Source organism: Streptomyces graminilatus, assembly GCF_001418565.1.
Classification (GTDB): Bacteria; Actinomycetota; Actinomycetes; order Streptomycetales; family Streptomycetaceae; genus Streptomyces; species Streptomyces graminilatus.
Window position 1 is genome coordinate 1 of record NZ_LIQQ01000254.1, and the last position, 41,520, is coordinate 41,520.

The 41,520-nt window shown below is 72.1% G+C and carries 32 protein-coding genes and 1 pseudogene; 16 read left to right on the plus strand and 17 right to left on the minus strand.

Going from position 1 to position 41,520, the window contains the following annotated elements; all coding sequences use genetic code 11:
• Positions 1-230, plus strand: a pseudogene (locus AOK08_RS21505) (hypothetical protein); the annotation flags it as partial.
• Positions 231-332: 102 nt separating this feature from the next.
• Positions 333-1,610, plus strand: coding sequence for a C40 family peptidase (locus AOK08_RS21510; RefSeq protein WP_079054179.1), 1,278 nt, complete (start codon positions 333-335; stop codon positions 1,608-1,610).
• A gap of 37 nt (positions 1,611-1,647) precedes the next feature.
• On the opposite strand, the gene AOK08_RS21515 is transcribed toward AOK08_RS21510, so the two are convergent.
• The 5 genes from AOK08_RS21515 to AOK08_RS21535 form a co-directional block, all read right to left on the minus strand.
• Positions 1,648-2,901 carry a styrene monooxygenase/indole monooxygenase family protein gene (locus AOK08_RS21515; protein WP_055528550.1) on the minus strand — a complete coding sequence of 418 codons (1,254 nt, stop codon included), beginning with the start codon at positions 2,899-2,901 and terminating at the stop codon, positions 1,648-1,650.
• 115 nt (positions 2,902-3,016) lie between these two features.
• Positions 3,017-3,682 (minus strand): GTP-binding protein, encoded by a 666-nt coding sequence (locus AOK08_RS21520; RefSeq protein WP_055528553.1) that lies wholly within the window; start codon positions 3,680-3,682, stop codon positions 3,017-3,019.
• Positions 3,663-4,070, minus strand: coding sequence for a DUF742 domain-containing protein (locus tag AOK08_RS21525; RefSeq protein WP_055528556.1), 408 nt, complete (start codon positions 4,068-4,070; stop codon positions 3,663-3,665). Before AOK08_RS21525 ends, AOK08_RS21520 begins: the two co-directional genes overlap by 20 nt.
• On the minus strand, positions 4,067-4,621 hold the full coding sequence (locus AOK08_RS21530) for a roadblock/LC7 domain-containing protein (RefSeq protein ID WP_055528559.1): 555 nt from the start codon (positions 4,619-4,621) through the stop codon (positions 4,067-4,069). The genes AOK08_RS21525 and AOK08_RS21530 overlap by 4 nt, the downstream gene beginning before the upstream one ends.
• A complete protein-coding gene (locus tag AOK08_RS21535; protein WP_241827041.1) occupies positions 4,618-7,467 on the minus strand; it encodes a sensor histidine kinase in 2,850 nt (949 codons plus the stop codon). The genes AOK08_RS21530 and AOK08_RS21535 overlap by 4 nt, the downstream gene beginning before the upstream one ends.
• Before the next feature lie 439 nt (positions 7,468-7,906).
• Here AOK08_RS21535 and AOK08_RS21540 point away from each other — a divergent pair, with 439 nt between their 5' ends.
• The gene (locus AOK08_RS21540; RefSeq protein ID WP_055528568.1) at positions 7,907-8,698 is read left to right on the plus strand and encodes a hypothetical protein; all 792 of its coding nucleotides are present in this window, start codon (positions 7,907-7,909) and stop codon (positions 8,696-8,698) included.
• Between the two features lie 22 nt (positions 8,699-8,720).
• Here the strand turns inward: AOK08_RS21540 and AOK08_RS21545 are convergent, their stop codons facing one another.
• Both AOK08_RS21545 and lon read right to left on the minus strand, forming a co-directional pair.
• Positions 8,721-9,224: a MarR family winged helix-turn-helix transcriptional regulator gene (locus AOK08_RS21545; RefSeq protein WP_055528572.1), complete on the minus strand. Its 504-nt coding sequence runs from the start codon at positions 9,222-9,224 to the stop codon at positions 8,721-8,723.
• Positions 9,225-9,522: 298 nt separating this feature from the next.
• Positions 9,523-11,946: an endopeptidase La gene (gene lon / locus AOK08_RS21550; protein WP_055528582.1), complete on the minus strand. Its 2,424-nt coding sequence runs from the start codon at positions 11,944-11,946 to the stop codon at positions 9,523-9,525.
• 196 nt (positions 11,947-12,142) lie between these two features.
• On the opposite strand from lon, the gene AOK08_RS21555 reads away from it, so the two are divergent.
• A complete protein-coding gene (locus AOK08_RS21555; RefSeq protein WP_055528589.1) occupies positions 12,143-12,805 on the plus strand; it encodes a GNAT family N-acetyltransferase in 663 nt (220 codons plus the stop codon).
• A gap of 369 nt (positions 12,806-13,174) precedes the next feature.
• On the opposite strand, the gene AOK08_RS21560 is transcribed toward AOK08_RS21555, so the two are convergent.
• On the minus strand, positions 13,175-14,179 hold the full coding sequence (locus AOK08_RS21560) for a rhomboid-like protein (RefSeq protein ID WP_241827042.1): 1,005 nt from the start codon (positions 14,177-14,179) through the stop codon (positions 13,175-13,177).
• 151 nt (positions 14,180-14,330) lie between these two features.
• Between AOK08_RS21560 and AOK08_RS21565 the strand changes: the two genes are divergently transcribed.
• The 4 genes from AOK08_RS21565 to AOK08_RS21580 all read left to right on the plus strand — a co-directional run bounded on the left by AOK08_RS21565 (position 14,331) and on the right by AOK08_RS21580 (position 21,119).
• A complete protein-coding gene (locus AOK08_RS21565) occupies positions 14,331-15,026 on the plus strand; it encodes a spermidine synthase family protein (RefSeq protein ID WP_055528592.1) in 696 nt (231 codons plus the stop codon).
• A 145-nt stretch (positions 15,027-15,171) separates the two neighbouring features.
• Positions 15,172-15,909, plus strand: a complete 738-nt coding sequence (locus AOK08_RS21570) for a response regulator transcription factor (RefSeq protein WP_055528598.1) — start codon at positions 15,172-15,174, stop codon at positions 15,907-15,909.
• Entirely contained in the window at positions 15,906-17,015 is a 1,110-nt protein-coding gene (locus AOK08_RS21575) for a sensor histidine kinase (protein WP_055528605.1), read from the plus strand. Before AOK08_RS21570 ends, AOK08_RS21575 begins: the two co-directional genes overlap by 4 nt.
• A 303-nt stretch (positions 17,016-17,318) precedes the next feature.
• Positions 17,319-21,119: a multifunctional oxoglutarate decarboxylase/oxoglutarate dehydrogenase thiamine pyrophosphate-binding subunit/dihydrolipoyllysine-residue succinyltransferase subunit gene (locus tag AOK08_RS21580; RefSeq protein WP_055528611.1), complete on the plus strand. Its 3,801-nt coding sequence runs from the start codon at positions 17,319-17,321 to the stop codon at positions 21,117-21,119.
• Positions 21,120-21,610: 491 nt separating this feature from the next.
• On the opposite strand, the gene AOK08_RS21585 is transcribed toward AOK08_RS21580, so the two are convergent.
• Positions 21,611-22,372 carry an SDR family NAD(P)-dependent oxidoreductase gene (locus AOK08_RS21585; protein WP_055528620.1) on the minus strand — a complete coding sequence of 254 codons (762 nt, stop codon included), beginning with the start codon at positions 22,370-22,372 and terminating at the stop codon, positions 21,611-21,613.
• Between the two features lie 23 nt (positions 22,373-22,395).
• Positions 22,396-24,042, minus strand: coding sequence for an FAD-dependent monooxygenase (locus AOK08_RS21590; protein ID WP_198539333.1), 1,647 nt, complete (start codon positions 24,040-24,042; stop codon positions 22,396-22,398).
• Between the two features lie 235 nt (positions 24,043-24,277).
• Here AOK08_RS21590 and AOK08_RS21595 point away from each other — a divergent pair, with 235 nt between their 5' ends.
• Entirely contained in the window at positions 24,278-25,762 is a 1,485-nt protein-coding gene (locus tag AOK08_RS21595; protein WP_055528626.1) for a DHA2 family efflux MFS transporter permease subunit, read from the plus strand.
• Positions 25,763-26,596: 834 nt separating this feature from the next.
• On the opposite strand, the gene AOK08_RS21600 is transcribed toward AOK08_RS21595, so the two are convergent.
• Positions 26,597-27,052: a nuclear transport factor 2 family protein gene (locus AOK08_RS21600; protein WP_055528629.1), complete on the minus strand. Its 456-nt coding sequence runs from the start codon at positions 27,050-27,052 to the stop codon at positions 26,597-26,599.
• Positions 27,053-27,285: 233 nt separating this feature from the next.
• On the opposite strand from AOK08_RS21600, the gene AOK08_RS21605 reads away from it, so the two are divergent.
• From AOK08_RS21605 to AOK08_RS21630, 6 genes are all read left to right on the plus strand, one after another.
• Positions 27,286-28,074 carry an SDR family NAD(P)-dependent oxidoreductase gene (locus AOK08_RS21605; protein WP_055528635.1) on the plus strand — a complete coding sequence of 263 codons (789 nt, stop codon included), beginning with the start codon at positions 27,286-27,288 and terminating at the stop codon, positions 28,072-28,074.
• Between the two features lie 53 nt (positions 28,075-28,127).
• Positions 28,128-29,108, plus strand: a complete 981-nt coding sequence (locus AOK08_RS21610) for an aromatase/cyclase (protein ID WP_055528637.1) — start codon at positions 28,128-28,130, stop codon at positions 29,106-29,108.
• Positions 29,101-31,026 carry an AMP-binding protein gene (locus AOK08_RS21615; protein WP_063794107.1) on the plus strand — a complete coding sequence of 642 codons (1,926 nt, stop codon included), beginning with the start codon at positions 29,101-29,103 and terminating at the stop codon, positions 31,024-31,026. Before AOK08_RS21610 ends, AOK08_RS21615 begins: the two co-directional genes overlap by 8 nt.
• 4 nt (positions 31,027-31,030) lie before the next feature.
• The gene (locus tag AOK08_RS21620) at positions 31,031-31,819 is read left to right on the plus strand and encodes an SDR family NAD(P)-dependent oxidoreductase (protein WP_241827043.1); all 789 of its coding nucleotides are present in this window, start codon (positions 31,031-31,033) and stop codon (positions 31,817-31,819) included.
• Positions 31,820-31,903: 84 nt separating this feature from the next.
• Positions 31,904-33,115, plus strand: a complete 1,212-nt coding sequence (locus AOK08_RS21625; protein ID WP_055528642.1) for an FAD-dependent monooxygenase — start codon at positions 31,904-31,906, stop codon at positions 33,113-33,115.
• Positions 33,116-33,173: 58 nt separating this feature from the next.
• On the plus strand, positions 33,174-33,944 hold the full coding sequence (locus AOK08_RS21630) for a cyclase family protein (protein WP_055528649.1): 771 nt from the start codon (positions 33,174-33,176) through the stop codon (positions 33,942-33,944).
• Positions 33,945-34,042: 98 nt separating this feature from the next.
• Here AOK08_RS21630 and AOK08_RS21635 read toward each other — a convergent pair whose 3' ends face one another.
• From AOK08_RS21635 to AOK08_RS21660, 6 genes are all read right to left on the minus strand, one after another.
• Complete coding sequence (locus tag AOK08_RS21635; protein WP_055528654.1) at positions 34,043-34,492, minus strand: nuclear transport factor 2 family protein; 450 nt, start codon at positions 34,490-34,492, stop codon at positions 34,043-34,045.
• Between the two features lie 13 nt (positions 34,493-34,505).
• Positions 34,506-36,044 (minus strand): FAD-dependent oxidoreductase, encoded by a 1,539-nt coding sequence (locus tag AOK08_RS21640; RefSeq protein ID WP_277816036.1) that lies wholly within the window; start codon positions 36,042-36,044, stop codon positions 34,506-34,508.
• Positions 36,041-37,072 carry a methyltransferase gene (locus tag AOK08_RS21645; RefSeq protein ID WP_055528658.1) on the minus strand — a complete coding sequence of 344 codons (1,032 nt, stop codon included), beginning with the start codon at positions 37,070-37,072 and terminating at the stop codon, positions 36,041-36,043. Before AOK08_RS21645 ends, AOK08_RS21640 begins: the two co-directional genes overlap by 4 nt.
• Before the next feature lie 62 nt (positions 37,073-37,134).
• Positions 37,135-37,887 (minus strand): SDR family NAD(P)-dependent oxidoreductase, encoded by a 753-nt coding sequence (locus AOK08_RS21650; RefSeq protein ID WP_055528660.1) that lies wholly within the window; start codon positions 37,885-37,887, stop codon positions 37,135-37,137.
• Positions 37,888-37,971: 84 nt separating this feature from the next.
• Positions 37,972-39,051 carry a methyltransferase gene (locus AOK08_RS21655; protein ID WP_157876745.1) on the minus strand — a complete coding sequence of 360 codons (1,080 nt, stop codon included), beginning with the start codon at positions 39,049-39,051 and terminating at the stop codon, positions 37,972-37,974.
• 56 nt (positions 39,052-39,107) lie between these two features.
• Positions 39,108-40,118: an acyltransferase domain-containing protein gene (locus AOK08_RS21660; protein ID WP_055528664.1), complete on the minus strand. Its 1,011-nt coding sequence runs from the start codon at positions 40,116-40,118 to the stop codon at positions 39,108-39,110.
• A 261-nt stretch (positions 40,119-40,379) separates the two neighbouring features.
• On the opposite strand from AOK08_RS21660, the gene AOK08_RS21665 reads away from it, so the two are divergent.
• Complete coding sequence (locus tag AOK08_RS21665) at positions 40,380-41,435, plus strand: ketoacyl-ACP synthase III family protein (RefSeq protein ID WP_055528666.1); 1,056 nt, start codon at positions 40,380-40,382, stop codon at positions 41,433-41,435.
• Positions 41,436-41,520 lie beyond the last annotated feature (85 nt).

Below are 41,520 nucleotides of genomic sequence, written 5' to 3' on the forward strand. Positions count from 1 at the left end.
TCCTGGTCTACCGGCGGGTGCAGCGCGGCTACAGCAAGCGGCTCGGCCTGCCCCAGGGCTGGAAGTACGAGTTCGCCGCCGACGGGGACGACAAGGGCGAGGCGACGTGGGGCGGCGGACTCGGCGGCCTGAAGTGGCCGTGGTCGAAACCGGACACCGCACCCGGCACTCCGCCCGGCGCCGCGCCCGACGCCACGCCGGGCGGCCGGCGGGATGACGCCGACGGGTGACGCGGTTGCGCCGAACCGCGCACCTCCGGCGCGCGCGCCGGACGCCTGCGGCTGATGCTCGCCCTACGGGATGGAGGGGCCACCCCGCAGGGAGGTGACGACGTGTCAGGAGGACTGCTGCGTCTGGCCTGTACGGCCGCCACGGCGGCGCTCGCCGTGCAGGCCCTCGTGGGCCCCGGGCTCGCCGTCGCGGCACCGGCACCCCCGGAGCCCGGCACGCGGACGGCGACGACGGCACCCAGCACGCCACCATCGCCTGACCCGGCGGAGGGCCAGGACGCCGAGGAACGGCCCGTCGCCGAACTGCTGACGGAGCTTCAGCGCCTGTACCGGGAGGCGGAACAGGCCACCGAGGCCTACAACGCCACCGAGGAGCGGCTGAAGCGGCGCCGGGCCGAGACCGGGCGGCTGGACGCCGACCTGGTGCGGGCCCGGCTCTCCCTGCACCGGAGCAGGGGCTCGGCCGGACGGCTGGCCCGCCAGCAGTACCAGGACAGCACCGACATCTCCCCGTACGTACGGCTGCTGCTGGCCCGCGATCCGCAGCACGCCCTCGACCAGGGGCATCTGATCGGCCAGTTGGCGCGCGAGCGGGCCGGGACGGTCGGGCGGCTGGCGAGCGGTGAACGCCGGGCCGACGAACTGGCGCGCAAGGCCCGTGCCGCGCTCGACGAACAGCTCACCCTCATGGCACGCCGGACGAAGGAACGCGACAACGTGACCCGGCGCCTGGACGACGTCGAGGAACTCCTCACGTCCCTCACCCCGGAGCAGCTCACCGCCCTCGCCGAGCTGGAGCGCAGCCGTGTCGCACGGGCACAGGAGCAGCTCGTCGCGTCCGGTGCGCTCGGCGCGCCCGGCGAGGAGCGCAAGCCGTCGGCGGAGGGCGAGAAGGCCGTGCGGTACGCCGCACGGCAGCTCGGGAAGCCGTACGAATGGGGCGCGGAGGGCCCGCGCACGTACGACTGCTCGGGCCTGACGTCCGATGCCTGGGGGCACGCCGGGACACCGATCCCACGGACCAGCGAGGAGCAGTGGGCGCGCCTGCCGAGAATCCCGCTGACCGAGCTGCGCCCCGGTGACCTGGTCGTCTACTTCCCCGAGGCCACCCATGTGGCGCTGTACCTCGGGGCGGGCAAGGTGATCCAGGCCCCGAGAACCGGCGAGGAGGTGACGGTCTCCCAGCTCGCGTCCCACCCGGTGCTCGGCGCGGTGCGTCCGGATCCGGCGGCCCGGCCGCTGCGGCGCTACGAGCCGCCGAAGCTGCCCGAACTGCCCGAACTTCCCGGGCTGCGCGGGCTGTTGCCGGAACTGCCGGCGCCGATGGGGCTCCCGGAGCGCGGGGAGCGCCGGGAGCCCCGGGAGCCCCGGAACCGCTAGGCGGTCGGTCACCGTGTGCGGGAGCGGCGCCGGATCGTCAGGCTCCGGTCAGTGAGCCCAGGTAGGCCGCGGTCCGCTCCGGGTCGTAGAGGAAGTTCTCGAAGTCCGACGGGTCGTCGAAGCCGTTGGCGAAACGGTCGGCCGCGGGCGGCAACTGGCCTGCCGCGCCCAGGAGGTTGATGATGTGCTCCGGCGGCGGCGCGAGCATCGCGTTGGTCCACTTGGTGACGTGCCGGGCGGTGTCCCAGTAGCGGTCGAAGGTGGCCCGCATCCAGGTCTCGTCGAACTCCTTCTCGCCCTGTTCGAGGATCGATGCGAGATACGAAGCCGCGCATTTCGAGGCGGAGTTGGCGCCCTGGCCGGTGAGCGGGTCGTTCGACACGACCACGTCGGCCATGCCGAGGACCAGGCCGCCGCCGGGGAGGCGGCCGACCGGGTTGCGGACGGTGGGCGCGTAGCGGCCGGTCAACGTGCCGCCCGCGTCGGTGAGTTCGGCCTTGGTGGCCCGCGCGTGCTCCCACGGTGTGAACCGCTCCATGAGTTCCAGGGTCAGGGAGAGGTGTTCGTCCGGATCGCGCACGCCGTGGAAGACGTCGAGGGGGCCGCCGGGTATGCCCTCCCAGAACAGGATGTCGGCGCGGCCCGAGGTGGTGAGCGTCGGCATGACGAACAGCTCGCCGACGCCCGGGACCAGGTTGCAGCGGACGGCGTCGAAGTCGGGGTGTTCGGGGCGCGGGCCCAGTCCATGGACGTAGGCGACGGCCAGGGCGCGCTGCGGCTCGCGGTAGGGGGAGCGCTCGGGGTCGCGGGCGAACATCGACACCAGTTCGCCCTTGCCCGCCGAGACGAGGACCAGGTCGTACGCGCGGGAGAAGTAGTCGAGGTCGCCGACCGCCGCGCCGTGGATGACCAGTTGGCCGCCGCGCTGGGCGAACGTCTCCATCCAGCCGGCCATCTTCACCCGCTGGTCGACCGACTGGGCGTAGCCGTCGAGCCTGCCCACCCAGTCGATCGCGCGCTGCGTGGGGCCCGGGTCGTGCGAGCCGGGGGCCGCCACCGAGACGCCGAGTCCTTCGATCTTCGGGGCCTGGGACTCCCAGAAGTTCAGCTGGAGATCGCGCTCGTGCTGGAGTGCGGTGTCGAACATGCACTGCGTGGACATGACCCTGCCGGTCCGGATCTCGTCGGAGGTCCGGTTGGACATCAGGGTGACCTCGTACCCGTGCGACTGGAGTCCGAGGGCTGTCTGGAGTCCGGCCTGACCGGCTCCGACGACAAGTATCTTCCGCATACGCTCTGGTCTCTCCCCTGCTCGCGGTTACGTCGCAGCTACGTCGTACGTACCGGCCACGTCGTATGTCGTGGCCGGTACGTACGTCGTAGTAAGTACGTCGCGGCCACGCGCTTTACTCGGGACTGACGTCCAGCGCGTGGCCGACCAGGGCGAGCAGGGTCTTGATCACCGGGAGCCGGTGTCTCGCGTCCATGATCATCACGGGTATGTGCGCGGGCACCGTGAGCGCCTCCCGCACGTCCTCCGCCTCGAACACGGCACTGCCCTCGAAGTGGTTGACGGCCACGACGTACGGCAGCCCGCAGCTCTCGAAGTAGTCGAGCGCCGGGAAGCACTCCTTCAGCCGCCGGGTGTCGGCCAGTACGACCGCGCCGATCGCGCCGCGCACCAGGTCGTCCCACATGAACCAGAACCGCTGCTGGCCCGGCGTACCGAACAGGTAGAGCACCAGGTCGTCGTCGAGCGTGACGCGGCCGTAGTCCATGGCGACGGTCGTGCTGCGCTTGTCCGGGGTCGCGGTGAGGTCGTCGGTGCCCTCGCTCGCCTCGGTCATCAGCGCCTCCGTCTGGAGGGGCTCGATCTCCGAGATGGTGCCGACCATCGTGGTCTTGCCGACGCCGAAGCCGCCCGCGATCACGATCTTCGTGGCGATCGGAGCGCGGGTGCGGTCCTCCTGCCACGGCCGCATCTCCTCCTGCTCCGCCGGAACCTGACGGTCCGGCGGGAGGTGGAGAAGCGGGGAGACGCCAAGGGCGACGTCAGAGACGACGGAGTCCACTCAGTACCCTTTCCAGCAGCGCGCGGTCCGGCTGCCCCGGCCCGTGACCGGTTCCGTACACACGGATTCTTCCCTGGTCCGCGAGGTCGCTGAGGAGTACGCGGACCACACCCAGCGGCATCCTCAGCAGCGCGGCGATCTCGGCCACCGTACGCATCCGGCGGCACAGTTCGACGATGGCCCGCAGCTCCGGCACGACCCGGAAGCCGAGGGAACCGTTCTCAAGCTCCCTGCGCTCCTCGGACGCCTCGATCGCCGCGACGAACGTCTCGACGAGGAGGACATGGCCGAAGCGGGTCCGGCCACCGGTCAGCGAGTACGGGCGTACCCGGGCCGGTTTGCGGTCGCCGCCCCGGACGGGGAGCTTGGGCGCGCCGGGCGTACTCACTCGGTGCCCCCCGACGGCCGCCCCCGGACGGCCCGGACCGCCATCGGACCGGTCTCCGCGGGTTCGCCGCCCGCCGCCCCGCGTTCGATCGACTCCCGCAGCTCGCTGCGGAGTTCGGGGGTCAGGACGTGTCCGGCGCGGCCCACGAAGAGCGCCATGTGGTACGCCACCACGCTCATGTCGCAGTCCGGGGAGCCGTGCACACCGAGCAGCGAGCCGTCGCTGATCGACATCACGAAGAGGGTGCCGTCCTCCATGGCGACCATGGTCTGCTTGACGCCGCCGTAGTCCATCAGCTTGGCGGCACCGATGGTGAGGCTGCCGATGCCGGAGACGATGGTGGCGAGGTCGGCGGCGGAGCCTCTGGGGCCGGCCGGCTGGTCGGGCCGGCGTTCCGCGTTCCTGTCTGGGTCGGACGAGAGCAGCAGCAGCCCGTCCGAGGAGACCACCGCGACCGACGTCAGTCCCGGCACCTCCTCGACCAGATTGCTCAGCAGCCAGTGCAGGTTGCGGGCTTCACTACTCAGGCCGAAGGTACTGGGCGCGGTCAACTGCTTGCCTCCTCGACTGTTCCCCCCGTGGTTTCTTCGGCATGTACCGGCTCCGCCGTACGAGCCGTCCGCTCCGCGATCTCCGCCTCCACGTCACGGTGCCCGTCGCGCGCACCCTGGTGGAACCCGCCGAGCCTGCGGCGCAGCGCCTCGGCGTCGACGGACCCGATACGCGGTCTCGGCGGCTCCGCGGGCGCGGTGATCCTCGGGGTCCGCTTGGGCAGCCCCTTGTCGGTGACCGGCTCCTCGTCGGCGCGCTCGTGCGCGTCGGGGCCGATGGCGAAGGGGTCCGACGCGGAGTCGGTGGCGTTGTCGCTGTCGCTGTCGCTGTCGGGAGCTGTCGCGTCGGCCGGCCCGGCGGTGTCCACGGCCGAGGGGTCCGGCAGGAACAGTTCCATGGTGATCTCGGACGTGGGCAGGGGCGCGGGGCGGGACTCCGGCTCCGTCTCCGCCTGGTCCGGTTCCCCGTTCGCCTCGGCTTCGGCCTCGGCCTCCGCCTTCCGTACGGCCCGTTCCGCGAGGGCGATCAGCAGGTCCGGCGCGTCGGCCGGGAGCGGTTCGCCGACCGTGTCCTTCGCCGGTTCCGCTTCCGGTTCCTCGGCCTCCGAACGGCCTTGCAGCACATTGGAGTTGGCCTCGGCGTCGACACCCGGGAAGGAGAGGGTGGACGGCTGGACGGTGTCCGGGGCGGCGGCGAGCAGAGCCTTCGGCAGTACGACGACCGCCGCGACCCCGCCCTCCTTCCGCTCCCGCAACTGCACCCGCACCCCGTGCCGGTGGGCGAGCCGCGCGACGACGTACAGGCCGAGCCCGATCCCGTCGCCGCCCTCCTTCCCTGCCGTCCCGCTTGTCTCGCCGAGGTCGTCCGAGTCGTACGCGTCGTACGCGTCGTGCGGGACGTCCGGATCGAAGTCGGCGAGGCGGGAGTTGAGGCGGACCAGTCGATCGGCGTTCATGCCGATGCCGTCGTCCTGGACGGAGAGCATGATCTCGCCGCTCTCCAGGAGCCAGCCGGAGATCTCCACCGGCAGCTCGGGCGGGGTGAACGAGGTCGCGTTCTCCAGGAGTTCGGCCAGCAGATGGCTGACGTCGTCGGCGACGAACCCGGCGAGATGCGTGTGCGGCGGCAGCGCGGAGATGCGCACCCGCTCGTAGCGCTCGATCTCGCTCACGGCGGCGCGGACCACGTCGACGAGCGGGACGGGGCCCGCGTGGTGGTGGCCGTGCTCGGCGCCCGCGAGGACCAGGAGGTTCTCGCTGTGCCGGCGCATGACGGTGGCGAAGTGGTCGAGCTTGAAGAGGGTGGCGAGCCGCTCCGGGTCCTGCTCGCGCTCCTCCAGGCCCTCGATGACGGCGAGTTGGCGCTCGACCAGGCCGAGGGTGCGCAGCGCCAGGTTCACGAAGGTGCCGTGGATGGTGTCCCGGGTGCGGACCAACTGGTCGGCGGCGTCGGCGAGTTCGGTGCGCAGTTCCTCGCGGGCGTCGGCCATCAGCTGGCGCTGGCCGACCAGGTGCTTGCGGTCGGACTCCAGGGTGGCGATGCGCTCGTGGACGGCGAGGGCGCGGGCGTGCAGGGCGTTGACGGAGCGGACGACCTGGGCGAACTCGTCGTTGCGGCCGGTGAACTTGACCGGTTCCTCGGTGAGCGGGTCGGCGGCCTCGGCCAGTCTGGCGGTGCCCCGGCGCAGTACGGAGAGCGGGCGGGTGAGGGAGCGGGCCATGGCGGTGGCGATACCGACGGCGACCAGGAGCAGGGCGCCGAGGGCGGCGATCCGGATCTCCAGCTCGGTGACGTCGTCATCGCGGAGCTTGGTGAGGTCCTGGGTGCGGCGCTCGTAGAGGGAGGACTCGACGCCCCGCATCAGTTCGACGCGGGCGGAGACGGCCGCGTCCACGCTGCTGAGTCTGGTGGCGAGTTCGCCCGGGGACAGCGTGGGCTGGTCGGTGAGCGAGGCGAGGTACTTGTCGGCGGTGTCGACCTCGGGTCCGGTGACCGTGGAGTCGTAGCTGCCGACGGCGTCCTCGGGGGCCGTCTCGCGGAAGTCGGTGATCCCCGCGTCCGAGCGCAGCCGGGCCTGCTGGGCGGCGGCGCTGAGCGCGGCCCGGGTCTTCGCGTCGGCCGGCTTGGTGACGGACTGCTCGGTGGACAGCCCGGTGACCGAGTCGTAGACGCTCTCGGTGGACGTCGGCACGCTGAGTGCGGCGAGGAGGAGTCCCCGGGCGGCGGCGGCCTGCTGGACGGCGGAGTCGAGCTCGGCGAGGGCGTACGCGCCGGCGCCCGCGCGGGGCGGCTGCCGCTCGGCCAGTTGCCCGGCGAGGCGGTGCAGCCTGGTGATGGCGGCGGAGTACGCCTCGTGCGCCTGGAGGGCGGTGCCCTTCCCGCCGAGCGTCTGCGTGCGCAGGTCGGCGATGCCGTCGAGGTCCGCGCGGAGGTCGGCCGGGGTGTCGGGGTCCGCGCGCAGATCGTCGACCTCCCGGTCGACGCGGGCGGCGCGCTGCTCGGAGGGCGTCTTCCCCTTGGGGCGGCCGGCGGCGATGAAGACGGTGACCTCGTCGCGTTCGTCGGCGAGCGAGTGGGCGAGGGTCAGGGCGTCCTGGGTCCGCGTCGCGAGTGTCACCAGCGCCTGCGAGTCGTGGAGCTGCGCGGATGCGGCCACTACGGACGGGGCGCCTGCCCCGGCGATCGCGGCGGCCACGACGGCGACGGCCACGATGAGCCGGTTGCGGACGTGAGCGGGGCGACCCCTGCCCGCGGGATCGGTCGGGGCGTCACCGGTAGCGCCCCCCGCGGGAGCTGTCTGCCTGCCTGTGCGCCGAGGCCGCGTCTTCTGCACCGGTGCTCGCATTCCTGACTCGTGTGCCCATGGGCCCGGGTGACGAACCGTCGGGACCCGGATGACGATCCGTCAACTGCATGGCCGCCCTGATGGTTCTGGCCTGCCACTCACCCGGCACGGTTCCGGTTCTCCGGCACGGCCCGGCTCCCGACCCTCCCATGCCGGTGGGCAGGGAGCGCGTGTCGCCTGACCCGCCACTCAAAGGAGTGAACATCAAGGAGTCAACATCGGCGGGGAGTTGGCGGCAAGTTCCCCCGGTCTGTGCCACCGCCGTGCCCGGCAGGCCGGTTGGACGTGGGCGGCGGGCTTTGACATCATCCGCCGCGCCGTCTTCACGGAGTGGATCAATCTCGCCCAAAACAGGCGCCTGACCAGCGACTACACGCTGTTTCGGCAATCGTTGCCCGCGATTTGGGGAGGTTGTGAAGGGCTCGTGCAGACTGGCCGGATGCGTACTGAACTGGTCACGGAGCCGGGCGATCCGGACCGCCCCAATGAGGACTTCGCGGCGATCGGACTTCCCGCCTCAGGGCAGGGCGGTGCGCTCGTCCTTCTGGACGGGGTGACACCCCCGGCGGCCGGAACGGGTTGTCTGCATTCCGTCCCCTGGTACACGGCCCGACTCGGCGGCGCCTTGACCGAACTGTCGGTTTCGCTACGAGATGTCCCCCTCACCGAGCTACTGGCGACCGCCATCTCTCGTACCGCCGAGGCCCACGCGCAAACCTGTGACCTTTCTCACCCACGCACCCCTCAGGCAACAGTGGTTCTCGCCCGCTGGTCACCGGCCACCGTGGAGCACCTGGTCCTGTCCGACTCGGCACTGCTGACCGAGTCCCCGGAGGGCACGGTCACCGCGCACCTGGACGACCGGCTGTCCCGCGTCCCCCGCGCCTGGCTGACCACGGACGCGATCGCCGACGCGACGGTACGCAACAAGGAGGGCGGTTTCTTCACGGCGGCGGCCGATCCGTCGGTGGCCTCCCGCGCGGTGACGGGCTCGCTCCCGCGCGACGGGGTCCGCGCCCTGGCCGCCCTGACGGACGGCGCGACCCGCTGGGTGGAGAAGTTCACCGAGGGCGACTGGACGGCCTGCTTCACCGCCGTGCGCAAGGAGGGTGCCGGGGCGCTGGTGCACCGCGTACGGGAGCTGGAGCGGGCCGACGCGGACGCGGGCCGGCCGCGCCTGGGCCGCGGCAAGACCCACGACGACGCGACGGTCGCGTACGTGGAGTTGTAGCCGTGGCTGTCGCCGCGTGCGGCTACTTCTCCATTCCGAGGTTGAGCTGGTGCAGCAGGCGGGCCAGTTCGGCCACCTCCAGGCGGTCCCAGGCTGCCAGCTCGCGCACATACCGCTCGCGGCGGGCCTCCCGGACCTTACGGAAGCGGACGCGGCCCTCGTCCGTGAGGTGGACCAGCCAGGCGCGCCCGTCGGCCGGGTCCGGTTCGCGGGCGATGAGGCCCAGCTCCTCCAGGGCGCGCAGTTGGCGGGACATGGTGGCCTTGCCGACGCCGATGTAGGCCGCGAGCTCGGTGGCCCGCTGGCGCCCGCACTCGTCGAGCCGCACCAGGAGTCCGTACGCCGACGACTCCAGGTCGGGATGGACCTCGCGGGCCATCTCCCCGGAGTTGGCGCGGGCGCGCCGCAGGAACACCGTCAACTCGCGCTCCAGGGCGAGGAACTCCCGCTCGACCCCGCGCCCGGGTGTCGTGGGCTCGACACCCCGCTTGCCGGGGTTCCCCTCGCCGTTCCCGTCCTCGTGCACGTCAGCACCCCTGATCCGGTTTCGCCGCCCTGAAGGCTTCTGAAGATTTCCGCCGGGCTCGGCCGTTGCCGCAGCTCGGACAGTATTTCGCAGGCTCGGGCGGCCGACGCCATCCAGGTGCCTTTCAAGCCCGTCGAGGCCCCCGTTCCGGCGTACGGGAAGACCCGTATCGGCGCACGGGAAGACCCGTATCGGCGCACGGGAAGACCCGTATCGGCGCACGGGAGGGCCCGTATCGGCGCACGGGAAGACCCGGACCCCTTCCGGGACCCGGGCCCTCACCGACCGGCAGCGTCCGTCACGCCGCTGCCGGAGTCCTCACCTCCGCCGGGTTCGCCACCGGGGTGAGCGCCAGTTCGAGGACCTGGCGGACGTCCGTGACGGCGTGGACGTCGAGCTTCTCCAGGACCTCGGCCGGGACGTCGTCCAGGTCGGCCTCGTTGCGCTTGGGGATGATCACGGTGGTGACGCCGGCCCGGTGCGCGGCGAGCAGCTTCTGCTTCACCCCGCCGATCGGCAGCACCCGCCCGGTCAGCGAGACCTCGCCGGTCATGGCGACGTCCGTACGCACGAGCCGTCCGCTGAGCAGTGAGGCGAGGGCGGTCGTCATGGTGACGCCCGCGCTCGGGCCGTCCTTGGGCACGGCCCCGGCCGGGAAGTGGATGTGCACGCCCCGGTCCTTCAGGTCGCCGACGGGCAGTTCCAGTTCGGCGCCGTGCGAGCGCAGGAAGGAGAGCGCGATCTGCGCGGACTCCTTCATGACGTCGCCGAGCTGCCCGGTGAGGGTCAGTCCGGCGGCGCCGGTCTCCGGATCGGCGAGCGAGGCCTCGACGTAGAGGACGTCACCGCCGGCCCCGGTGACCGCGAGCCCGGTCGCGACCCCCGGTACGGCGGTGCGCCGCTCGGCCGGGTCGGTGGCGGACTCGGGCACGTGATGGGGGCGCCCGATGAGCCCGCGCAGATCACCTTCGGCGACCGTGAACGGCAGTTTCCGCTCCCCGAGTTCGTGCTGGGCGGCGACCTTGCGCAGCAGCCGCGCGATGGACCGCTCCAGGTTGCGGACACCGGCCTCCCGCGTGTACTCCCCGGCGAGCTTGCGCAGCGCGCTCTCGTCCAGAGTGACTTCGGCGCCCTCCAGACCGGCCCGCTCCAACTGCCTGGGCAGCAGGTGGTCCCGGGCGATGACGACCTTCTCGTCCTCCGTGTACCCGTCCAGCCGGACGAGTTCCATCCGGTCGAGCAGGGCCTCGGGGATCGCTTCGAGGACGTTGGCGGTGGCGAGGAACACCACGTCGCTGAGGTCGAGTTCGACTTCGAGGTAGTGGTCGCGGAAGGTGTGGTTCTGCGCCGGGTCGAGGACCTCCAGCAGGGCGGCGGCCGGGTCGCCCCGGAAGTCGGAGCCGACCTTGTCGATCTCGTCGAGGAGGACGACGGGGTTCATGGACCCGGCCTCCTTGACGGCCCGCACGATCCGCCCGGGCAGCGCGCCGACATACGTACGCCGGTGCCCGCGGATCTCGGCCTCGTCCCGCACACCGCCCAGTGCGACGCGGACGAACTTCCTCCCCATGGCGTGCGCGACGGACTCACCGAGGCTGGTCTTGCCGACACCGGGCGGCCCGACGAGCGCCAGTACGGCGCCGCCACGACGCCCGCCGACAACGCCCAGCCCGCGCTCGGCGCGCCGCTTGCGCACGGCGAGGTACTCGGTGATGCGCTCCTTCACGTCCTGGAGGCCCGCGTGCTCGGCGTCGAGCACGGCCTGGGCGCCCTGGATGTCGTAGGAGTCCTCGGTCCGCTCGTTCCAGGGCAGTTCGAGGACGGTGTCGAGCCAGGTGCGGATCCAGCCGCCCTCAGGGGACTGCTCGGAGGAGCGCTCCAGCTTGTCGACCTCTTTGAGGGCCGCCTCGCGCACCTTCTCCGGCAGATCGGCGGCCTCGACGCGGGCGCGGTAGTCGTCGGACTCCTCGCCGTCCTGCTCGCCGTTGAGGTCGCGCAGCTCCTTGCGTACGGCTTCGAGTTGCTTGCGCAGCAGGAACTCCCGCTGCTGCTTGTCGACGCCCTCCTGGACGTCCTTCGCGATGGTCTCGGCGACGTCCTGCTCGGCGAGGTGGTCGCGCAACTGCTGGGTGGCGAGCCTCAGACGGGCCACCGGGTCGGTGGTCTCCAGCAGTTCGATCTTCTGGTCGGTGCTGAGGAAGGGCGAGTAACCGGAATTGTCGGCGAGGGCGGAGACGTCGTCGATGTTCTGCACCCGGTCCACGACCTGCCAGGCGCCGCGCTTGCGGAGCCAGGAGGTGGCCAGGGCCTTGTATTCCTTGGCGAGTTCGGTGACATGACCGGGCAGGGGATCCGGCACGGTCTCGTCGATCCGTGTCCCCTCGACCCACAGCGCGGCCCCGGGCCCGGTGGTCCCGGCGCCGATCCGCACGCGCCCACGGGCCCGGACAAGGGCGCCCGGGTCGCCGTCCGCAAGCCGCCCGACCTGCTCGACGGTGCCCAGGACACCGGTGCCGGGGTACGTCCCGTCGATACGCGGCACCAGCAGCACCCTGGGTTTGCCGGGCTCGTCGCGCGCGGCGGCCTGGGCGGCCTCGACGGCGGCCCGGACATCGGCGTCGTTCAGGTCCAGCGGAACAACCATGCCGGGAAGCACGACCTCGTCGTCGAGCGGCAGCACGGGCAGAGTGAGCGGAGTGAACGCATTGGACTCAGCAGCCATGATCTTCCCTTCGGCATTCAAGTTGAGCTATGCCGACTCAATGCGCGATGGGCGCCGAATGTTCCCCGCCGCGTGTTCGCCGTGAGCGATCACACCTCCCGCAATGTCCGGACCTGCGCATACAGTCATCCGAGTAACATCCAATAAGCCAGTTTAACCATTACGAAACATTGCACAGATCGCACAGGGAGTTGGCGTGGACGGAACCGTGCGGGCCTGGATAGACGGCTGGGTGGTCTCGCGCGGGGCGGCGCCGCCGCTGACCGAGCCCTGGGGCTGGACGATCGACGTGGGCACGGCCGACCATGTCACCCGGCACGTCCTGGGCGCCGTGAACGACAACGTCGAGGAGCGGACCGTCCGCAAGGTGGCCGAGGCGGTGACCGGGGCCGGCGTGTGGCTCAAGGTGTTCGGCGACCCGGCGACGGTAGGCCGCTGGCTCGGCCAGGGCTGGTGGGTCAACCCCGACCCGGGCCACCTGATGACGGTCCCGCTGACCGACCGGGAGCCGCCTGCCGTCCCCGACGGCTACCGGGTACGCGTGTGGTCGCGCGGCGGGGTGACCCGCGTCGCGCTGGCGGCCCCCGACGGTTCCTGGGCGGCCCGCGGCCAGCTCGCCCCGACGGGCAGGACGGCGGTGGTCGACCAGGTGGCGACCTCCCCCGCGCACCAACGCCGGGGACTCGGCTCCTTCGTGATGCGCACCCTGGCACAGGAGGCCGCCGCCCAGGGCGCGGAGACGGGCGTACTGGTCGGAACACCGGAGGGCCGGGCCCTGTACGAGTCGCTGGGCTGGCGGGCGGAGGCACTCATGACGAGCGCGAGGTTCACGGGGGCGGCGGCCGACGGGGCCGAGTAGGGCCTGCCGCCTGGGCCGGTCGCTTCCCGGCGGGGCCGGTCACCGGGGCCGGTCGCCCGCCCGGAACCCACCACGGCACCGGGCAACGTGCCAACGTGCACGCACTCCCGGCGGGCCGGGCAAATCCTGCCGCCGAGACCCGTCACCCGCCCGGGGGGGGCCTGCCGGAACCCACCACGCCACCGGCAACGCGCGAAAGGGCACGCACCCCCGACCCAGCCGGGTAACCCCTGCCGCCAGGCCCGTCGCCCGCCCGCGCGGCCGGTGCCCGCCACGGCGGCGGTCGGCGTGCGAGTGGGCGCGGGCTTTCGGCGGGATGCCGCCCAGAGGCTCAAGGACGCTCAAGACAGGGGCGGAGCGTGCGTGGCGTCACCGGGCGGGCGGGAATCCGGCGGCAGGGCCTGGGGCGACGCCCGTCGCCGGGGTCGTCCCGTCCGTCGCGCCCACGCTCCCCGCCCGGTTGCGCAGATGCCAGGGGCCCTCAGGGGCGCAGCCCCTGAGGGCGCGGGGAACTGCGCGCCCAGCCCCCACCGGCCGGCTGCCAATGTGCCGCCGGTACCGCCGCGCCCAGGGCCAGGTGGCGACCCCGATGGCCAGCGCCGTCACATGGCCCCAGTCGGTCATCGGGTCGGCGTAGGCGGCCAGGTCCGCCACCAGCATCCAGCCGAACGCGAGCAGCATCGGCCACCCCAGCCACGGCCGCAGCAGCCCCGCCAGCGCCCCCACGCTCGCCGCGACCCCGAAGCTGATCCCGTAGTCGAGCCGGTGCGCCGAACTCACGGGCAACCAGCCCACCAGTACCGCGAACCCCACCGGCACCTCGGTCGCGAGGGTGGCCAGCACATGCCCGAGCGCGAACACCCCGGCGGTGCGCAGCCCGCCGATCCGCCGCTCCAGTGCGGTCAGGACAAGGACAAGGACCAGGGCGTACGGCGACGCCAGGCCGCCCGCGACCCACAGCGCGCTGGCGACCAGCACGAACACGGGTTCCCGCAGGAGATGGGCGACATCGGTGCTGGAGCCCTGCACAAGGGCGTACACGAGGTCCGGGGACGCGTGCTCCGCGACGAACGCCGTGACCAGGAGGACGGCCACGAACGTGTAGGTGAAGGGGGTCCCGGTGGGGGTGGGGAGGAGATGCCAGAGGCGAAGGGCCAGGGCCCGGGCCCACTTCCCGGGGGTGGCCTCATCGGGCGCCACGGGCCCCTCTGGCCGTACGAGCCCCACCGGCCGCGCGGACACGGCTTCCGCCGCCGGGCCGCGCTGCCTCGGCATCCCGTCCAGCAGCCCCACGACCTCCGCGACAGGGATGCCCGAGGGCGCCGGTGAACCCGGCGTCCCGTCACCCGACGAACCGGCTGCCTGTTGTTCCACGGTGAGGCGCTCCTTCCGCTTCGCCCCCACCTTTCGCCCCCGGCCACGCAGTTGTCTGTGACCCGCGCCACGCCCAGGCCGATTCACATCAAGCCGACAGACTCAGTAAATGCCACGCTCACCCGAACCGCACTGCGCCAAGATTGTTCCCATGACCCACCCGACCGTCTCCTACGACACCCCCGAGGTCCTGGACCGGCGCGAGGGCCCGTACGGCGAGGTCGTTCTGCGGCAACACGGTGAGCTGCTGCAGATCATCGCCAACGGGTGCTTCCTGATGGACACGTCGGACGGCCGGTCCGAGCGCCTCCTCGTCGACGCCGCCCTCGACGCCCTCTCCCCCGCCGCCCGGACCCGCGCCCCGCACGTCCTGATCGGCGGCCTCGGCGTCGGATTCTCCCTCGTGCACGCCGCGGCCGACCCCCGCTGGGGCGCCGTCACCGTTGTCGAACGCGAACCGGCGATCATCGGCTGGCACCGGGACGGGCCGCTCGCCCCGCTCTCCGCCGACGCCGTCGCCGACCCCCGGACCGAGATCGTCGAAGCCGATCTCGTGGATTACGTCAATGAGACCTCTGACACATTTGACGCGCTCTGTCTCGACATCGACAACGGGCCCGGATGGACCGTCACGGAGGACAATCAGAGCCTGTATTCGCAGGCCGGACTGGCAAGCTGCGCAAGGGTGTTGAGGTCGGACGGGGTACTCGCGGTATGGTCCGCCCAGCCCTCCCGGGAATTTGAGGGAACCCTACGGAATGCCGGATTCCGGTCAGTACGCACCGAAGAGATCCCCGTTGCCCGGGGAGTCCCCGACGTCGTACACCTCGCCGTCCGACCTGGATAGCCCCCATGCGGTTACTGCCCGTACTCTGCTCCCCTGACGCCGATCACTCACCCGATCAGCCGTGCGTCAATCGCAGTCATGCGCGGACAAGCGCAGCCAAGGAACCACCCCACTGGTTCCGGAAAGCACACTTCAGGGACGGGCGATGGAGCAGACACACACCTCCCAGAACAGCGCGACGGCGACCCCCGGCGCCCAGCGCCGGGTACTCGTGGTCGAGGACGACCCGACGATCGTCGACGCCATCGCGGCCCGTCTGCGCGCAGAGGGATTTCTCGTGCAGACCGCCGGCGACGGGCCGGCCGCGGTCGACACCGCCGAGGCCTGGCAGCCCGACCTGCTGATCCTCGACATCATGCTGCCCGGCTTCGACGGTCTTGAGGTGTGCAGGCGGGTGCAGGCCCAGCGGGCCGTGCCCGTCCTGATGCTCACCGCGCGTGACGACGAGACCGACATGCTGGTCGGGCTCGGCGTCGGCGCCGACGACTACATGACGAAGCCCTTCTCCATGCGCGAGCTGGCCGCGCGGGTGCACGTACTGCTGCGCCGGGTAGAGCGGGCCGCCATCGCCGCGTCGACCCCGCGCTCCGGCATACTGCGCCTGGGCGAACTGGAGATCGACCACGCGCAGCGGCGGGTCCGGGTGCGCTCCGAGGACGTGCACCTCACGCCCACCGAGTTCGACCTGCTCGTCTGCCTGGCCAACACGCCCCGCGCCGTCCTCTCCCGCGAGCAACTGCTCGCCGAGGTGTGGGACTGGGCGGACGCCTCCGGCACCCGTACCGTCGACAGCCACATCAAGGCGCTGCGCCGGAAGATCGGCGCCGAGCGGATCCGTACGGTGCACGGGGTCGGTTACGCACTGGAGACTCCGACGCCATGAACCGCGGGCGGCCGGCCGCGCGGAGGAGCCCCGGGGAGCCCTGGGGCGGCGTACGGCCGTTCTCGATCAAGACCAAGCTCGGCGCGCTGGTCGTCGTCTCGGTCCTGATCACCACCGGTCTGTCGATGATCGCGGTGCACACCAAGACGGAGCTCCGCTTCATCACGGTCTTCTCGATGATCGCCACACTGCTGATCACGCAGTTCGTGGCCCATTCACTCACCGCGCCGCTGGACGACATGAACGCGGTGGCCCGCTCCATCTCGCACGGCGACTACACCCGCCGGGTGCGCGAGAACCGCCGGGACGAACTGGGCGACCTGGCCCAGACGATCAACGTCATGGCGGACGAGCTGGAGGCCCAGGACCGGCAGCGCAAGGAGCTGGTGGCGAACGTCTCGCACGAGCTGCGCACCCCCATCGCGGGGCTGCGCGCCGTGCTGGAGAACGTCGTGGACGGGGTCTCGGCCGCCGATCCGGAGACCATGCGTACGGCGCTCAAGCAGACCGAGCGGCTCGGGCGGCTGGTGGAGACCCTGCTGGATCTCTCCCGGCTCGACAACGGGGTCGTACCGCTGCGCAAGCGCCGGTTCGAGGTCTGGCCGTACCTCTCCGGCGTGCTCAAGGAGGCGAACATGCTCGCCGCCACGCGCGCGGGCATCGCCTCGGGCTCCGGCGGGCACACCCGTAACGACGTCCATCTGCACCTCGACGTCAACCCGCCCGAGCTGGTCGCGCACGCGGACCCGGAGCGGCTCCACCAGGTCGTCGCCAACCTGATCGACAACGCGGTCAAGCACAGCCCCGCGCACGGCCGGGTCACGGTGCGGGCGCGGGGCGGGTCGCCGGCCGGGTCGCTGGACCTGGAGATCCTCGACGAGGGCCCGGGTATCCCGCGCTCGGAGTGGCACCGGGTCTTCGAGCGGTTCAACCGCGGTGGCGTCAGCGCGCCGCACGGTCCAGGAAGTGACGGCGGCACGGGTCTGGGGCTGGCGATCGCCCGCTGGGCGGTCGATCTGCACGGCGGCCGGATCGGTGTGGCCGAATCCGAGCGGGGTTGCCGGATTTTGGTCACCCTTCCGGGAGACCCGTCCGTTCCAAGTTGACGTAAAGTTCGAAGCGGAGCGACAAGATCCGCCTGTCATCCGCGCTGACGGACGCGCGTGGACATGTGCGATCGGTGATCGGCCCGCCCGTTCGGCGTGCCCGGCCGACAACTTGGGCTTCCCTCACGTGTCCCTTTCGGACCGGAACCACGCTTGTTTCCCGCCATTTCACCCCCCGAAACCCGATTCTCGATGTGACTTACGCGACGATGAACGGACCCGGACTGACCTTTCGGCCACGGGGGCGTAGCCTTAATTCCCGCTGTCCATCACCTTGTGAAGCGGAAGAGGGCGGTTGCCGCCGTGTCGCCACAGTCCCCCAGTAACTCATCGAGCATCTCGACCGACGAACCCGCAGGTAACCCTGCGGCAGCGTTCGGACCCAACGAGTGGCTCGTCGACGAGATCTATCAGCAGTACCTCCAGGACCCGAATTCCGTAGACCGTGCCTGGTGGGACTTCTTCGCCGACTACAAGCCCGGGGCGCCCGACGCCTCTGCGGCTCCGGCGGGTACTGCGGCCGCGGGGGCCGCAGAGACCACCACGACCGCCCCGGCGGCTCCGGCCGCGCCCGCGGCTCCCGTGACCCCGGCCGTCCCGGCCCCGGCCGTCCCGGCCCCGGCCGCGCCGGCCGCGGCCCCTGTCGCCGCGGCCCCCCGGCCCGCGGCGGTCCCGGCCGACGTACCGGTCAAGCCGAAGGCCGCTCCCGCGGCCCAGGCCGACGGCGTCGCCGTTGACGGTCCTGAGTTCGTGACGCTGCGCGGCCCGTCCGCGGCCGTGGCGAAGAACATGAACGCCTCGATCGAGGTGCCCACGGCCACGTCCGTGCGCGCGGTCCCGGTGAAGCTGCTCTTCGACAACCGCATCGTCATCAACAACCACCTGAAGCGTGCCCGGGGCGGGAAGATCTCCTTCACCCACCTCATCGGGTACGCGATGGTGCAGGCCATCAAGGCCATGCCGTCGATGAACCACTCCTTCGCGGAGAAGGACGGCAAGCCGACCCTCGTCAAGCCGGCGCACGTCAACTTCGGCCTGGCCATCGACCTGGTGAAGCCCAACGGCGACCGCCAGCTCGTCGTGGCCGGCATCAAGAAGGCCGAGACGCTGAACTTCTTCGAGTTCTGGCAGGCCTACGAGGACATCGTCCGCCGCGCCCGCGAGGGCAAGCTGACGATGGACGACTTCACCGGTGTCACGGTCTCCCTGACCAACCCCGGCGGCCTCGGCACCGTCCACTCGGTCCCGCGTCTGATGCCCGGTCAGTCGGTCATCATGGGCGTCGGTTCCATGGACTACCCGGCGGAGTTCCAGGGCACGTCCCAGGACACCCTGAACAAGCTCGGCATCTCCAAGGTCATGACGCTCACGTCGACCTACGACCACCGGGTCATCCAGGGCGCCGCCTCCGGCGAGTTCCTGCGTGTCGTCGCCAACTACCTGCTCGGCGAGGGCGGGTTCTACGACGAGATCTTCGAGGCGCTGCGCATCCCCTACGAGCCGGTCCGCTGGCTCAAGGACATCGACGCCTCGCACGACGACGACGTCACCAAGCCCGCGCGCGTCTTCGAGCTGATCCACTCCTACCGGGTCCGCGGCCACGTCATGGCCGACACCGACCCGCTGGAGTACCGCCAGCGCAAGCACCCCGACCTGGACATCACCGAGCACGGGCTCACCCTCTGGGACCTGGAGCGCGAGTTCGCCGTCGGCGGCTTCTCCGGCAAGTCCCTGATGAAGCTGCGTGACATCCTCGGCGTGCTCCGCGACTCGTACTGCCGCACCACCGGCGTCGAGTTCATGCACATCCAGGACCCGAAGCAGCGCAAGTGGATCCAGGACCGCATCGAGCGCCCGCACTCCAAGCTGGAGCGCGAGGAGCAACTGCGCATCCTGCGCCGCCTGAACGCGGCGGAGGCCTTCGAGACGTTCCTCCAGACCAAGTACGTCGGCCAGCGCCGCTTCTCGCTGGAGGGCGGCGAGTCCGTCATCCCGCTGCTGGACGCGGTCCTCGACGCCGCCGCCGAGTCCCGGCTCGACGAGGTCGTCATCGGCATGGCCCACCGCGGCCGGCTGAACGTCCTGGCGAACATCGTCGGCAAGTCGTACGCGCAGATCTTCCGCGAGTTCGAGGGCAACCTCGACCCGAAGTCGATGCACGGCTCCGGCGACGTCAAGTACCACCTCGGCGCCGACGGTGTCTTCACCGGCCTGGACGGCGAGCAGATCAACGTCTCGCTGGCCGCCAACCCGTCCCACCTGGAGACGGTCGACCCGGTCATCGAGGGCATCGCCCGCGCCAAGCAGGACATCATCAACAAGGGCGGCACGGACTTCACGGTCCTGCCCGTCGCCCTGCACGGTGACGCGGCCTTCGCGGGCCAGGGCGTGGTGGCCGAGACCCTCAACATGTCGCAGCTGCGCGGATACCGCACCGGCGGCACGGTCCACATCGTCATCAACAACCAGGTCGGCTTCACGGCGGCGCCCGAGTCCTCGCGTTCCTCGATGTACGCGACCGACGTGGCCCGCATGATCGAGGCGCCGATCTTCCATGTGAACGGCGACGACCCCGAGGCCGTCGTCCGCGTCGCTCGCCTGGCCTTCGAGTTCCGCCAGGCGTTCAACAAGGACGTCGTCATCGACCTCATCTGCTACCGCCGCCGCGGTCACAACGAGACCGACAACCCGGCGTTCACGCAGCCCCTGATGTACGACCTGATCGACAAGAAGCGCTCGGTGCGCAAGCTGTACACCGAGTCGCTGATCGGCCGGGGCGACATCACCCTCGAAGAGGCCGAGCAGGCCCTCCAGGACTTCCAGGGCCAGCTGGAGAAGGTCTTCACGGAGGTCCGCGAGGCCATCTCCACCCCGGGCGAGGCCCTCGCGGGCGAGCCGCAGGCCGAGTTCCCGGCGGCCGTGCAGACCGCGGTCTCCCAGGAGGTCGTCAAGCGCATCGCCGAGTCCCAGGTCAATATCCCCGACCACGTCACCGTCCACCCGCGTCTGCTCCCGCAGTTGCAGCGCCGGACGGCGATGATCGAGGACGACACGATCGACTGGGGCATGGGCGAGACGCTCGCGATCGGCTCCCTGCTCCTTGAGGGCATCCCGGTGCGCCTCTCGGGCCAGGACTCCCGGCGCGGCACCTTCGGCCAGCGGCACGCGGTCCTCATCGACCGGGTCACGGGCGGCGACTACACCCCGCTCCAGTACCTGTCGGACGACCAGGCCCGCCTCAACGTCTACGACTCGCTGCTCTCCGAGTACGCGGTCATGGGCTTCGAGTACGGCTACTCGCTGGCCCGCCCCGACGCGCTCGTCATGTGGGAGGCGCAGTTCGGTGACTTCGTCAACGGCGCGCAGACGGTCGTGGACGAGTACATCTCGGCCGCCGAGCAGAAGTGGGGCCAGACGTCCGGCGTCACGCTCCTGCTTCCGCACGGCCACGAGGGCCAGGGCCCGGACCACTCGTCCGCGCGCATCGAACGGTTCCTCCAGCTCTGCGCCCAGAACAACATGACGGTCGCTCAGCCGACGCTCCCGTCGAACTACTTCCACCTCCTGCGGTGGCAGGTGCACAACCCGCACCACAAGCCGCTGGTGGTCTTCACCCCGAAGTCGATGCTGCGCCTCAAGGCGGCGGCCTCGAAGACGGAGGAGTTCACGTCGGGCGCCTTCCGCCCGGTCATCGGCGACGAGTCCGCGGCCCCGGCCGACGTCCGCAAGGTCGTCTTCTGTGCCGGCAAGCTGTACTACGACCTTGAGGCCGAGCGGACCAAGCGCGGCATCACGGACACGGCGATCATCCGTATCGAGCGCCTGTACCCGCTGCCGGGCAAGGAGCTCCAGGCGGAGATCGCCAAGTACCCGAACGCCGAGAAGTACTTGTGGGCGCAGGAGGAGCCGGCGAACCAGGGCGCGTGGCCCTTCATCGCCCTCAACCTGATCGACCACCTGGACCTCGCGGTCGGCGCGGACATCCCGCACGGCGAGCGCCTCCGCCGTATCTCCCGCCCGGCGGGCTCGTCCCCGGCGGTCGGCTCGGCGAAGCGCCACCAGGCGGAGCAGGAGCAGTTGGTGCGTGAGGTGTTCGAGGCGTGAGCCTCTGACCCCGCTCATGGGAGGGGCCCGGCCCCGAGTCACCAGGACTCGGGGCCGGGCCCTTCCCGTTGCGCGTACGGGGCCGGGGCGGCCGGCGGGCTCCTGCCGGGGGACGTCGGCGGGCGGTGTGCCGGCATGGCGGGCCGCCGGCATGGCGGGCGCCACGTTCGGTCCGGGGCGATCCGGGCCGGGCGGGGCTCGGCCCGGCGGTCCCGTCCGATCGATCCAGACCGGGCGATCCGGGCCGGTGCTGACGGGCGCTCGGCAGCCGTCCCTCACCGCGCAGGCTGCGGCCAGGGCCCCTGGCTGTCTCCGCCGGGGCGTCCGCGCGCGATGAGCCGACCCGGCGGGCCGGTACGACGGGCGTCGTATTCCGGTGCGGCCGTGCCGATCGGGTCGTTCCGGGCCAGTCGATCGGGTCCGAGCGGTCCGATCCGGGCGGTCCGGGCGGTCCAGGCGATCCGGGCGATCCGGTCCGGTGCCGGCGGCGCTCAGCGGCCGCCCGTCACCGCGAGGTCCTGGCCCGTGATGTTGCCGTTGGCGCCGGAGCCCAGGTAGAGGATGGCGGAGGCGACGTCGGCGGGGGTGGTGAGGCGGCCGGTCGGAGTGGCCGCCTCCTCCTCGGTGCGGCGGGCGGCGGGCACCATCGCGGCGGCCCTCGGGGTCAGCGTCAGGCCCGGGCTGACGACGTTGACCAGGACCCCGGAACCGCTCAGGTCCCACACCAGGCTGCTGACCAGGCCGCCCAGGCCGCTCTTGACGGTGCCGTAGAACTCCCGGCCGGGCTTGCCGAGCCGGGCCACCGCCGAGGACACCAGGACGATCCGGCCCCAGCCGGTGCGCCGCATCGACGGCAGCACCAGTTGGACGGTGCGCAGCGTGTCCAGGGTGTTGTCGGTGACGAAGCCGGTCCACTGCTCCGGGGCCAGCTCCTCGAAGCGGATGCCGGGCGCGCGCAGACCGCCCGCCATCATGGCCCCGGCGACCAGGACGTCCACACCGCCCCAGCGTTCCCCGACCTCGGCCACGGCCGCCTCGGCCGAGCCGTCCTCGCCGATGCGGTACCGCACCGCCATCGCTTCGTCGTTCTTCGCGCCGAGTTCCTCGGCGAGTGTCTCGGCGCCCGCCGCGTCCTGGGCGTAGCCGAGGGCGACCCGGGCCCCCTGGGCGGAGAACGCGCGGGCCACCGCGCTGCCGATACCGCCGGTCGCGCCCGTCACGAGGACGGTGCGTCCGTCGAGTGCGAAGTCCATTGCGTACTCCCGTTCTCGGTGAATCACGGCCAGCTGATGCCTTGTGGGCCGGGCGGCCCTCCGGGTGCGCCCGCTGTCGCGGCGGCGAGGGCCTCGGTCAGGGTGCCGGTGTCCCGGCCACGGGCCGCCACATAGCCGTCGGGGCGGGCCAGCAGCCAGTCGCCGGGGGCCCGCAGGGACAGCCGCTCGGTGAGCGGGCCGCTGTCGTGCAGGGCGTGGGGGGCGTCGGTGCCGGGCGGGACCACGGTCCGTACCGACAGCCAGTCCGCGTGGGCGTCCGTCAGGCGGAGCAGGCGCTCCGGGTGCGGATCGGCAGGCCCGGTGGCACGGGCCAGCAGCGTCCAGCGCGGGTCGCGCAGCTCCTCCAGCAGGGCGGCGAAGCCGGGCTCGGCCTCCTCCGCCGCGACGAGCTGCGACAGCCGTACGCCGGGTACCGGGCCGTCGGCTTGCTCCTCACCAGCGCCCCGGGTCAGAGGGCTGTCGGCATAGCTCAGGTCGAGGGCGGACATCGCGCGCATGATCTTGCGGGAGATCTTCGCCCGCAGCGGCGGCAGCGTGGAGACGACCTTGAACATCACCGGCAGGATCAGTGCGGCGACCGGGCTCTTGAGCTGGATGAGCTGGGTGGCCCGGTTGGTGGAGCCGAGCAGCCGCGCGCCGACCGGGACGCGTTCGGCGCCGTAGGTGTCCAGCAGCTCCTGGCCCGCGTGCCCGTGGATCACGGAGGCGAGCTTCCAGGCCAGGTTGTAGGCGTCCTGGATGCCGGTGTTCATGCCCTGCCCGGAGGCGGGGCTGTGGACGTGCGCGGCGTCGCCGGCCACGAAGCAGCGGCCCGAGCGCATCCGGGTGATCATGCGCTGCTGGATCGTGAAGACCGACACCCAGGTGGGCGTCCGTACGGTCACGGGCCGGCCCACCGCCTGCGACAGCTTGCGCGCGAACCGCTCACCGATCTGCTGCGCGTCGCCGTCGTACGTCGCGTCGGCGGTGTCCAGCAGCCGCCACTTGCCGGGCTCCGGGAACGGTACGGCCATCAGGGCGCCGTCCCGGTTGCGCAGCCAGTGCAGGCTGGTGTCGTCGAGCCCGGCGTCGAGGTGCGCGTCGGCGATCAGCCAGGTCTCGCTGGAGTCGCCGACCAGGTTCAGCCCCAGTTGCTTGCGTACGACGCTGTGTCCGCCGTCGCAGCCCACCAGCCAGTCGGTGCGGACCGTCTCCACCCGGTCGCCGGAGTGGCGCAGTCGTACGGTGACGCCGCCCGCGTCCTGTTCGAGCGATTCCAGCCTTACGCCCCATTCGACCTTTCCGCCGAAGGCGGCCACCGCGTCCCGCAAAACCTTTTCGGTAATCGCCTGGTCGACCATGACGGTCATGGGGAACCGGGTGGGCAGCTCGGAATAGTCGGCCTTGAGCGCGGCAAGCTTGCGGCCACTTTGATGCAGTGTGAACTTCTGTATCCGGCGGCCCTGCGGGAGCAGCTCGGGGAGTATTCCCATCTGGTCGTAGATTTCCAGCGTCCGGGCATGTGTGGCGAGCGCCCGGCTCGTGTCGGCCGGGCCCTGGGCCGCGTCCACGATCCGTACCTCGATGCCGCGTCGGACCAGTTCATGGGCCATGGTGAGCCCACTGGGCCCCGCTCCCACGATCAGGGCCCGCAACGAATTTCCGGACACTCTCGCCTCCCCGCTTTACCGGTCCACCGGTTCGTGCGTTGCCGACTCCGACCCTGGCCGAATCGCCTCAAGGATGGCTCGAATGTGCGTGGAGAGATCCACAGGGCGCCAAAAAGCGGTAAAGGGATCACCAATGGCGGGCTATCACGGGGGATTTCGGCGATATGCATCTCCGTGGACGTCTCTCCCTACGTCCATCCCCCCTACGTCCGTCCCTCTCGGAGGAATCCCCCCTGTGGCCACGAACCCACCCCAGGACACCACGGCCTCACCCCGGCCGGAGAGCGCCGACCAGGCAGTGCCGGAGCGAATACCGCGGCCGGTGCTCGTACTGGCCGGGGTGACGACCCTCGGCGTGGTGATGTCCACGCTCGACACCAGCATCGTGTCGGTCGGTGTCGACGCGATGGGACACGATCTCGACGCCTCGGTCGGGCTGATCCAGTGGGTGGCCACCGGGTACCTGCTGGCGTTCTCGATGGTGATCCCGCTGACCGGCTGGGCAGTGCAGCGGTTCGGCGTCCGGCGCAGTTGGCTGACCGCGCTGAGCGCGTTCACCGTGTGCTCGCTGCTGTGCGGGCTGGCCTGGTCGGCGGAGTCGCTGATCGCGTTCCGCGCGCTCCAGGGCCTGGGCGGCGGCATGCTCCTTCCCCTCTCCCAGACGGCACTCGCGCGAGCGGCCGGGCCGAAGCTGATGGGGCGGGTCATGGGCCTCGCGGCCATCCCGGGCATGCTGTCGCCGGTGTTCGGCCCGATGGTCGGCGGAGTGATCGTCGACCATTTCTCATGGCCGTGGCTGTTCTACGTCAACCTGCCGATCGGTGTGATCGCGCTGGTGCTCGCCGCCCGGGTGATGCCGGCCGGGGAGGAGGTGCGGGCGGTGCCGCTGGACGTGCTGTCGGTACTGCTGCTGTCGCCCGGGCTTGCCCTGCTGATCCTCGGCTTCTCCGAGGCCGGGGGCGAGCGGGGCTTCGGGGCGCCGCTCGCGGTGTCGGCGCTGCTGGCCGGGGCGGTGATGCTGGCCGCGTTCACCGCGCACTCGCTGCGGCGCGGTGAACGGGCGCTGGTGGACATCCGGCTGTTCCGGATACGGAGCTTCGCGGCGTCGGCCGCGGCCTCGCTACTCCTCGGCGCGTCGCTGTTCGGCGCGCTGATCCTCTTCCCCATGTACCACCAGTTGGTGCGCGGCCAGGACGCCTTCCACGCGGGTCTGCTGCTGGCGCCGCAGGGGCTGGGGGCGGCGGCGGTCGCCCAGTACGCCGGCAAGCTGACGGACCGGCTGGGCCCCGGCCGGGTCGTCCCGGCGGGCCTCGCGCTGGCCCTGCTGGGCACCCTCCCGTACGCCCTCGCCGACGGCGACACACCCGAAGGACTGCTGGCGCTGTCCCTCCTGGTACGGGGCATCGGGCTGGGCGCCACCTTCATGCCGACGCTGGTCGCCGCGTACCAGGGCCTCGACAAGGCGTCGGTGCCGCATGCGACGAGCGTGGTCAACATCGCCCAGCGGGTGGGCGGTTCGATGGGCACGGCACTGCTGACCCTGGTCCTGACCCACGCCTACGAGGACCGGGCGGGTGCGGGTACGCCCCTCCGCTCGGGCTCACCGGCGGACCTGGCCCCCGCCTTCACGAACGTCTTCTGGTGGACCCTCGGCTTCAGCGCCCTGGCCCTGGCCCCGGCGCTGCTTCTGCCCCGTCGGACGACGGGGGGCCTGCACTAGCCTGGCCGGCGGCTCGGCGGGGAACGGCGGGCCCGTGTGAGGGGGCACCCCCGCGACCGACGGCTGGACCGGGGTCCAACGCCTCCGGCTCCGCCATGGCTCCGGCCCCGCCACAGCTCCGGCGCCCGCTCGGCCGCCGTCCCGGATCCTGGGTCTCGCGGCTCGCGGTTCGCGGTTCGCGTCTCGGGCTCGCGTCTCGGGCTCGCGGTTCGCGTCTCGGGCTCCGGCTCCGGCTCCGGCTCCGGCTCCGGCTCCGGCTCCGGCTCCGGCTCCGGCATGGTCCGCCTGACAGGGGCTGGGCACCCCGCGCGGAACCGCCTCTCGCCAGAGTGCGCATCCCAGAACCACAACGGCCTGCGAGGGCCCGCCTCGGAAAGCGGGTTCTCGCAGGCCTTGTTCGTCCCGGACCTCCGTCCCGTTGTATCCGACTCCCGCTCCCGCTCCCGCTGCGGCTGCGGCTGCGGCTGCGGCTGCGGCTGCGGCTGCGGCATGGGCCGCCGGGCAAGGCCTGGGCGCCCGCGCGGTACCAGCCCCCGCAGAGGGCCGCCTCGGCAAGCCGGTTCCCACAGGACCCGGCCCTGGTGTGGTCGCCGGCGAGGGACCGCGCGCCCCGAGCAGTACCGCCTCCCCCGGAGTGCGCCGCGACACCCCAACGGCCCGCGACGCCCCCGCACCGCCGGAATGCGGGGCCCATAGGCCCTGTTCGTCCCGGGTCTCAGTCCTGCGGCTCCGGCCACGCGGTGCCGCCTGCCACGGTGTGCGCGCCGCAGCACCACGACGGCCCGCGTGGGACCGCCTCGGGAGGTGGGTCCTGCGGGCCGTCGTCGGGTCGGGTCAGCGGAGGTCGTCGCGGATGACCTGGCGGGTGCTGATCAGCCAGTCGCCGTTCGGGGCCGGGACCAGGACGTCCTCGCAGGTCGTGCTGAGGTGTACCTGGGACTGGCCGCCGCGCGGGGTGTTGATGATCAGGGCGTAGCTGCGGACGAGGACCGAGCCGTCCTCGCGGTCGGTGTCGGTGACGTCCAGCATGCCGAGCCAGTGGCGGACCTGGAGGCCCTCCTCCGCGTGCTGGGCCTTGGCCTTGGCCGCCGCCGCGCGGATGTTCTCGCGGCCCCGGGTCGGCTCCGGGTGCGCGTTCGCCGCGAAGACGCCGTCCTCGGTGAAGGTCTCCGCCCAGGCGTCGGCCTGCCCGGAGTCGAGCAGGTGCATCTGGCGGGCGTAGAAGTGCTGGATCCCGGCGTACCGGCCGGTGTCGGTCCCGGCTGCCGCGACGGGGCTGGTGAACGGCACGGTTCCTCCTCGTTCGCCGGGTGGTCCCGGCTCTGGTCCGGCGCGACGGACGGTCGCGCGGTCTGCCGCGCCGAGACTGCTGCTCCAGCCTCGAACTCCGCTCGAAGGCTGCTCGTGGGGCCCCGCCTCCGGCGCATCTCGACCCCGTTTCGAGGCGGGTTCGAGGGTCCGTCCCCAGGGTTCTCCGTAGGCCGCGGGGCAACTGGTCACGCGGCGGACTGGGAGGTGGAGCGATGCCCGACAGCGACAGCCGGCAGGTTGTCCTCGTCACCGGTGCGACCAGCGGGATCGGTCGAGCGGTGGCCGAGCAACTGGGCCGCGCCGGCGCACAGTTGTTCCTGTGTGCGCGGACGGCCGACGACGTCGAGTCGGTGGTGAAGGAACTGCGCGCCGAGGGCGTCGACGCCGACGGCGCCGCCTGCGACGTCCGGTCGTCCGAGGACGTCGAGGCCTGCGTACGCGCGGCCGTGCAACGGTACGGCCGGATCGACGTCCTGGTGAACAACGCGGGCCGCAACGGCGGCGGCGTCACCGCGGAGCTGACCGACGAGCTCTGGGAGGACGTGATCGACACCAACCTCAACAGCGTGTTCCGGATGACCCGTCAGGTCCTGAAGGACGGCGGGATGCTCGCCGCCGGCCACGGCCGGATCATCAACATCGCCTCCACGGGTGGCAAGCAGGGCGTCGTCATGGCCGCCCCGTACTCCGCCTCCAAGCACGGCGTCGTCGGCTTCACCAAGGCGCTGGGCCTGGAGCTGGCGAAGACCGGTGTCACCGTCAACGCGGTGTGCCCCGGCTATGTGGAGACCCCCATGGCCGAGCGGGTCCGGCAGGGCTACGCGGCGGCCTGGGAGACCACGACGGACGACGTCCAGAAGCGCTTCGAGGCGAAGATCCCGCTCGGCCGCTACACCACCCCGGACGAAGTGGCGTCGATGGTGGCCTATCTGGCGACCCCGACGGCCGCCGCGATCACCGCGCAGGCGATCAACGTCTGCGGCGGACTGGGCAACTACTGAGACTCGACTGAGACTCGACTGAGACTCGGCAACTACTGAGAAGGAGACCTGGGATGGAGCTCTCCGAGCTCGCGACGGGCGCCCCGCCCGCCGCCGTACGCCACACCGAGCACCGTATCGAGGTCGCCGCCGAGCCGGACGCGGTGTACGGGATCGTCGCCGACGTCACCCGCTGGCCCCAGGTGTTCGGGCCGACCGTGCACGCCGAGCGGACCTGGTCCGAGGGCGGCGCCGAGCTGATCGCCCTGTGGGCCACGGCCAACGGCGAGGTGAAGGCCTGGACCTCGCGCCGCGAACTGGACCCGGTGGCCCGGCGGGTGTCGTTCCGTCAGGAGAAGTCGCAGTCGCCGGTGGCCTCCATGGGCGGCGAGTGGATCATCGAGCCGCTGCCCGGCGGCGGCAGCAGCGTGCTGCTCACCCACGACTACGTGCCCGTCGACGACGTACCCGACGCCGACGAGTGGATCGCCAAGGCGGTGGACCGCAACAGCGGGGCCGAGCTGGGCGCGCTGAAAGCCGCGGCCGAGGGCGGCGCCGAGGCACTCGCCCTTGAACTGGAGTTCGAGGACTCCGTGGAGATCGACGGCGATCTGTCCGCCGTGTACTCGTTCCTGTACGAGGCGGGCCGGTGGGAGGAGCGGCTGCCGCACGTGGTCTCCGTGAACCTCCGCGAGGACGTGCCGGGGCTCCAGCACCTGGAGATGGACACCCGGGCCAAGGACGGCAGCACCCACACCACCGCCTCGGTACGGGTCTGCGTCACCGACGAGCGGATCCTCTACAAGCAGTTGGTGCTGCCCGGTCTGCTCAGCCTGCACACGGGCTGCTGGACGCTGCGCCGGACCGAGGACGGCAAGGTGTGGGCCGCCTCACGGCACACCATCCGTATCAAGCCCGAGGCCGTGGTCCCGGTGCTGGGCGAGGGCAAGTCGGTCGCGGACGCACAGGAGTTCGTACGCGGGGCGCTCGGCGCGAACAGCCTGGCGACGCTCCGGCACGCCAAGGCGTACGCGGAGGCCGGGCTCGATGACTGAGCGCTCCCCCAATCACCCGGAGGGTCCCGCCGACGGTCTCCTCGCGGCCAGCGCCGCCCGGCATCCCGACCGGGTCGCGCTCGTCGCCGGGGACCGCTCGCTGTCGTACGCGGAGCTGGACGCGGCGGTGACCGGCTGTGCGGCGGCCCTGCTGCGGTGCACCGAGCGGCCGGGCACCGTGGTGGCGATCACCTCGCTGCTCTCCCCCGACTTCGTCGTCGGCTACTACGGGACGCTGCGCAGCGGCAATGTGGCGGCGCCGCTCAACCCGTACCTCCGTGAGGAGCAACTCGCGCATGTGCTGGGCGAGTCCGGTACGGAGGTGGCCCTCGTCGACGCCGTCGGCGCCGGGCGGATCGCGGCCGTCCGGGAGCGGCTGCCACTGCTGCGCCGGATCGTCGTCCTGGGTCCACCGGCTCCGGATGCGGCACCGGACGTCGTAACCCTTGACGAGCTGCTCACCGACGCCGAGGCGGCCCAGGAGCCCGTCGCCCCGCGCTCGGCCGGTCCGGACGACCTGGCCTGTCTGCACTTCACCAGCGGCACCACCGGCGCCCCGAAAACGGTCATGCTCAGTCACCGCAATGTGCTGGTCAACGCCGTCCAGGTGGCCGACGCGCAGGCGGTGGACGGTTCCTCGGTGGCCCTGAACCACCTGCCGACCTTCCACCCCATGCACATGAACTCGGCGATCGCGGCGGGCGCGACCCAGGTGCTGTGCACGGCCCCGGACCCGGCGGAGTCGGTGCGGCTGGCCAACGTCCACCGGGCCACGCACTACTACAGCCTGCCGATGCGGCTGTCGGCGCTCGCCGCGTCCGAGCAGCTCAGCGGACTGCGCTTCGAGACCGTGAAGGTGATCGCCTCCGGCGGCTCGGCGCTCTCCCCCGCGCACGCCCGCAAGCTGTCGGAGCACTTCGGGCTGCCGGTCGTGCAGGGCTACGGGCTCGCGGAGACCTCCCCGCTGACCCACTTCGACGACCCGTCGGACTGGCGCCCCGGCTCGGTGGGCCGGCCCGTGGCCGGTACCGAGGCCCGCGTGGTCGACGTGGCCGACGGCGCGGTGCTCGGGGCCGGTGAGCTGGGCGAGGTGCAGTTGCGCGGCCCGCAGGTGATGCTCGGCTACCGGGGCGAGTCCGTGCCGTCCTGCGTGGACGCCGACGGCTGGCTGGCCACCAGTGACATCGGCCAGATCGACGCCACCGGGCGGCTGGTGCTGGTCGACCGGCTCAAGGACGTCTTCAAACGCGACAACTGGATCGTCTCGCCCACGGCCGTGGAACGCGTCCTGGAACGCCACCCGGCCGTACGGGACTGTCTGGTCGTCGACTACCCAGATCCGCTGAACGGCGCGGTCGCCACCGCGTTCGTCGTCCTCGCCGAGGGCGCCGCCGACGATGCCGCATCCATCGCGGCCATCGCCGCCGACGTCAACGCGGGCATGCCGTACTACCAGGCCGTCGAGCACATCGAGGTCGTGGAGTCCATCCCGCGCTCGCCCAACGGCAAGGCTCCCCGCAAGGAACTGCGGGCCCGTATGGAGCGCCGACTGCGCGCCCTTCCCCACCACCGTCCCGGCGCTCAGCCGGGTCTTCGTACCGACCTCGGAGGCATGACCATGATCACGCACATCACCAAGTTCACCGTCAAGGGCGACGACTGTGCCGAGTTCGAGCGCCTGTTCAAGGGCCACGCGGAGTTCATGGCGGCCCAGCCCGGCTTCGTCGACTACCGCATGGAGCGCTCGACCTCCAACCCGAAGGTGTACGTCAACGTGGGCCGCTGGAAGGACGCGGAGGCGCACAAGGCGGTCGTCAGCAGCGACGACTTCCGTACGCACGTGATGGCGATGATCCCGCTGGTCGAGGTCGAGGCCGACCTGTACGTGCCGGTGTCCTCCGCCGGCGCGGAGAGCTGATCCCGTGAACGCCCGCGTTCCGTCCGGCACCGCCCCGATGCCGGGCCTGGGGGACCGGGTCGCCCTGGTGACCGGGGCGACCCGGGGCCTGGGCCTGGCCATCGCGCGGAAGCTGTGCGCCTCGGGCTGCCGGGTGGTGCTCAACCACCGGGGGCCCGAGGCGGACGCCGAACCGGTCCTGCGCTCGCTGGAGGGCCTGCCCGGCACCGTCGAGGCGGTCCGGGCGGACGTGGGCCGGCCCGCCGAGATGGCCGCCGCGCTGCGCACGGTGGCCGAGCGGCACGGGCGGCTGGACGTGCTGGTGCACAACGCGGCCTCCTGGCACCCGATGCCCGCCGTCGGGGTGCGCCCGGAGCTGCTGCGCGCCGGCCTGTCCGTCGCGCTGACCCCGCTGCTGTCCGCCGCTCCCCTGTTGCCCGAACTGATGCCGGACGGCGGCCGGGTGGTCGCGGTGTCCAGCTCCGGCGCCCGCTCGGTCGTACCGGGCGGTTATGTCGGCGCCGGTGTCGCCAAGGCGGCGCTGGAGAGCCTGGTGCGCTATCTGGCCGCCGAAATGGCCGGTCGCGGCATCGCGGTCAACGCCGTCTCCACCGCCAAGATCGACAAGGGGGCGGAGACCGCCAACGTCGCCAACCCGGAGCTGCTCAGGATCCTCGCCTCGCGCACGCCCGCCGGTCGCCTCACCGTGCCGGAGGACGTCGCGGACGCGGTGGCGCTGCTGTGCGCCGACGAGGCGGCCTGGATCCACGGCCAGACCCTGGTGGTGGACGGTGGCTTCTCCCTGCTGGCCTGAGAGGCCCGACCGCTCGGGCCGGAGAGGACTGTTCACCATGCTCATGACCGGAGCCGTGCCGGTGACCGGAGAGGAGCGTTCGCCATGCCGGTGAGCACGACGGACGTCGCGGTGGTGGGCGGCGGCCCGGCGGGGCTCGCCCTGTCGCTGCTGCTGCTGCGGTCGGGGATCCGTGTGACGCTGCTGGAGAAGTCCCGTTCCACGCAGCGGGAGTACCGCGGTGAGATCCTCCAGCCGGGCGGTCAGGCCGTGCTGGACGAGCTGGGGGTGCTGGACGCGGCGCGGGAGCGCGGCGCGTTCGCGCACGACGGCTTCCAGCTCGTCGAGGGCGACCGGGTCCTGCTGGACGCCGACTACCGGCGGCTGCCGGCCCCGTACAACTGTCTGCTGAGCCTGCCGCAGGCCCATCTGCTGGACGAACTCCTCGCCGCCTGCGGCACGTTCGACGGCTTCACCCATCTGCCGGGGGCCCGCGTGGGCTCGCTGGTCCGCGAGGGCGGGCAGGTGTGCGGGGTCGTGGCCGGTGAGCACGAGGTGCACGCGCGCGTGGTCGTCGGGGCCGACGGACGCAACTCCAAGGTCCGTCTGCTGGCCGGGATCGACCCGGTCCGTGACGAGGCCTTCGACCAGGACGTGCTGTGGTTCAAACTGCCGGCGCCCGAGGAGGGCCGGAACGTCGTACGGGTGCGCCGGGGCTCCGGGGCACCCGTACTGGTGTACCGCACCTGGCCGGACAGCGTGCAGATCGGCTGGACCCTGCCGCACGGCGGCTACAAGCGGCTCGCCGAACACGGGGTGGCATACGTCAGGGAGCAGATCGCGTGTGCGGTGCCCGAGTACGCGGACGCCGTGCACGAGCGGATCCGCTCGCTCGGTGATCTGTCACTGCTGGACGTCTTCTCCGGGCAGGCCGAGCGCTGGGCCGCCGACGGGCTGGTCCTGCTGGGCGACAGCGCCCACACGCACGGCCCGATCGGCGCCCAGGGCATCAACCTCGCCCTCCAGGACGCCGTGGTCCTCCATCCGGTGCTGGTCGGGGCGGTGCGCGCCAAGGACACCGGCGTGGGCGCGCTGTCCCGGTTCGAGGAGGAGCGGCGGCCCGCCGTCACGGCCGTGCTCAAGCTCCAGGCGATGCAGGGGCGGGCGATGCTCTCCCGCAACCGGGTCGCCGACACCGTCCGCCCGGCACTGGCCCGGGTGGTCTCGCGCACCCCGCTGTACCGCCGGGTCCTCCACAAGCTGGCCCACGGCCCGGGCACCGTACGGATCCGGACGGACCTGTTCACGCACCCGTAGCCCAACATCCGTAACCCGATATCCGTAACCCGACATTCGTAGCCCGAGAGGGACTTTGATGCGCCTGATCGACCTGTCGTCTCCCGTCGACGCCGAGTTCTGGGAACCGGACCCCGTCACCCACGAGGTGCTGTCCGCCGCCGAGGGTGCCCGGCACATGGCGTCGGAGATGAAGGAGCACTTCGGCCTGGACTTCCCCCTGGACACGCTGCCCGGCGGGGAGTTCCTGACCATGGACACCCTGACCCTGACCACCCACACGGGCACCCATGTCGACGCCCCGTCGCACTACGGCACCGCGTCCTACGGCCGGGCCCGGCACATCGACGAGATGCCGCTGGACTGGTTCTGCCGGCCGGGGATCGTGGTGGACGTGCGGGACGCCGGCACCGGCACGATCGGCGCCGACCGGCTGAAGGAGGAGTTCGGCAGGCTGGGCCGTACGCCGGATCCGCTGGACATCGTCCTGCTGCACACCGGGGCGTCGGCGTACGTGGGCACGCCCCGCTACTTCACCGAGTTCGCGGGGCTGGACGGCCCCGCGGTGCACTATCTGCTGGACCTCGGGGTCCGGGTCATCGGCACGGACGCCTTCAGCCTGGACGCGCCGTTCACCTACGTCATCGACCAGTACCGCAGGACGCAGGACCCCGCTGTGCTGTGGCCTGCCCACTTCGCCGGCCGTGACCGCGAGTACTGCCAGATCGAACGCCTCGCCAACCTGGACGCCCTGCCGTCCCCGTACGGCTTCCAGGTCACCTGCTTCCCGGTGAAGGTGGCCCGCGCGGGCGCCGGCTGGACCCGGGCGGTGGCGACGCTCGACGACTGATCCGACGTACGACCGTCTTTGAACAGCGGACACACCAGAGGGGGCCGGCGAGAGCCGGCCCCCTTCAGTGCGCCCGGATGCCCGGATCCGGGTCGGGGTCAGGGCATGGCGTCGTGGTGGACCCGGCGTACCCGGATCTGCCAGTCGCCGTCGACCCGTACCAGCAGGTCCTCGCACCGGGTGGAGCGGTCGATGAGCGGGGCGCCGCCACGGGACACGGCCATGAGGAGGGCGTAGCTGGTGGCGCGGACGGTGCCGTCGGCCTCGGGCTCGACGGTGAGCATGCCCATCCAGTGCCGGTGCTGGACACCCCGGCGTTCCAGCTCGGCCTGAGCTCGGTGGATCACCGCGACGATGGCCTCGCGGCCGTGCGCGGGGTGCGGGTTGGCGTTGTTGGAGATGGTCGCGTCGACGGTGAAGGTGTCGCCCCACTCCTCCACCCGGCCCTCGTCGATGAGCCGCATGTGCCGGGCGTAGAAGTCCTGGACGTCGGCGTAGAGGGCGGCGATCGCGTCACCGCTCGTTTCAGGGGTGATGGTCGTGGTCATGATGTCGGTGTCCTCAGCTCGGGGTGGGGGCCGGGGCGGTGGTGCCGGCCGCGAACCAGGTGTTCAGGGCGCGGCCCAGGCCTGCGTGGTCGCGGCCGTCGGAGGCGGCCCAGGCGACGTAGCCGTCGGGCCGGACCAGCGCCACCGCGAGGTCGCCGGTCTTGGCCAGGTCGTCGGGCCGGGCGGCGACATGGCGCACACGGTCGGCGCAGGACGCGGTGAACGGGGCGAGGGATCCGCCGTCGGTGAGGTCGAGGAGCAGTCCGTGCCCGGACTGGAGCAGCCGGGCCACGGTGGTCGGCCCGTCCTCGGTGTGCACCCGCAGCGGCGGCATGCGCCGTCCCGACAGCGGGTGTCTGGCCTCCTCGGGGCCGTCGTCGTCCAGGGGGTAGCGGATGTCCAGGCCGGTGATCATCTCGGCGATGTACGTGTTGACCTGGTCGAGGTCCATCAGCTCGCTGAACATGTCGCGCAGCGGGGTGATGTCGTCGGAGGGGTGCATCAGGGCGAGCTGGGCGCGTGTGTTCATGCAGACCCGGTGGGCCACCGGGTGGCGTTCGCCGTGATAGGTGTCCAGCAGTCCGTCCGGGGCCCAGCCGCGCACGGTGGCGGCGAGTTTCCAGCCCAGGTTGAGGGCGTCCTGGACACCGGTGTTGAGGCCCTGGCCACCGGCCGGGAAGTGGACGTGCGCCGCGTCCCCGGCGAGCAGCACCCGGCCGCGCCGGTACACCTCGGCCTGGCGGGTGGCGTTGCCGAAGCGGGACAGCCAGCGGGGTTCGGCGACGTCCAGGTCCAGGCCCGACACCCGCTTCGCCGTGTCGCGCAGCTCGTCGAGCGTCATCGGTACGTCCCGCGCCACCGGCTCGGTGTCGAACTCGACGGCGACGACGCGGAAGCACTCCTCGTCGAGCGGGATCAGCCCGAACAGCCCGCCGGGCAGCCTGCGCAGCTCGCGCGAGTCCGGCCGGTCGCCCAGGATCCGTACGTCGCCCAGGACGGCGTTGATGGTGGAGGCGGTCCCGGGAAAGTCGACACCGGCGAGCTTGCGGACCAGGCTGCCGCCGCCGTCGCAGCCGACGAGGTAGGCGGCGGTGAGGGTGTACGTGCCGTCCGGTCCGGCGATCTCGGCGGTGACGGTGTCGTCGTCCTGGGTGAGGCCGGTCAGGGCGTGGCCGCGCCGGATGTCGACGCCGAGTTCGGCCGCCCGTTCCTCCAGGAGTTCCTCGGTGCGTGACTGCGGGACCATCAGGGCGTAGGTGTGGTCGCCGTCCAGCTTGGTGAGGTCGACCTTGCGCAGGCCGGCGAAGTGGCCCTTGGGCCATACCGGCGCCTGCTGCTCCACCTTGTCCAGCAGCCCGCGCTGCTCGAACACCTCGACGGTACGGGCGTGCAGGCCGAGGGCGCGGGACTGGCCGCTGGGCTCGGGGAGGCGTTCCAGGACGACGGTCCGCACCCCGGCCAGCGCCAGCTCGCAGGCGGCCATCAGCCCGACGGGGCCACCGCCGACGACGATCACTTCGGCGGCCGTACCGGCCGAATGGCTGCCGCTCACGGCTTGACCCCCACGAGGACGTAGTCGCTGCCGATGGTGCGAATGCGCCGCCCGCTCTCCACCCGGAACCCGGCCTTCTCCATCCAGGTACGGCAGTCCTGTACGAGATACTCCGAACCGCCGGTCACCAGGGCCACGTTGAGGCTGCCGAGGATGGACGCGAGGTCGGGTTCGGCGTCGTCGAGCATCTGGTCGTAGACGACGACCGCGCCGCCGGGCGCGAGTGCCTGGTAGGCCCGCTCCAGCAGGAACTGGCGCTGCTCGGGCTCCCAGTCGTGCAGCACATGGCCGAAGACCAGCACGTCGGCGGCGGGCAGCGGGACGGTGAAGAAGTCGCCGGAGTGGAACGAGATCCGGTCCGCGAGGCCGAGTTCGGCCATGTGCTCGTCGAAGAACGGCTCCACGGCGGGCAGTTCGAAGACGCCGCCGGTCAACTGCGGGTGCGCGGTGGCGAGGGCGGCGGCGATGTGCCCGCGGGCCCCGCCGACGTCCACGAAGGAGCGGTAGCGGCTCCAGGGCACGGCCGCGGCCAGCTCCGGGCCGACGAGGGCGTGCGCGGAGTCCATGTGGGCGAGGAAGCGGCGGGCCGCCTCCGGGTTCTGGTACAGCCGCTCGAACGCGCCCGGCCCGGCGGCCTGTTCGGCCTTGGGCTGACCGTCGCGCAGCGCCTCGGTGAGCCGGCCCCACATCGCGTAGTGCCGGGCGGAGGCGGCCCGCGCGGAGTTGCCCAGGTAGTACGGGTTGTCGGGCACCAGGCAGGCCGCGGCGCGGGGCGCGTTGACGTACCCGTCACCGGTACGCCGTACGAGGTCGAGCGCGGCCAAGGCTCGCAGGAAGTCCCCCAGCAGCCGGGGATTCAGCCCCAGCCGCTCGGCGATCACGGTCTCGTCCGCCGCCCCCTCGGCCAGCAGCTCGAACAGCCCGGTCTCGACGGCACTGTGCAGAATCTTCGACTGGGCGTACGCGGTGTTGAGCCGCCCCAGCTCGATCACGTCGGCGTAGGGAACGCTGTCGGTCGTCGTCGTCATCGTGTCTCGTCTCCTTGAGGACTTGGCGTGATCGGGTGTTGGAGAGGGGGTGGTGGTCCGGTTCAACGGCCCAGGCTGGAGCCGCCGTTGACGGAGATGATCTGGCCGGTGAGGTAGGCCGTGTCGGGGCCTGCCAGGAAGGCCACGGCACGGGCGATGTCGTCGGGGGTGCCGGCCCGGCCGTGGGGGACGCGGGCCACCATCCGGTCCCACATCTCGGGCGGGATGGACTCGGAGGCCTCGGTGCGCACCAGGCCCGCCGACAGCACGTTCACCGAGATGCCGTCGGCGGCGGCCTCCCGCGCCACGAACATGGCGTACGCGTTGAGCGCGGCCTTGGCCGTGCTGTGGGCGGCCATTCCCGGCGCGGCCGGGCCCCGGTAGGCGTCGCTGGACAGGTAGACGATCCGCCCGCCGTGGCGGGCCAGTTCGGGCAGGGCGGCCCGGGTGGGGTGGAAGGCCGCCGCCAGCTCGTCGTGGACCTTGCCGGCGAACGCCTCCCAGTCGACGGTGGACACCGTCCCCTGGCCGAGGCCGACGTTGGCGTTGCACACCAGGACGTCCAGCCCGCCGAACTCCGTGACGGCACGGGTGATCAGCCCACGGGCGTCCTCGGCGCGGGTGATGTCGGCGGCGTGGGCGACGGCGGTACCACCGGCCGCCTCGATCTCCTTCACCACGGCCGCAGCGGCCAGTGGGCTGTCGCGGTGGTTCACCACCACCCGGTGGCCCCGGGCGGCCAGTTCACGGGCGATGGCGGCGCCGATGCCACGGCTTGCTCCGGTGACGACGGCGGTCGGTTCGGTTGCGGTCATGTCGAACAGTTCCCTGTGTCCTTCGGTGGGGGGATGTCGTGCCCCGGCGCGCTGGCCCCGGGGCGAGTGGTGAGGGTCAGAGGCTCAGCGGCGGTGCGCGGCGAGCAGTTGGAAGCCCTGGGGCAGCTCCACGGGCGCGTCCGGGGTGAGGCCGGCGTCTGCCAGCAGGGTGCGCAGCTCGGCCGTGGTGCGGCTGCGTCCGCCGCTGGTGACGAGCATCATCAGCAGGTCGACGGCCGCCGCGACCGGTGTGGGCGCGCCCTGCGACTGGGGACGTTCGACGACCAGCAGCGTGGCGCCGACGGGCATGGCACGGGCGCAGTTGGCGAGCAGCCGGGCGGCCTTGTCGTCGTCCCAGTTGACGAGGACCCGGGAGAGGACGTAGACGTCCGCGCCCCCGGGAACCTGCTCGAACATGTCCCCTACGACCACCTCGCAGCGGTCGCCGACACCCTTGGCCTCGAGATACGCGGGGGCGGCGGCGGCCGGGGCCGCCAGTTCGTGGAGGACGCCGCCGAGTCGCGGGTGGGCGAGCAGGAGTTCGGCGAGGAGTTCGCCGTTGCCCCCGCCGATGTCGACGACCCGCCGGGCGTCGGCGAGGCGGTCGAGGCGAGAGATCGGGTCGAAGAGCAGTCGGCCGGTGTTCATGGCCGCGTCGAAGCGCTGCCCGGCCTCGGGGTTGGTCGCGGTGTAGGCGTACAGGTTCTGGCCGTACACCTTGTCGAAGGCGGGTTCACCGGTGTGCACGGTGTGCAGCAGCTCGCCCCAGGCCGCGTAGAACTCCTGTCCGGCCAGCAGGACGTAGTCGCTCACGGAGCCGGGCGTACCGGCGCGCAGGACATCGCCGTAAGGGGTGAGCCGGTAGCCCTCGGCGTCGCCCGCGCAGATCTCCAGGGCGACGAGGTAGTCCATCAGCCGGCGCAGCGCGGCGGGGTCGGCGCCGGTGTCCACGGCCAGCCGGGCACTGTCGACGGACCCCGAGGCGGCGAGCCGTTCGGGGATACCGAGGACGACGGCGGCGTGGACGGCGCGGGCGGCCCAGGAGCCGACGACCAGCTCCATCATCCGCTGGGCCGGCGGTGGGACGGATCCCGCGCTGGGCGCGGGCGCGGGTGCGTCGGGTCGGGAGGAGTGCTGCACGGTCGGTCTGTCCTGTTCTGTCACGTGGTGATGGGGGGTCGGTGAGTGGTCGTTCCGGGGGTGGTGGAGTGTCCGGAGAGTCAGGAGAGTCCGGGGAGTCCGGGGAGGGGCCGGCCCTCGGCGCGGATGAGCTCGGCGGCGCGCTCGAGCTGACGCCGGTCCTCCTCCGGGCCCTTCGCCGTCGCGGGCAGCAGAGCCACGGCGGCGGACTCGCCGGTGCGGACCCGGCGGTGGCGGCGGGCCAGCCCGGAGAGCAGTTGGCCGGGGCCGGTCTCGACCAGGAGCAGCGGGCCGGTGGCGAGCAGGTCGTCGAGGGCGGGCCAGAAGAGCACCGGGTCGGCCGGGTGGGCGGCCCAGAACGCGGGGTCGGTGGCGGTCGCGTCGGTGAGCCGTGCGGCGGTGTACGCCGACCAGAGGGCGGTCCGGGGTGCCTGGAGGCGCACCCCGGCGTAGGCCTCCGTACCGCAGGCGGAGCGCACGGCCGGGCTGTGGAAGGCGGTGGTCGCCCGGACCTCACGGCAGGTGAGCCCGGCCGCGCGCAACTTGTCGGTCACGTCGGCGAGTTGTGGGGCGGGACCGGCCAGCATGGTCTGGCGGGGCGCGTTGACGGCGCCGACGACGACCTCGCCGTACAGATACGGCTCCAGTTCGGCGACGGAGGCGGCGACGGCGAGCATCCCGCCGGGCGGCAGCGCGGCGAGCCGCCGGGCGCGGTCCCACATCAGGCCCATGGCGTCCGCGGGCGTGAACACCCCGGCGAACGCACCGGCGGCCAGTTCGCCGGCGCTGTGGCCGAGCAGGGCCACGGGGGAGGCGCCCCAGCGGCGGACCATCTCGGCGAGCGCGTAGTCGATCGCGAACAGCAGCGGCTGCGAGCGGGTCACATGGTCGGGGTCGACGCCGGGTCGCGGGGCGAGCCAGTCGTCGCGCAGTCTGCGCCCGTCCGCGCCGAGCGCGGCGAAGAGGGCGTCGACGGACTCGGTGAAGCCCGGTTCCCAGTCGTGCAGCCCGGCCGCCATCCGGATGTACTGCGAGCCCTGGCCGGGCAGCAGAAACGCCACCGGCCGACCGGCTCCGGTCTCGCGTGTCACGTGTGTCCCTCCGTGTGGGGCCGCTGATGCCACAGATGCCGCTGATCGGTCCGCAGACCACCGCCGACCGGGCCTGTCCGTCGTCCGTTCCAGGCTCGTCACGCGCCCTCGAATCACCCTCGAACCGGAGTGGAGTACGGCGGGGAGCGCGCATGACGGGGGCGTACGCCGAAGGGAGCCGGTCCGGCGTTCGAGCGGGCTTCCAGGCACGGTCGAGGCACGGTCGACCCCCGTTCGAGGGCGGCCGGTGACAGTGACGGCATGACGTTCGACGATCTGTACATCGCCGGGTGCGCCGCCTCCCTCCCTCCCGAGGTGACGGCCGGGGAGGCGGTGGCCCGGGGCGAGTGCTCCGCCGCCGAGGCCACGCGCACCGGCATCACCTCCGTGACCGTCGCGGCCCCCGAGGACTCCGGCCCGGCCCTGGCGGCCAGGGCCGCGACGCGCGCGCTGGAACGGGCCGGGCACCACCCGTCGGACATCGGCCTGGTGCTGCACGCGACGCTGTACGACCAGGGGCACGACCTGTGGTCCTCGGCGGCGTACGTGCAGTCGCTGGCACTGCCCGGGGAGCACGAGCCGTGCCCGGCCCTGGAGGTGCGCCAGGTCTCCAACGGGGGCATGGCGGCGGTGGAGTTGGGCGCGGCCTTTCTACGGGCGGGCACCGCGCGGCCCGCCGTACTGCTGACCGCGGGCGACGTGTTCGGGCCGCCCGGTTTCGACCGGTGGCACAGTGATCCCGGCACCGTGTACGCGGACGGCGGGGCGGCGCTGGTAATCAGCCGCACTGGCGGTTTCGCCAGACTGCGCAGCCTGGTGACGGTGTCCGAGCCCCGGCTGGAGGGGATGCATCGCGGCGATCATCCCTTCGCGCTGCCCGAGGAGGGGCCGCGCCGGGTGGACCTGGACGAGTGCAAGCGCCAGTTCCTGGACCGGGTGGGCCGGCAGTCGGCGATCGCTTGGGTGTCGGGCGGCCAGCGCCGTGCGCTGACCCGGGCACTGGAGGAGGCGGGCGCCGAACTGACGGACATCGACCGCTTCGTACTCCCGCACCTGGGCCGACGCCGCCTGGAGGCCACGTACTTCCGCCCGTTCGGCATCGACCCCGAGCGGACGACCTGGCCATGGAGCCGGGGAATCGGCCACCTCGGCGCCGGCGACCAGTTCGCGGGCCTCACCCACCTCCTGGAAACCAAGCAACTCGCCCCGGGCGACCGGGTTCTCCTGGTAGGCGTCGGCGCGGGCTTCACCTGGTCCGCGGCGGTGGTGGACATCGACGAGGTGCCGTATTGGCCCGAGCCGTCGGCGTTAGGGTGAGGCCGGGGGCCGCACGGGGTGCCGAGGGCTGAAGGCTGAAGGCTGAAGGCTGAAGGCTGAAGGCTGAAGGCTGAAGGCTGAAGGC

Coding starts and splice junctions, on each gene's coding strand:
- AOK08_RS21515 (WP_055528550.1), bottom strand. CDS start 2,901: ATGCGGAAGATACTTGTCGTCGGAGCCGGTCAGGCCGGACTCCAGACA.
- AOK08_RS21535 (WP_241827041.1), bottom strand. CDS start 7,467: ATGCGAGCACCGGTGCAGAAGACGCGGCCTCGGCGCACAGGCAGGCAG.
- AOK08_RS21540 (WP_055528568.1), top strand. CDS start 7,907: ATGCGTACTGAACTGGTCACGGAGCCGGGCGATCCGGACCGCCCCAAT.
- lon (WP_055528582.1), bottom strand. CDS start 11,946: ATGGCTGCTGAGTCCAATGCGTTCACTCCGCTCACTCTGCCCGTGCTG.
- AOK08_RS21565 (WP_055528592.1), top strand. CDS start 14,331: ATGACCCACCCGACCGTCTCCTACGACACCCCCGAGGTCCTGGACCGG.
- AOK08_RS21570 (WP_055528598.1), top strand. CDS start 15,172: ATGGAGCAGACACACACCTCCCAGAACAGCGCGACGGCGACCCCCGGC.
- AOK08_RS21575 (WP_055528605.1), top strand. CDS start 15,906: ATGAACCGCGGGCGGCCGGCCGCGCGGAGGAGCCCCGGGGAGCCCTGG.
- AOK08_RS21585 (WP_055528620.1), bottom strand. CDS start 22,372: ATGGACTTCGCACTCGACGGACGCACCGTCCTCGTGACGGGCGCGACC.
- AOK08_RS21605 (WP_055528635.1), top strand. CDS start 27,286: ATGCCCGACAGCGACAGCCGGCAGGTTGTCCTCGTCACCGGTGCGACC.
- AOK08_RS21610 (WP_055528637.1), top strand. CDS start 28,128: ATGGAGCTCTCCGAGCTCGCGACGGGCGCCCCGCCCGCCGCCGTACGC.
- AOK08_RS21615 (WP_063794107.1), top strand. CDS start 29,101: ATGACTGAGCGCTCCCCCAATCACCCGGAGGGTCCCGCCGACGGTCTC.
- AOK08_RS21625 (WP_055528642.1), top strand. CDS start 31,904: ATGCCGGTGAGCACGACGGACGTCGCGGTGGTGGGCGGCGGCCCGGCG.
- AOK08_RS21630 (WP_055528649.1), top strand. CDS start 33,174: ATGCGCCTGATCGACCTGTCGTCTCCCGTCGACGCCGAGTTCTGGGAA.
- AOK08_RS21635 (WP_055528654.1), bottom strand. CDS start 34,492: ATGACCACGACCATCACCCCTGAAACGAGCGGTGACGCGATCGCCGCC.
- AOK08_RS21645 (WP_055528658.1), bottom strand. CDS start 37,072: ATGACGACGACGACCGACAGCGTTCCCTACGCCGACGTGATCGAGCTG.
- AOK08_RS21650 (WP_055528660.1), bottom strand. CDS start 37,887: ATGACCGCAACCGAACCGACCGCCGTCGTCACCGGAGCAAGCCGTGGC.
- AOK08_RS21665 (WP_055528666.1), top strand. CDS start 40,380: ATGACGTTCGACGATCTGTACATCGCCGGGTGCGCCGCCTCCCTCCCT.